Source organism: Parabacteroides sp. Y3-G-102, assembly GCF_023656845.1.
Lineage (GTDB): Bacteria > Bacteroidota > Bacteroidia > Bacteroidales > Tannerellaceae > Parabacteroides > Parabacteroides distasonis.
Genome location: NZ_JAMOKU010000034.1, coordinates 1 through 57,671 on the forward strand (window position 1 = coordinate 1; position 57,671 = coordinate 57,671).

46 protein-coding genes and 2 pseudogenes (1 of these 48 running past the window's edge) are annotated in these 57,671 nt (G+C 46.1%); 22 read left to right on the top strand and 26 right to left on the bottom strand.

The features are described from left to right. Positions 1–122 precede the first annotated feature (122 nt). Positions 123–800 (bottom strand): annotated as a pseudogene (locus NBH16_RS16190) (ParA family protein); the annotation flags it as partial. 561 nt (positions 801–1,361) lie between these two features. Between NBH16_RS16190 and mobA the strand changes: the two are divergent. From mobA to mobC, 3 genes are read left to right on the top strand one after another with little or no spacing between them, the layout of a single operon-like run. Then, positions 1,362–1,784, top strand: coding sequence for a conjugal transfer protein MobA (gene mobA, locus NBH16_RS16195; protein ID WP_118409742.1), 423 nt, complete (start codon positions 1,362–1,364; stop codon positions 1,782–1,784). After that, positions 1,769–3,037 (top strand): conjugal transfer protein MobB, encoded by a 1,269-nt coding sequence (gene mobB, locus NBH16_RS16200; protein WP_007566686.1) that lies wholly within the window; start codon positions 1,769–1,771, stop codon positions 3,035–3,037. Before mobA ends, mobB begins: the two co-directional genes overlap by 16 nt. Before the next feature lie 18 nt (positions 3,038–3,055). Then, entirely contained in the window at positions 3,056–5,065 is a 2,010-nt protein-coding gene (gene mobC, locus NBH16_RS16205; protein WP_007478174.1) for a conjugal transfer protein MobC, read from the top strand. Positions 5,066–5,108: 43 nt separating this feature from the next. Here mobC and NBH16_RS16210 read toward each other — a convergent pair whose 3' ends face one another. The 4 genes from NBH16_RS16210 to NBH16_RS16225 all read right to left on the bottom strand — a co-directional run bounded on the left by NBH16_RS16210 (position 5,109) and on the right by NBH16_RS16225 (position 8,975). Next, positions 5,109–6,125: a nucleotidyl transferase AbiEii/AbiGii toxin family protein gene (locus NBH16_RS16210; protein WP_004309977.1), complete on the bottom strand. Its 1,017-nt coding sequence runs from the start codon at positions 6,123–6,125 to the stop codon at positions 5,109–5,111. Between the two features lie 9 nt (positions 6,126–6,134). Next, entirely contained in the window at positions 6,135–6,836 is a 702-nt protein-coding gene (locus NBH16_RS16215) for a DUF6088 family protein (protein WP_004309978.1), read from the bottom strand. Between the two features lie 946 nt (positions 6,837–7,782). Further along, positions 7,783–8,193 (bottom strand): hypothetical protein, encoded by a 411-nt coding sequence (locus NBH16_RS16220; RefSeq protein WP_004309979.1) that lies wholly within the window; start codon positions 8,191–8,193, stop codon positions 7,783–7,785. A gap of 155 nt (positions 8,194–8,348) precedes the next feature. Continuing rightward, positions 8,349–8,975, bottom strand: a complete 627-nt coding sequence (locus NBH16_RS16225; protein ID WP_004309980.1) for a Crp/Fnr family transcriptional regulator — start codon at positions 8,973–8,975, stop codon at positions 8,349–8,351. Positions 8,976–9,918: 943 nt separating this feature from the next. On the opposite strand from NBH16_RS16225, the gene NBH16_RS16230 reads away from it, so the two are divergent. Then, positions 9,919–11,235, top strand: coding sequence for a DUF3945 domain-containing protein (locus NBH16_RS16230; protein WP_004309982.1), 1,317 nt, complete (start codon positions 9,919–9,921; stop codon positions 11,233–11,235). A gap of 25 nt (positions 11,236–11,260) precedes the next feature. Further along, positions 11,261–13,348, top strand: a complete 2,088-nt coding sequence (locus NBH16_RS16235; RefSeq protein WP_004309983.1) for a type IA DNA topoisomerase — start codon at positions 11,261–11,263, stop codon at positions 13,346–13,348. 96 nt (positions 13,349–13,444) lie between these two features. Here the strand turns inward: NBH16_RS16235 and NBH16_RS16240 are convergent, their stop codons facing one another. The 11 genes from NBH16_RS16240 to NBH16_RS16285 all read right to left on the bottom strand — a co-directional run bounded on the left by NBH16_RS16240 (position 13,445) and on the right by NBH16_RS16285 (position 22,618). Further along, a complete protein-coding gene (locus tag NBH16_RS16240) occupies positions 13,445–13,963 on the bottom strand; it encodes a dihydrofolate reductase family protein (RefSeq protein WP_004309984.1) in 519 nt (172 codons plus the stop codon). Between the two features lie 406 nt (positions 13,964–14,369). Then, positions 14,370–16,442 carry a bifunctional DNA primase/helicase gene (locus NBH16_RS16245; protein WP_119958727.1) on the bottom strand — a complete coding sequence of 691 codons (2,073 nt, stop codon included), beginning with the start codon at positions 16,440–16,442 and terminating at the stop codon, positions 14,370–14,372. Continuing rightward, complete coding sequence (locus tag NBH16_RS16250; RefSeq protein WP_004309986.1) at positions 16,405–16,764, bottom strand: helix-turn-helix domain-containing protein; 360 nt, start codon at positions 16,762–16,764, stop codon at positions 16,405–16,407. Before NBH16_RS16250 ends, NBH16_RS16245 begins: the two co-directional genes overlap by 38 nt. A gap of 104 nt (positions 16,765–16,868) precedes the next feature. Continuing rightward, a complete protein-coding gene (locus NBH16_RS16255; RefSeq protein ID WP_004309987.1) occupies positions 16,869–17,771 on the bottom strand; it encodes an RteC domain-containing protein in 903 nt (300 codons plus the stop codon). A 31-nt stretch (positions 17,772–17,802) separates the two neighbouring features. Continuing rightward, positions 17,803–18,645 (bottom strand): helix-turn-helix domain-containing protein, encoded by an 843-nt coding sequence (locus NBH16_RS16260; RefSeq protein ID WP_004309988.1) that lies wholly within the window; start codon positions 18,643–18,645, stop codon positions 17,803–17,805. 28 nt (positions 18,646–18,673) lie between these two features. Next, positions 18,674–19,132, bottom strand: coding sequence for a hypothetical protein (locus tag NBH16_RS16265; RefSeq protein WP_004309989.1), 459 nt, complete (start codon positions 19,130–19,132; stop codon positions 18,674–18,676). A gap of 30 nt (positions 19,133–19,162) precedes the next feature. Further along, positions 19,163–19,585, bottom strand: a complete 423-nt coding sequence (locus NBH16_RS16270) for a hypothetical protein (protein ID WP_004309990.1) — start codon at positions 19,583–19,585, stop codon at positions 19,163–19,165. 71 nt (positions 19,586–19,656) lie between these two features. After that, the gene (locus NBH16_RS23570; RefSeq protein ID WP_010803471.1) at positions 19,657–20,049 is read right to left on the bottom strand and encodes a hypothetical protein; all 393 of its coding nucleotides are present in this window, start codon (positions 20,047–20,049) and stop codon (positions 19,657–19,659) included. An 82-nt stretch (positions 20,050–20,131) separates the two neighbouring features. Further along, positions 20,132–20,722, bottom strand: coding sequence for a T6SS immunity protein Tdi1 domain-containing protein (locus NBH16_RS16275; RefSeq protein ID WP_119958725.1), 591 nt, complete (start codon positions 20,720–20,722; stop codon positions 20,132–20,134). Between the two features lie 77 nt (positions 20,723–20,799). Further along, positions 20,800–21,906 carry a tyrosine-type recombinase/integrase gene (locus NBH16_RS16280; RefSeq protein ID WP_004309994.1) on the bottom strand — a complete coding sequence of 369 codons (1,107 nt, stop codon included), beginning with the start codon at positions 21,904–21,906 and terminating at the stop codon, positions 20,800–20,802. A 97-nt stretch (positions 21,907–22,003) separates the two neighbouring features. Next, positions 22,004–22,618: a TetR/AcrR family transcriptional regulator gene (locus tag NBH16_RS16285; protein ID WP_004309995.1), complete on the bottom strand. Its 615-nt coding sequence runs from the start codon at positions 22,616–22,618 to the stop codon at positions 22,004–22,006. Between the two features lie 593 nt (positions 22,619–23,211). Here NBH16_RS16285 and NBH16_RS16290 point away from each other — a divergent pair. Next, a complete protein-coding gene (locus NBH16_RS16290) occupies positions 23,212–23,406 on the top strand; it encodes a hypothetical protein (protein ID WP_230327875.1) in 195 nt (64 codons plus the stop codon). A 3-nt stretch (positions 23,407–23,409) separates the two neighbouring features. On the opposite strand, the gene NBH16_RS16295 is transcribed toward NBH16_RS16290, so the two are convergent. Continuing rightward, positions 23,410–25,476 (bottom strand): cation:proton antiporter, encoded by a 2,067-nt coding sequence (locus NBH16_RS16295; protein WP_005858160.1) that lies wholly within the window; start codon positions 25,474–25,476, stop codon positions 23,410–23,412. Between the two features lie 287 nt (positions 25,477–25,763). Here NBH16_RS16295 and NBH16_RS16300 point away from each other — a divergent pair, with 287 nt between their 5' ends. From NBH16_RS16300 to NBH16_RS23455, 12 genes and pseudogenes are all read left to right on the top strand, one after another. After that, on the top strand, positions 25,764–27,053 hold the full coding sequence (locus NBH16_RS16300; protein WP_036610517.1) for a hypothetical protein: 1,290 nt from the start codon (positions 25,764–25,766) through the stop codon (positions 27,051–27,053). 30 nt (positions 27,054–27,083) lie between these two features. Next, entirely contained in the window at positions 27,084–28,694 is a 1,611-nt protein-coding gene (locus tag NBH16_RS16305) for an OmpP1/FadL family transporter (protein ID WP_250788872.1), read from the top strand. Positions 28,695–28,899: 205 nt separating this feature from the next. After that, positions 28,900–29,493 (top strand): RNA polymerase sigma factor, encoded by a 594-nt coding sequence (locus tag NBH16_RS16310; RefSeq protein WP_008774229.1) that lies wholly within the window; start codon positions 28,900–28,902, stop codon positions 29,491–29,493. A gap of 75 nt (positions 29,494–29,568) precedes the next feature. Continuing rightward, a complete protein-coding gene (locus tag NBH16_RS16315; protein WP_172618149.1) occupies positions 29,569–29,742 on the top strand; it encodes a hypothetical protein in 174 nt (57 codons plus the stop codon). A gap of 78 nt (positions 29,743–29,820) precedes the next feature. Continuing rightward, on the top strand, positions 29,821–30,471 hold the full coding sequence (rpe, locus tag NBH16_RS16320; RefSeq protein WP_008774230.1) for a ribulose-phosphate 3-epimerase: 651 nt from the start codon (positions 29,821–29,823) through the stop codon (positions 30,469–30,471). Positions 30,472–30,503: 32 nt separating this feature from the next. Continuing rightward, a complete protein-coding gene (locus tag NBH16_RS16325; RefSeq protein WP_048927790.1) occupies positions 30,504–31,790 on the top strand; it encodes a ComEC/Rec2 family competence protein in 1,287 nt (428 codons plus the stop codon). A gap of 37 nt (positions 31,791–31,827) precedes the next feature. Next, positions 31,828–32,877: a DHH family phosphoesterase gene (locus NBH16_RS16330; protein ID WP_005866290.1), complete on the top strand. Its 1,050-nt coding sequence runs from the start codon at positions 31,828–31,830 to the stop codon at positions 32,875–32,877. A 52-nt stretch (positions 32,878–32,929) separates the two neighbouring features. Next, positions 32,930–33,502 (top strand): BamK family beta-barrel-assembly machinery protein, encoded by a 573-nt coding sequence (bamK, locus tag NBH16_RS16335; RefSeq protein WP_048927791.1) that lies wholly within the window; start codon positions 32,930–32,932, stop codon positions 33,500–33,502. Continuing rightward, positions 33,499–34,887 carry a phosphoglucosamine mutase gene (gene glmM / locus NBH16_RS16340; protein ID WP_005858149.1) on the top strand — a complete coding sequence of 463 codons (1,389 nt, stop codon included), beginning with the start codon at positions 33,499–33,501 and terminating at the stop codon, positions 34,885–34,887. The genes bamK and glmM overlap by 4 nt, the downstream gene beginning before the upstream one ends. 113 nt (positions 34,888–35,000) lie before the next feature. Next, entirely contained in the window at positions 35,001–35,657 is a 657-nt protein-coding gene (locus tag NBH16_RS16345; protein ID WP_005866294.1) for a SusR-related protein, read from the top strand. Further along, the gene (locus NBH16_RS16350; RefSeq protein ID WP_250788873.1) at positions 35,654–36,406 is read left to right on the top strand and encodes a DUF6377 domain-containing protein; all 753 of its coding nucleotides are present in this window, start codon (positions 35,654–35,656) and stop codon (positions 36,404–36,406) included. The genes NBH16_RS16345 and NBH16_RS16350 overlap by 4 nt, the downstream gene beginning before the upstream one ends. Before the next feature lie 149 nt (positions 36,407–36,555). Beyond that, positions 36,556–37,706 (top strand): annotated as a pseudogene (locus tag NBH16_RS23455) (DUF1080 domain-containing protein). A 343-nt stretch (positions 37,707–38,049) separates the two neighbouring features. Here the strand turns inward: NBH16_RS23455 and NBH16_RS16365 are convergent. Both NBH16_RS16365 and NBH16_RS16370 read right to left on the bottom strand, forming a co-directional pair. Beyond that, positions 38,050–38,541 carry an NUDIX hydrolase gene (locus NBH16_RS16365; protein ID WP_122369309.1) on the bottom strand — a complete coding sequence of 164 codons (492 nt, stop codon included), beginning with the start codon at positions 38,539–38,541 and terminating at the stop codon, positions 38,050–38,052. 3 nt (positions 38,542–38,544) lie between these two features. Continuing rightward, entirely contained in the window at positions 38,545–40,644 is a 2,100-nt protein-coding gene (locus NBH16_RS16370) for a DNA topoisomerase 3 (RefSeq protein WP_034527038.1), read from the bottom strand. Between the two features lie 188 nt (positions 40,645–40,832). On the opposite strand from NBH16_RS16370, the gene NBH16_RS16375 reads away from it, so the two are divergent. Next, complete coding sequence (locus NBH16_RS16375) at positions 40,833–41,411, top strand: RNA polymerase sigma-70 factor (protein ID WP_005858137.1); 579 nt, start codon at positions 40,833–40,835, stop codon at positions 41,409–41,411. A 14-nt stretch (positions 41,412–41,425) separates the two neighbouring features. Here NBH16_RS16375 and NBH16_RS16380 read toward each other — a convergent pair whose 3' ends face one another. The 5 genes from NBH16_RS16380 to NBH16_RS16400 all read right to left on the bottom strand — a co-directional run bounded on the left by NBH16_RS16380 (position 41,426) and on the right by NBH16_RS16400 (position 51,484). After that, a complete protein-coding gene (locus tag NBH16_RS16380) occupies positions 41,426–43,198 on the bottom strand; it encodes a DUF5107 domain-containing protein (RefSeq protein ID WP_250788876.1) in 1,773 nt (590 codons plus the stop codon). A gap of 53 nt (positions 43,199–43,251) precedes the next feature. Continuing rightward, positions 43,252–45,075, bottom strand: a complete 1,824-nt coding sequence (locus tag NBH16_RS16385; protein WP_250788877.1) for a DUF4091 domain-containing protein — start codon at positions 45,073–45,075, stop codon at positions 43,252–43,254. Between the two features lie 123 nt (positions 45,076–45,198). Beyond that, the gene (locus NBH16_RS16390; RefSeq protein WP_048927794.1) at positions 45,199–46,845 is read right to left on the bottom strand and encodes a RagB/SusD family nutrient uptake outer membrane protein; all 1,647 of its coding nucleotides are present in this window, start codon (positions 46,843–46,845) and stop codon (positions 45,199–45,201) included. 27 nt (positions 46,846–46,872) lie between these two features. Beyond that, positions 46,873–50,280, bottom strand: a complete 3,408-nt coding sequence (locus NBH16_RS16395; RefSeq protein ID WP_036610542.1) for a TonB-dependent receptor — start codon at positions 50,278–50,280, stop codon at positions 46,873–46,875. Positions 50,281–50,470: 190 nt separating this feature from the next. Continuing rightward, on the bottom strand, positions 50,471–51,484 hold the full coding sequence (locus tag NBH16_RS16400; RefSeq protein WP_172514284.1) for a FecR family protein: 1,014 nt from the start codon (positions 51,482–51,484) through the stop codon (positions 50,471–50,473). 110 nt (positions 51,485–51,594) lie between these two features. On the opposite strand from NBH16_RS16400, the gene NBH16_RS16405 reads away from it, so the two are divergent. Continuing rightward, positions 51,595–52,137 (top strand): RNA polymerase sigma-70 factor, encoded by a 543-nt coding sequence (locus NBH16_RS16405; protein ID WP_022191874.1) that lies wholly within the window; start codon positions 51,595–51,597, stop codon positions 52,135–52,137. Between the two features lie 7 nt (positions 52,138–52,144). On the opposite strand, the gene NBH16_RS16410 is transcribed toward NBH16_RS16405, so the two are convergent. Together NBH16_RS16410 and NBH16_RS16415 are read right to left on the bottom strand one after the other, a co-directional pair. Beyond that, entirely contained in the window at positions 52,145–52,726 is a 582-nt protein-coding gene (locus NBH16_RS16410) for a hypothetical protein (RefSeq protein WP_008774243.1), read from the bottom strand. 369 nt (positions 52,727–53,095) lie between these two features. Beyond that, positions 53,096–53,716: an HU family DNA-binding protein gene (locus tag NBH16_RS16415; RefSeq protein WP_036610553.1), complete on the bottom strand. Its 621-nt coding sequence runs from the start codon at positions 53,714–53,716 to the stop codon at positions 53,096–53,098. Between the two features lie 434 nt (positions 53,717–54,150). Here NBH16_RS16415 and NBH16_RS16420 point away from each other — a divergent pair, with 434 nt between their 5' ends. Beyond that, positions 54,151–55,122: a FecR family protein gene (locus tag NBH16_RS16420; protein ID WP_211737374.1), complete on the top strand. Its 972-nt coding sequence runs from the start codon at positions 54,151–54,153 to the stop codon at positions 55,120–55,122. A 171-nt stretch (positions 55,123–55,293) separates the two neighbouring features. Next, on the top strand, positions 55,294–57,671 hold the 5' portion of the coding sequence (locus NBH16_RS16425; protein ID WP_232282410.1) for a TonB-dependent receptor. The gene runs 997 nt beyond the window's last position; 2,378 of the gene's 3,375 nt are visible here — the first part of the coding sequence; its start codon is at positions 55,294–55,296; the stop codon falls past the right edge of the window.

Genomic DNA, 57,671 nt, shown 5'->3' on the forward strand with positions numbered 1-57,671 from the left:
CTATAGAACCCGCACATCTTTGGGTTGAATTGATGTAACAATAAATCATAGAACGATAAAATGAATAAACGACATTATGAACATACGTTACCCAATATACGAGGGAGTTTATCGAATACTTACTTTTTATCCGCCACCAGTTCCTTTTTGTAGCGTTTGGTATCGGGGATAAAGGTTTTCATCAGCGGCAGTTCCAGTTCCTTAATGGTCTTGTCGTAGGCGGTGTAAAGGTCTGTTTTCTCCCTACCGTCCACCATGTTCCAAAAGAGGTACAGCCCTGCAAGTCGGCAGGCTTCATTCTTCACTAATAGCTTTTGGATAGCCATTGCGAACGACAGGCTGCTTTCCAGCACCACCTTGTCGGCTGAAATGGGGGTGAAAATGTAGTCCATGCCCGCAAGGGAGTTTATCACGCCCTCGCTGTTCACCGTGCCGGGCAGGTCGAAAAACACTATATCCGGCACGTGTCCGGCGGCTATATATCCGTCAGCCGTTGCAATCGCCTTTTCGGGCGAACTGCACAGTACCGGGTAGGCTTTCTTCCCCAGCCGGGTGAACTGTTCATACGCCATGCGCTTGTAATCTTCATCCGCCCCGACCTGCTCGGCATCCCGCTTGCGCATCCCGGCAATGGAGTGCTGGGGGTAGTCGCAATCGACCACCGCCACATTGTAGCCTTTGAGGTAGTATAGGTAACTCGCCGCCAGCACGGTAAAGGTGGTTTTGCCGACCCCGCCCTTTTGTGTGGAAAAGGCGACATAAAGGGGTGTTTTCTCGTTTTCCATATTGCTTCCGTTCATTATTGGTTGATAGATTTGTTTATTGCTTTCAATCATTCTTTCCATATTGCAATCTTGAAATATTGAAAGACTGTTTTATTTCAATCTTGTTTTCCTGCTTTCATTCTTTCTTGAAATATTGAAATCCTGCAATCATGTTTTATTGAAATCCTGCTTTCAATCATTCTTTCCTGATTGGAATATTTCTTTCAATCTTGCTTTCAATATTGAAATCCGATGCAAAAAAAGGGAGAAAAAACGTCCCCTGAAAACCTTGTCCCGATTTGTCCTGCGCTGTCCCGTTTTGTCCACCAACCACCTATTTTACAGCATTATAAATCACCGTTACTTTGCAGCGGAGTAACGAACCGCAGGGGGCGCAGGTGTAAAACAGGGCTGGTGAATGGCTGGGCTTACCGTTCCACGCTAACCCCAATCCGTCCGTGACGGATTTCGATTTTCGTCAGAAAATAGCAAGGTGTGTTCTATGGCACATAGAACCGTTTTCCGTGCCTGAAAACGCCTTGCCCCTGTCGGGGGTAAAAATCACTCCGAAGTCGTAATTTTTTAATCCAAAGAAGCATGGAAACAAGAAGAACCAACAAGGGCGGTCGCCCCGCCCTCGCAGACCCGGCGAAGCATCGCCATGTCCTTTACCTGAACGACTGGGAGAATGCCCGCTTCCTCTCGCAATGGGAGCAGTCGGGCGTCACGAGCAAGTCCCGTTTCATCGCCGCCCGGCTGTTCGGCGAGCCGTTCCGGGTGGTGAAAGTGGACAAATCGGCAGTAGAATATTGCGCCCGGCTGACCGAATTTTATGCCCAGTTCCGGGCGGTTGCGGTCAATTACAACCAAGTGGTAAAGGCTCTGAATAGTAACTTTTCGGAGAAAAAGGCACTGGCTTTTCTCTATAAACTGGAGAAAGCGACCACCGAACTGGCTGTGTTGAACCGTCAGGTTATCGACCTGACAAACGAGTGCAGGGAACTATGGTTGCCAAAATAAGCACGGGCGGCAATATGTTCGGCGCACTGGCATACAACCAAAACAAGGTGGACAGCGGGGAAGCAAAGGTGCTTTTCTCCAACCGGATGCTGTTGGGCGAGGACGGGAATTTCTCTATCGGCGAGTGTATGCGCAGCTTTGAAATGCAGATGCCCGTCCAGCTATCCACCAAGAAGCCGATACTTCATATTTCCATAAACCCGCACCCGGAAGACGTGCTGACCGACCGGCAGCTTTCCGACATCGCCAAAGAGTATATGCGGAAGTTGGGCTATGGCGACCAGCCTTATCTGGTGTACAAGCATACCGACATCGACCGCCACCATATCCACATCGTGGGGTTGCGGGTGGACGAGAACGGCAAGCCGCTGAATGACAAGTTCGAGCATCGGCGCAGCAAGCAAATCACCCGTGAACTGGAGCAGAAATACAACCTGCACCCGGCAGAACGAAAGGAACGTGCCGAACGCCCCGAACTTAAAAAGGTGGACTATGCCGCCGGGGACGTGAAGCACCAAATCGGCAACACCGTGAAAGCGGCTTGCTATGGCTACCGCTTCCAGTCGTTCGGGGAGTACAAGGCTTTGCTTGCCGCTTACAACGTGTGCGCCGAGGAAGTCAAAGGCGAGATAAACGGCAAGCCCTATCAGGGCATTGTCTATTCCGCCATGAACGACAAGGGCGAAAAGGTGGGCAACCCGGTAAAGGCTTCCCGCATCGGCAAGTCGGTAGGTTATGAAGCGGTGCAGCGCAGAATGGAGAAATCGGGCGAAGCAATTAAGAACGGGAAACTGAAAGAGCGCACCCGGAAGATTGTAGCCACTGCCATGCAGACCGCCCGCAGCCGCAAGGAACTGGAACGACAGCTAAAGAAGCAGGGCATTGATGTGGTATTCCGTCAGAACGACAACGGGCGCATCTATGGCGTTACGTTCATCGACCACGACAGCCGGGTGGTGCTGAACGGTTCACGCTTGGGTAAGGAGTATTCGGCGAACGTGTTCAACGAACGTTTTTCGGGCGAAACCGGAAAGATACACCAGTCCGAAGTGGCAGCACCGCAGCAAGACCAGCCCACGCATCAGGAACAGCCGGGCTTCACGCCGAAAGCCGACATCGTTTCGGGCATGGCTTCCGTGCTGGGTGCTTTCGGCGGTTTGCTGGGCGGCGGTGCATCAGGCGGTGACGAGCCGCAGGACACCGACCGCCAAAAGAGAAAGAAGAAAAAGAAGCGCACAAGGCGCATCAACTAACTTAAAAACATTACAATCATGCAACAGGAAGATGATTTGAGAGGGCTTGCAAGGGTCATGGACTTTATGCGGGCTGTCAGTATTCTATTCGTGGGAATAAACGTGTACTGGTTCTGTTACTCCACCCTGAAAGAATGGGGAGTGACGTTTGAGGTGATAGACAAGATACTGTGGAACTTCCAGCGCACCACCGGGCTGTTCTCGTCTATCTTATGGACAAAACTATTTTCGGTGGTGTTCCTCGCCCTGTCGTGTATCGGCACTAAGGGCGTGAAAGAGGAAAAGATAACGTGGGCGAAGATACATTGCAGCCTTGCGGCGGGTGTCGTGTTGTTTTTCCTGAACTGGTGGCTGCTGGAACTTCCGCTGCCACATACGGCGGACACTGTGTTTTATATCGCCACGCTGTCGGCGGGCTATATCTGTATGCTCATGGCGGGTACGTGGATGTCCCGGTTATTGAAAAACAACCTCATGGATGATGTCTTTAATACCGAGAACGAAAGTTTCCAGCAGGAAACAAGGCTTATCGAGAACGAGTATTCTGTAAATCTGCCTACCCGGTTCTACTATAAGAAGAAGTGGAACAATGGCTATATTAACGTTGTAAACGTTTTTCGTGCGAGTATCGTGTTAGGAACGCCGGGCAGCGGGAAGTCATACGCAGTAGTAAATAATTACATAAAACAGCAAATCGAGAAAGGTTTTGCGCTCTACCTGTATGATTATAAGTTTCCTGACCTTTCGGAAATCGCTTACAATCATTTGCTTAACCACTTGGACGGCTACAAGGTCAAGCCGAAATTTTACGTTATCAACTTTGACGACCCACGCAAGAGCCACCGATGTAACCCTATAAACGCCAGCTTCATGTCGGACATTGCGGATGCTTATGAAGCCAGCTACACGATTATGCTTAACCTCAATCGAAGCTGGATAAGCAAGCAGGGCGACTTCTTCGTGGAAAGCCCGATTATCCTGCTTGCAGCCATTATTTGGTATTTGCGCATCTATCAAGGCGGCAGGTATTGCACGTTTCCCCATGCCATAGAACTGTTGAACAAGAAATACGCTGATGTATTCACGATTTTGCGCAGTTATCCCGAACTGGAAAATTACCTTTCCCCGTTCGTGGACGCTTGGGAAAGTTCGGCAGTTGAACAGTTGCAGGGGCAGATTGCCAGTGCAAAAATCCCGCTTTCAAGGATGATTTCACCCGCCCTTTACTGGGTAATGACGGGCGATGATTTTTCACTTGACATCAACAACCCGAAAGAGCCTAAAATACTGGTTGTCGGCAACAATCCTGACCGCCAAAATATCTACTCGGCAGCACTGGGATTATATAATTCCCGTATCGTGAAGCTGATAAACAAGAAAGGTCAGCTTAAAAGTTCGGTGATAATAGATGAATTACCAACTATATATTTTCGGGGGTTGGATAATTTGATTGCCACCGCCCGAAGCAACAAGGTTGCGGTTCTGTTAGGCTTTCAGGATTACAGCCAGCTTACCCGTGATTACGGGGACAAGGAAAGCCGGGTTATCCAAAATACTGTGGGTAACGTGTTCAGCGGTCAAGTAGTCGGTGAAACGGCGAAAATCCTTTCCGAGCGTTTCGGAAAGGTGTTGCAGAAACGGCAGAGCATGACGATAAACCAACGGGAAAAATCCACCTCGATAAGCACCCAAATGGACAGCCTGATACCCGCCAGCAAAATATCCAACCTCACGCAAGGTATGTTCGTGGGTGCTGTGGCGGACAACTTCGATGAACGGATAGAGCAGAAGATTTTCCACTGCGAAATCGTGGTGGACAACGAAAAGGTGAAGCGGGAAACCGCCCATTACGTGAAGTTGCCGCAGATTATCGACTTCACCGACAAGGACGGCAACGACCGGATGCAGGAGGAGATACAAGCCAACTATGACCGCATCCGTCAGGAAGTCAGGCAGATAGTCGAGGACGAGATAACCCGGATTAAGAACGACCCGGAGTTATGCCACTTGATTAAGGAGGAAGAATAGCTATATATAATAATGTATGGAGTGAAGAACAGCCGATGTAGCTTTACGGTTGTTCTTCATTTTGCTTTTTGGTGCGGTAGGCTTCAAAACGCACTAATATTTCGTGCAGGTTCTTCAATGCTTCCACAGCCTTGCCTATCGGCGGCATCTTGCTTTTGTCGAAAGTCAGTTTCTTCAAATCGGTAGTGTACGCCGTAGCCACTTCGGGTAACGCCATGACCGCTTCGGCATCCTTGAATATCGGTGCATCAGCCAGCGACAAGTGCGAACGGGAGTTTTTATTTAGTCCGTCCTCTATCGTCACCCGGTACATGGCATCCAAGAAATCTTCCGAATGTAGGTAATCGTTATATTCCTGATTGTGGTAGAGTGCCGACAAGTCGTAAACGTCACGGATATGCTTTGCCAACAGTGCGGCTGCATCCTCATTGTAAGACAGCTTTACCAGCCTTGAAACCTTGTCGCAGATAGTCTTTCGGGGGTTGATACACTGCGTTTCAAAACTTTCCAGCCCGTAGGTGCTTATCAGTTCCTCTTGCCCGATGCTTTCAAGAAAGGCGGTCACAATCGGTTTGATAACCCGCTTGTCCGCCGGGTAGAACATCAGTTTTTTGTCCGGCAGGTCACAGGATTTTATCTCTACTTCCAAATGTTCTTTCAGTCCCACGCCTTGAAATACATTGTCATACGAGAAATACAGTTTACGGTAATTACCGCCCGTTTCCGACAAATCTTCCTTGTATATGTCACTATTGAGTTCGGCTATGTATTTGGAAAGTTTCTTGTTCAATGTCTTTTCTGCCTGCTTGGACGCACCTTTATCACCCGTGAACACGAACAAGTCCAAATCTTCCGAGAAACGTTCTATCAGCCCGTAGGCTTTGGAAAGTGAAGTTCCGCCTTTGAAGTAGGTCTTATCCGCATATTCGGACATGGAAATATCCCGCAGTATCTTCGATACCCAGTAATCCTTTTCCACGTGCGACTGCTCGTAGCCGAAATGGTCAGCCGCCAGTGCGATGATTTCCTTGAACGCTTCCTTGTCCGAATGTAAATTCATATTTCTGTCCTATGCTGTTTTATAATCCAAGTTGAACCGTGTCGTGGGAAGAATGGTCTTTGCCATTTCCGTTTGCAATACGGTTTGTCTGATGTCGCCCAGTATATCCGCCACCACCTTTCTGACACGTGGCGGGTAACTTTTCGCCAAAGATACGATTTTTTCCAGTTCCGGCAGGCTGTACCCGTTGAAATATTGGCTTTTGACCCGGTTGTAGATGTCCTGCCCGGTTGTTCCGGGTATGCGCTTCATGTCCTTTATCGCATCGAGCAGCCGCAAGTACGGGACAAGGCTTTCATCCGGATAGACCATGCAGTAGGCTTTCACGCACTCTATATCCAAGTTCTTGAAACGGAAACGGCGAACCGGGTTAGGAGTGGCTATCGTTATGGTTGTGGCTACCTGTTCGGTCAGCCCCATTTTGTTATAGATGTAAGCCCCCGTGATATAGCCGTTCAGTTTTTCAGTCAGGTAGCGGAACTGTTCATCCTGATAGACAGGCAGCTTTCCCAGCCCCAGCACTGATTTCTTGGGACGGTAGTACGCCCCCTTTTCAACCCGTACCAGTACCCCTTTGCGGCTCTGTTCGGAAAGTAGCACCGCAACATTGGCGGTCTTTTCCGTTTCAAACGATAAATCCCGGAACGTGAATATACGCCCGGTATCTATCCGTTCAATCTGCCCAAGTATCTCTTTTCTGAATGAAGCCATATTTATGTCCTTTGTTTCTATATGCAAAGATAGTATATTATGTAATCACCTGCAAAAACATAACAAAGATTTTGCCGAAGATGTTTTCTTTTTGTCGTGTCACCTGATAATAGGAGAATAACGGAAACTCAATCAAAGGCTTGCCATACGCTTCATAAACGCTTCACAAATGGCTCACAAGTATAATGCGATTTTTGTAAAACTGTTGATTATAAGCCGAAAACAATATATACAAATGGCTCACAAATGGCTCGTTTAAAGCAAGCGATTAACTTCGGTCTGTACCCGTTTTAAATCTCCAACCAACAGTTGGAGATTTACCGCACCCGGATAATTTCAAGCTCCGCAGGACAAATTCGGGCATCCCTTGCCCCCGTTTTTAGTCGCTATCTGTAGACTGGACTATTATTATACCATTCAATAATCAAATCATTATCGTTATTATGGACATTTAAAGTGAAAAAGATATTCCTATAATGATTAAAGCAATAGATGCAAATATGTATCTATATCTTTTTGTAGAAAACATTGCTCCTATACAAGAGATAGATACAGCAAATTGCATACATTTTAAACTTAACTCTGTAGTCTTAAATATACACATAGACAAAAAAGATAATGCCAAAACAAATAGTATAGCATTCAATATATATTTCAGTTTCATATTCCTTTGATTTACATTGACCTTATTAGCAGTAGCATATAAATTGCTCATCCTAACCCAATAACCAATCCTATACAAAAGAACAAGGTGAATCTCTTTTCCTTGTGTTTCAGCCCATAGACCAGCCCGATAATAGCACATAAAGGAATATTAGATGAATCTGCATTTTTTCCTTTATTTACAAGGTATTTATGACTTTCTTTGCTCAATTTGCAAATCTCACGGTTCTCATTGTTCTGTTGTAGCATACATTTATGCAACTTAATGTTCCCATGATTCAGTTTAATCTATTTTCTCTAATTCAATTGTAGCTACTTTCTCTTTATCTGGACTAATTTCATTCTGTATAATGGTTATATGTTTTTGGGTATAGCTTTTGATAATCCAAGGGGCTCCACCCAAATATAAAGCATTGCTATTAAATGTGATATATTTCCCTTCTATTGTATAAGTAATATCAATTTCATCGTAACCTTCCCAATTTACTTTCCCTTTCCGAGTATCTACAAATTGCATACCGACCCCCATATTTTGTACTGTCCAAGCCTCACAATGCCCTGTTCCACGCCATGAAGTCTGATAAAGTGCTTCGGGGGTTAATTCATTTGTCTGTTCATTATCATCGTCGCAGCTTATAAAGCTGAATGTACAGAGGAATAGCATAAGTATTCCAAGAATTTCTTTTGTTTTCATATTCTTTTTTTTAATCTCTTGTTTAACTCATTCAATCTTTATTTTGTCTCTTCGTTGAACCAACCAAAGATAAGACAAAGATAAAAAGAAGAATTCTTTGGCAGATTAAGATACTCTTGGAATATTGTTATGAATGTAAATTTCTAAACCTATGTTTATTTTTTGTTGTCAAAACTTTGCTTGCGTCTGATTCGGCTCATGTGTATGGGTGTAATTTTAAGGTAGGATGCTATTTCTTTTAGTGATACCATTTGAAGGATTGCAGGGCATTTTTTTAAAAGTTGGAGGTAACGCTCTTCCGGTGTGAATCTGAATAAATCCAAATAACGTGAATATGATTGGAAAAACATCTGTTCGGCTGCGATACGGGCTATCCGTTGGTTTTCATTATTTTCCTTGAATTTTTGCTGTAAGAATGTAGAAGAACAGATGTAAATCTCGCACGGGATTATCGCCTGTATATTCAATTCTGATTTCATGCCATATAAGCAAGTGGGATAATCGGCTATAAATTCATTTGGAAAGGAAAAACCGACATTATACGGCTTGTTTTCTGTCCGGTTGGTGCAACTGTATTTGACTACGCCTGATAAGATAAACCCGAAGAAAGAACAGGCATCACCTTCATGGAGAATAAACTCATTCTTTTTATAATGTCGTAACTCTCCATGTTTCAGACACAACTCCTTGAAGAAGTCTATGTCTATGTTACTCATATATGAATTGAATTCGGCTATCATTTGTATATAAGAGAAATGTATAAAAAATATCTGAATTTCCATGTTTGGAGTTTAGTCTGTTTTTTGTCTATATATCCAAACCGTACTAAACTTTTTTCTGTTGACTGCAAGATATAAGTACTGGCGAAAAGAGTAAGAATAAAAGGTATTTCTTTTTGACAGTATTACTTTTAATAATTTGAGGAGGAAATAATACTCTAAGTAAAGGCTTATTCTACCGTCCGAGAGCTTATTTTGCTCCAGCTTGGGGTTTTCTTTCGTTTTATTTTCTAACATTGCCATTGTTTAGAGGTTTTATCTCGATTTAGGTGCCGTAACCGGGTAATTACACTAAATAGTTGATTTTCTTTTGTTTTCTGCGGATGCAAAGGTACAAAAGAAAATGATATTTCAAAGTGTACTGAATAACAGAAAATGGCAAAAATAGAGAAAAACAGAAAATATTCAAATGACTGATAATAAGAAAGATGAATTATTTTTATTCTATAATCTCCATGTCTTGTATCGGCATTGGCATTGGGTGGTAAAGAAGCAATAGATAACATCCATATTCTAAAAACTATTCCCTACATAGAAATGTCACTCCAATCTATCGGGGATTTGAAACGAGTGCAATAACAGATTACTAACGAAGCGCGATGACGCTTAAACAGTGTTCCCCGCTAATCCATTAAAGGGTTCACATATGGTTCATACTCGAATGATTTTCTTTTGCAAAATATGCAAATTACTTGAGTTTTAGCTATTTCAAAAAACGACCAAAGGGTTCACAAAGGGTTCATCGAAAGAGAGTGAAATCATTCACTCTCTTTTTTATGCCCTTTTCAATTCTGCAACCAATGGTTGCGGAATTTCATCCCACCCGGACAAATCGGGACACCGCAGGACAAATTCGGACAGCCCTTGCCGCCCGTCCAAATATAGCATATTTAGTCGCTACCTTTGGGCGGGACTATTCCCGTAACCACTAAAATTCCAATTATTTATGGCAAACAGAATGACCCCGCCCGCAGAGGGGCAGGAAAAAGACGTGCTGCTGGTCTTGGATAAACAGCAGGGCAAGGTGAGTGCCGTTAAGGGTATCGACAAGGAGGGCAATTTGCAGACCGTGCCGCCGACACACGGCGGCGAGTTCATGCAGGTGGACAAGAACAGCGATGTGTTCAGCAACTTCATTTCCAACTTCTACCGCAAGTATCAGGACACTTCCGGGCTGGAACTGTTCAGCGTCAAGGCTTCCGAAGCGGAGCGGGACGCAAAGGCAATCGAGGACAACCACCGCAACCCTACACCGGAGGGCAACAAGCGGGCTGAAATGCTTCGAGTTCCGAAGCCCGACTTCCACGAGTTCAAGCAGGGCTACCGCTTCGACCCGTCAAAAATCGACTGGGAGAACCTGAAAAAAGTCGGCATCACCGCCGACACCCTGAAAAACACGAAGGACTTCGACCGGGTGATGCGTGGCTACAAGTCCCGCAACACCTACACCGTTTCGGGGACGGTGGGCGGCTTCTACCTCAAACCTACCGATGTCAAGCTCTCTTTCTATCAGGCTAAGGACGGCACGGTAGTCCCCAAGCTGCACGGCGTGCAGCAGGACGAGAAACTGTTGCAACGCCCGTTCCATGAACACGGGTTCACCAAGCAGGAACAGGGCAACTTGCAAGGCACTGGCAACTTGGGCGGCATCGCTGAAATCAAAGACCCGAAAAGCGGCGAGCAAATCCCCGTGTTCGTCAGCCGGGACAGGTACACGCACGAACTGGAGTATATGCGGGCTGACAAGTGGAAATGCCCCGATACAATCTGTAACGTGCAAGTCAGCCCGGAGCAGAAAGCCGCCTTTGAAGCCGGGCAAGCGGTGAAAATGGAAAACCTGCAATTCAGGGACGGCACGAAGCGCAGTGCCTATTTGCAGGTCAGTGCGGTGGAGCGTGGCTTGGAGTTCCTGCCCCGTGCCGCCGTCCAGTTCTTGCAGCAGGGACAGCAGCCCGCAGAGCAGCAGGTAGCCGGGCTAAAGGACGGCAAGGGCGTTGAGTTCAACGGTCATGTACAGCCCGGCGCACAGGGCAAATCCCCCGACAAGGTGCAGCCGAAAGACGTTACCCCCGCCGCCGAGAGCCGGACGCAGGTAGCGGTCAATTCGGGGGGCAAGACCAACGAAGCCACCAAGCAGGGCAAAGAGCCGCTGAAACAGGGTCAGGACAAGCCCACCGCCAAGCAGAAAGAGAAGCAGGAGAAAGCGCAGGACAAGAGCCTGAAAGCGGACAAGCCCAAGAAGTCCAGAGGAATGAAAATGTAGTACCCACCTTAAAAAGTAAAGAATTATGATAGCATTGATAGCAGAGAAGCCCAGCGTGGCAAAGGACATCGCCCGCATCATCGGTGCGACCGGGCGTAATGACGGTTATCTTTCCGGCAACGGGTATATGGTGACATGGGCGTTCGGCCACTTAATCCAGCTTGCCATGCCGGAAGCCTACGGCGTGGCGAACTTCCGCAGGGAGAGCCTGCCCATACTGCCGCCCGATTTCCAGCTAATTCCCCGTCAGGTGAAAGCGGAGAAAGGCTACAAGGCAGACCCCGGCGTGCTGAAACAGTTGAAAGTGATAAAGGAAGTTTTCGACCAGTGCGACAAGATTATTGTCGCCACCGATGCCGGGCGTGAGGGTGAGCTAATCTTCCGCTATATCTTCCATTACCTGAACTGTCGGAAACCATTTGTGCGTCTGTGGATAAGCAGCCTTACCGACAAGGCAATCCGTGAGGGGCTGGATAACTTGCAGCCGGGCGAATATTACGATAACCTCTACCTTTCTGCCAAGTCCCGCAGCGAAGCGGACTGGCTGATAGGGATAAACGCCACCCAAGCGTTGAGCGTTGCCGCCGGGCAGGGGGTGTTCTCACTGGGCAGGGTGCAGACACCCACGCTCGTGATGATATGCAGCCGCTATTTGGAGAACAAGAATTTCGTACCCGCCAAGTTTTGGCAACTCAAAGCGGCGACCGCCAGCGGGGAAATAAGTTTCACCGCCCAATCGACCGCCAAGTGGGAACAGCAGCCCGAAGCCATAGCCGCCCTGCAACGGGTAAAGGATGCCGGGCAACTTGTGGTTAAATCCGTTGAGAGGAAAGAAGCCTGTCAAGAACCGCCGCTTTTGTACGACCTTACCACGCTGCAAAAGGAAGCGAACACGAAGCTGAACTTCTCGGCTGACAAGACGCTTTCCATAGCGCAAAGCCTGTATGAAAAGAAAGTGATGTCCTACCCCCGAACTGGAAGCCGCTATATCCCGGAGGACGTTTTCGATGAAATGCCGGAACGTGTCGCCCTGCTGGGGCAATACCCCCGCTTTGCCGGGTATGCCGCCGGGCTGGACGGTGCGGCACTGAACCGCCGCAGCGTGAACGATAGCAAAGTGACCGACCACCACGCCTTAATCATTACCGAGAACCTGCCCGGCGAACTTTCCAAAGACGAGCGGGCGGTTTACGAGCTGGTAGCCGGGCGTATGCTGGAAGCCTTTTCGGGCAAGTGCGTGAAAGACGTTACCACCGCCTTGCTGTCAGGGGGAGATACCGACTTCACGGTGAAAGGGTCTGTGATGAAAGAAGCCGGGTGGCGTGCCGTGTTCGGCGAGCAGGAAACGGGCGGGGATGAAGAAGCCGCCAGCCTGCCGCCACTCCAAGAGGGAGAATATTTGCCACTCTCCGGCGTGGATCTGCTCGAAAAGCAGACCAAGCCGAAACCGCTGCACACGGAAAGCAGCCTGCTTGCGGCAATGGAGAACGCCGGAAAGGAACTGGAAGATGCCGAACTGAAAGCCAGCCTGAAAGATGCCGGGATAGGCACACCCGCCACCCGTGCGGCGATTATCGAAACGCTGTTCGCCCGCCAGTACATCGTGCGTGAGAAGAAGAACCTTGTACCCACCGACAAGGGGCTTGCCGTTTACAGGATTGTCAGGGACAAGAAGATTGCCGATGTCGAAATGACGGGCATGTGGGAAACCGCCCTTGCCAAGATAGAAGCGGGCAGCATGGATGCCGACATGTTCCGAAAGGGCATTGAGGTGTACGCCGCTCAAATCACGGCGGAATTGCTATCGGTGCAGTTATCTATCGCCAATGGCGAAACTTGTTCCTGCCCCAAATGCAATAACGGGCGCATCCTGTTCTACCCGAAAGTGGCGAAGTGTTCCAACGTGGACTGCACGCTTACCATATTCCGCAACAAGTGCGACAAGCAGCTTTCCGACAAGCAGATTGTCGAGCTGGCGACGAAACGCAAGACAGGGCTAATCAAGGGCTTCAAGGGCAAGAACGGCAAGGCTTTCGATGCTTCGCTTGTGCTGGACGAACAGTTCAATATCGGTTTTTCATTTCCCGAAAAGAAAGCGAAACCGAAGAAATAGCCTATCTTTGCCACTGAAATTTCATTGTGATAGGTTTTACAACTTATAATAATTGAAATTTTAGTGGTTGCGCCCGGCGGGAACCGGGCGCATTTTTTATACGCTCCCGCCAAACAGGTAGGTCGAACAGACCACCCCGTTATCCAGCACCCTGCTTTCCGAGAGTTTCCAATGTGAGCCGAATGTTTCCCCGATAAAGCCGATGCCTTTGCCCGCCATGACTGGGACGGTGTAGATAGTCAGGCTGTCCAGCAATCCGGCTTTAATCAATGAAGTAAGCAGCTTGCCGCCGCCAACTACCAATATGTCGGTTTTCTGTTTCAGTTCATAGACCCTTTGCAGCGGTTCTTCGGTCAGGAACTCCACGCCGCAGTCCGGCGTCACGTTGGTGTCGTAGTGTGACACCACAAAAGACCGCTTGCTTTTGTGCGGCCACCCGCCCCAGTGTTCAAAGATGTAGTTATAGGTGTTCGCCCCCATAAGCAGGCAATCCGCATCCAAATAGTATTTGCCGATGATAGCTTTTACTTTATCAGGCAACCAGTCCAGTTCATAGTCCGGCGTGGCGGTATGCCCGTCCAGCGATACGGCGATGTGCGCTTTGATTTGTTCCATATTGTCAGGTATTAAAGTGATATAAATCCCTACTGTCTTGGCACGTTAGCCGCCACCCCAAAAAGAAAGCGTGGCATGACGCTGTTTCAAAGTAGAGGTACTGGCATACCCAAATGTGGAAACAGTGCAGCCACGCTATGACAAACGCATAGCATATCCTGCGCTGAATATCCCCACATTTTGAAAAGTGCCAGTTTTCTACTTTGGGACGTTCGGCGAACGTATATGTTATATATAAAGGCAATATTCCGGCAACCGCCGTCCAACTGCCGTTACTTTTTTCGTGTAACTTCTGCAAAGTTAAGCAAATACCCTGAATTTTCACGTGCAAACAGAAAAAATCCTGCCGTGTTTCACAACAGGGCAGGACACAAGCACATGAATTACACAAGTTTTATCCATACGCTTATGGACAACTTGTGTTCCATCGAAGATTATATGAACCGATGACAAAACAGCTTTGGTTCGCCGTGTCTTTGGTGATGATGTCCCTTTCCCGCATGAAGCGGATATAGCTCTTTGCGGTGCGTTCCTTGATGTCCAAGACCTGCTGCAACTGCTCGCAAAGGTCTATGTAGGTGATGCGTGTCTGCCGCCCGAAGATGTCACGTGCGACATTCACCAGTTCCCTTTCCTTGCGCTTCTCCTTTTCCTCACGGGGCTTCTCGCCCTTGTACACGTGCATCCCGGCTTCCTTGTCCCAAGCAAAGAGCATCAGAGGAACGTCCAGCGGGCTTCCGTCCCTTACTTTCAGGGCTTTCACGACCGACTGGGCGGGTTCTTCGTCTTTCTCTATCGAAAGGATTGTAGCCGCCTTACGCTGCAACTCGCTGCCCAAATGTCCCCGCAGTTTCAAGCCGTTCGGTACAAAGTGTAGCACACAAAGAATACAGGTGTTGTAGATGCCCGCCAACCGATAAAGTTCATCTATTACCGCCACGCTTTCCGCTTCATCGTTGGCACTCTTAACAAGGTCGGCGATGCCGTCAATGACGACCAACTGGATGCCGCCGTACTGGTAGTAAAACTTATCCATGCTCTGCACAATGGCGTTCAGGCGTTCCTTGCGTGACATACCCGTCAGGCAGAACGCTTTCAGCTCATCGGGTTTGTCCGGCTGTTTGGCACGTGCCAGCAGGTTGCTTACATTCTTGAACAGTTGCACTTCCGACTGTTCGGTGTCATATAGCAAGACCGCCTTGTGCCTGCCGTTGGCGGTTATCTGTATGCCCAGCGTATCTATGTCCGCACCAGCCGGGCAGATGCAGCCCGCCACGATTGCGGCTACATAATTGCTCTTTCCCGTTCCCTCGCCCCCGGTGATGCCGAACAGGTTGCCTTGTGTTCCTAACGGAACGTCACCCGCCGAAATAATCTCTTGCGCTTTGGCGGGCGGGTTGTTGAAATCTATCTCGCACGATTTAAGCATAATCAATGTGTCGCTATACAGGTTGTCTAAAAATTCGATAAACAGTTTCAGGAAATCTTCACGGGTGTTCCCGGCTTTGAAGTAGTCGGATATGTCCTTTTCCTCTTTCGTTCCCGGAAGCGGGAGCAGCAGGCGTTTCACGCCAAATTCTTCCAATAGTTTTTCCTGCTTGCGTGAGCTTTCCCTGCCCGTCTTGTCCATGTCAAAGAGCAGGACGATGTGCTTGAAGCGGAACGTCAGCCGATAAACCAGCGTTGGCGGTATCGTCACCGTTTCGCTGTTGAAGCAGATAGCGTGAAAACCATGCGCCGCCAGCGAAAGCACGTCTTTCTCGCCGCCCGTGATGAATAGCGTGTCGCCTTTGGCGGGCAGTTGCTCCAGCCCGAAACAGTAGTTTTCGCCGAAGCTGCCGCCATAGAGGAAGCGGGGCGTGGAGAACGGGCGGTACAGCTTGATGTACTGTTTGCCCTTGTAGCCGTACATGGGTTCTGCCACCGATGAAGTGTAGGTGTACGGTTTGCCCTCTGCCGTTTCGCTGTTGTATTCCCGGAGCGAGCAGACCTTGTAATGTTCCAGCAGTTCGGGCGTGATGCCGTACTGTTGCCAGTACACCAGTTCGGCAAGCGGAAATTTCTGTTCCCGGAACTGGTAGGGCTTGACGGGCTTTTCGGGCTTTTCTTCGGGTTTGTCCGGCTCTGCCCGGCGGACGGTTGCCGGGGGAACGGAAACCGGAGTGCCGGAAGCCAGCCCCAAGCCCAAATCCCGGTCAATGATTTCCAGTATCTCCACGAAGTCAGCCGCCCGGTTGCAGTCCAGCCCCTTTAACTGCCCCACGAGGAAGAAGCAGTCGCCGCTGTAACTGTCGTTGCCGAAGTCTTTCATCTTGTAGATACCGCCCCGGCGGTCGAAGTAGATGTTGCAGGAAGCCTTGCTGTCCTCGTACAGCGGGTTAAGGAAGTTGCGACCTATGCGCCAGTTTCCGGGCAGGTAGTGTTTGAATACCGCCAGCCCGTTACTTGTTCTTTCTAAGATTTCCTCTTTCCTTAGCATACAGTTGGTGGTTGGTTATCAGGTTGTCGATGTTCTCTTTGTTGCTCCTAATCAAACGTTCTTCCAGCATCCGGCGTATCTCGCTGACCTTGTAGAAATAACGTCCCCTGATGTTGGAATAGGCGATAGTCCCCGATACCCGCAGGCGTTGCAGGGTCTTTTCGCTTATTTTCAGGAACGTGCAGACCTCGTAGCTGTCCACCCACATATCTTCTTCACTTTGTTTTGCCTTTTCTACATGATTGAATATGTAATCGGCAATGGCAGTAATTTTGTTGTCCAGTTCCTTGTAGGCTTTGGACTCGAATGTTATTATTTCCATAATGGTAACTAATTGATTTGCCGCAAAGTTCGGGTGTCCTGAAAAATAAAACGCCACAGGCGAACCCACCTGTGGCGAAATAAATTTTGTTAAAGAACGGTTGCCTAATCCTGTTCCCTCATGCGCAGCAGCAACCTGTCTTTCAGGGTGGAGAGGAAGCCTGTGCGGTCTTTGGTCTTGGCTTTGAGTTCCATGTAGGTATGGTAGAAGTCGCCGAGGTCGATGTCGAAAACGTATTCAAAATAGGCTACAATCTCCTTAATATCAACCGTTCCCTTGTTCAGACAGCCGCAGGCGTCCAGTGCATAGACAAGCTCCACCAACGCCCTTTTCGTCCCCGTCCAGCGTAGCACCTTTCCTGTGAAGCCGTTCTTCACCCGCTTGCGCTGTTCCCGGCGTTCCAGTTCGTGCAGTCGGTTGGTGAGGTATATTTCCAGCAGTTCGTTGGCTAAAATCTTGGCTACCTTGAAGTCGTGACTGGTGCTGAACTGTGGGTCTGTTTCGTAATAGAAACTGTCCACAATGATTTGTATGTCAGGCTTCCCACGCATGAAATACTGCCTGTCCAAGTAGGTGGCTTTCGTGCGGTGGTACTGGTAGAACGCCAAGTTCCGCTGGAACGACTTTGAAATCCGGTCGGTTTCCGACAGCAGGTAGTCCCGCTGCACGTCCTCGCTGCCGCTGGGAAAGCGCACCTCTATCTTGTAAACGGTGTTGTAATAGATGATTTTGCTTGCTAAAAGCGGTTTCAGTTCCTTGAAGAAGTGTATTTCTTCTTCCGTGCTGGCGAACGGGTAGGAGATTATAAAGGTTTTGAGTTCGCCCAGTATCTCTTGCAGGTAGTCCACGCACAGGCGGCAGAGCGTCAGCGTGTCCGCTGCGGTGTCCTCGTATTCCTGTATCTGCCATTCCACTTTTTGAAGCAGTCCGGCGAAGTATGTTTCCAACGGTATCTTATGTTCCATAACCTTGTGCTTATCTTTTATGAAGCACAAAGTTACGGGCATAAAAAATCTGTTTTATTCTTGATTTTTCACATTACGTTCTTGTAACTGTGCATTTTCTTGTTTCCTGCGCTTTTCTGCGTATCTCGCCCGGTGTGTCCAGCAAGTAAGCCTTGCAGAAGTCGTTCAAGTTCGATGTCGATGCGAACCCGGTGGTGAACGCCACTTCGGTAAGCGTGAGGTTTGTGTTCATCAGGTAGTGTTCCACGTCCTTTACCCGTTCCTTTATCACCCATTCTTTAGCCGTGTACCCGGTCATTTTCTTTACCTTTCGCCGGAACGAGCCGTATTCCATGCCGCATTTATCCGCCAGTTGCTCGGCATCATAGACCATGTAGCCTTTCAGACGTACCATTTCGGTGAACGTCTGCCTGCCCAGTTCCGGCAGCATCCGTTCGGCGTGGCGCAGCTCCTTTTCCGTCACCAGCAGGCGGTTGTCCCTTACCGGGTTTCTCCGCAGCAGGTGGAAAGCGTGGCATACCGTGTTGTACACGTTGCATAGGTACTGCCGTCCCGGTCGCATCCAGTGGAGCGCATCGCAGTAGGCGGTCAGTTCGGGTATGTCGTCCCGCTTGCGGTGCTGTTCCGCCAGTTCGTCCAGTATGGCGTAATGTGTGGTGGACATACCCAGCAGAATGATGATTGTCTTGTAGTCCTTGTACGCCGCCAGTGTCGGCGTTTCCGGCAGGCTTTTGAGCGTGTCGCACACGTGGGCGCACAGCCGCCCGTCCTTGCTGAACGGTTCAAGTTCCAAGTAGTTGTCCATTTTCCGGCTGTTGTGCAGCAGCCATGTTACCTTTTCGTCCAGTTCCTTGCAGGACGCTTCCAGTTCCGCTTCGGGAGCGGGCAGCAATAGTGATGTAATCCGTTGTTCCATATCTGATGTTTTATATATGAATGACATATCATTTGTTCCACCTCACGCAATCCGTCCAACCCCATTCATCGAACAGCCATGTTTCTAAGAAGAAAAGTACAAAGGGCAGCAGGAACAGAAAATATGCCTGTAATGCGCTGATATGCTTAGAGCGGCGGTAGCGGTTCAACAATGCCTGTACACGGGCTTTCCTGTATCGTGCAAGAATAAATACACAAATAAACAAAAACATTGCACCTAAATAGCCAAGATGTAAGGACGACCATTGCGGTACATTGTTAATCAGGAGAAAGTTACCGGGCAGAACTACTATCCACCACCAATACCAAAACAGCAGTATAAAACCTGACATCCGTCCTATCTTCTTGCCCCAAACCTCTCCCTTGAAATATAGGTAGTCAAAAAAATAGTATCTGTAATTCGTCCGGTTTGCACGCTGCTTCACTCGTTCAAAATAGTTATCTGTCTTTTTTATTCCTTTATTCATAATGGTTTGGTGAGGGAAAGCGTTCAGGGGTTATCTTTCCTTGTTACCAATGAATTTACTTTTATATATAGCGTACTCTACTGTGTAAGTAGCCAGCTTCACGCCCAAGAACATACCTACAAGCAATATATATGCTACTAAGCAATATTGATTATACAAGAGGTCTTTTAAGAATACAGGTATCAATAAGGCTATGATTGTAGCGTTCTGAAACCACTTCTGTACTTTCAATAAGAGGTTAATGTATAAATGATTTCCTATGTAATTGAACCCCCATTTATAATTATACCGTTTCAGATAAGATAGTGAAAACCACAATCCTACAAGTGAAGTAATAAGGGCTACTCGCCACCATGCTCCCATGTATGGGAACATACCTTTTAAGAATGTCAGCAAAACAACACCTATTATGCTACATTCATATACAATTCTTACTCTTGTTACATTATTCATATATGTACGCTATTGGTTAGAAAGGAGCATCGTCAGATGCTATCTTTCGTTGTTACTAACTTATTAAATCTTTATTGTATAATTTTTAGCCAATGACGATGTGTTATTATAAAATAAAGTAATACAACCAAAATGGGATAAATCATCCATGATATGAAGGAAGAAATCTTTTGGCTATTAAATATTAGAGGTTTACTCCTTATAATTTCCATACCTTTTTTCCTTTTGATATAATACGAACAGAATGTCTTGTATAGTAAAACATAGATTATGATAAAAAACACAAAAGGGGTTTTATAATTGAAATTCTCCTTTATCAGTAGATACGTCAATACTATAACAGGAAGAAATAATATTCCACATATTATCTGTATCGTCCGCTCATGTGGATTTTCCAATATAAATTTATCCCTATTAAATATGAATATCTGATAATACATCGCATCTAAAATGAATTTTGTCATAAAGAGTTATTCGTATTGTTAGTAATGGTTCAGCAGGGAACGGCTTGCCGTTATCCTGCGTTGTTATCAACCTATTCTATATTCACCATTTATCTGCAATTTCAAATTCGCCGATTGTTTGGGTACAAATGTCAATGTACGGAATAGTCTTGACTATCTTGATGTTTTCAATATCTTCACTTCCTCCCAAAGCCAAAAGTAGAGAATATCCAAAACACTCGTCATAATCTGGAGTTCCGAGTTTTTCTTGTATTATAGGATAATTTTCTAAATCAAACCAGCCTTTCAAGAAACTTTCATTTACCATTACCTTATTAAAAATCGCACGAAGATTGGCAGGAAATATTAAATATGTTCCGTATCTGACATTCAGATAAACGACGTAATTATTCAGTCTCGGATTCTTTACATAGGCAAAGAGATCGCCGAAAGCCGTACACATGAATGGTAGAAATGATTGGTCATCCTCCTTTTCAAAACAGGAGTTTATCACATCCTGATAATCGGATGGATTGATGAGCTTAAACAGCCCATTACAAAAACTTCCTAACCCGACCTCCTGCCATAAAGTATTCAGTTCGGGATAAGACAAATCAGCATATTTAGCAATAAAAGTATCATCTACTGCTTGCCTCTTGCTATTGAGGCTTTTTTCTAAAAATTCTTCGTACATATTTCTACGTTTTATGGTTGATAATTTATTTATAACCGCACCTTATGGTGTCGTTCCTACACTTCTATAACTGCACCTCACGGATTATCCAGTGTATCAAGGGGATTAGGGATTTTTGCTTTATGGGCACTTGACACATGAAGATAAATGGTTGTGGTCTTGATGTCGTTGTGTCCCAGCAATTCCTGTATCGTGTGCAGGTCTGTTCCCTGTTCCAGCAAGTGTGTGGCAAAGGAGTGGCGCAGCATGTGTACGTGTACACGGTGTTTGATGCCAGCACGATGTGCGGCTTCTTTCAGCACTTTCACCAATGCACTTGCCGAATATTGTTCTCCGGGTGTTTCGCCCTCAAACAACCATTTTTGTGGGCGATATTCCCGGAAGTAGTGCCGTAGTTCTTCCAGCAACTTGGGCGAAAGGAGCGAATAACGGCATTTCTTCCCCTTGCCCATGATGCGAACCGACATTGTTTCACTGTTGATGTCCTGCGGGGTCAGGTTAAGCAATTCGCTTCTTCTAAGTCCGGCAGAGTAAACCAACGAAATCATGCAGTGATGCTTGATGTTGGAAATTTGTGCAAGGATGCGCTTAATTTCATTCTTGCTCAACACTTCGGGCAGGCTCTTGTACTCTTTGGCACGGGTGATACCGCCGTAGTATTGCCGTTTGCCGCCTTTCACCTGCTCGTAATAGAACTTGATAGCATTGATGCGCATATTCTGTTGCGACACCGAGATTTTCTTCTCGTTCACAAGATAGAGTATGTACTTGTTGATGTCCGGCACTTTCAGGCGGTCGATGTTCCGTCCCTTGTGATATTCCATGAAGTCGCTGAAATAGGCACGGTATGTTTTGACGGTCGAGGGGCTGTAACGCTTCTGTTCCAGCAGTTCGAGGTAGCCTTTCGGCAGTGTGTATTCCCTTTTAGGTTTGGGATGCCGCACGTAAACCCGGCTGTAATCAATATAGGCGTGGGGTGAATAGCGGTCGTAGAAATCCGGCAGGCTGAAAGCGGCTGACGCTATGTATGCAGAGCCGTTGCCAGCCATTTCCATGCCTGTGTCTTGGGCGAGCAGTTGGGCGACAGCCTGACTGCTCGCATATTCTATCCGTATGTAGTCTGCACCGTCCCTTGTTTCTTTGTGCAGCACGATGCTTCCTCTTTGTTTCTGAACCTTATCCATGTCGCTGAATTTTGCTTCATGCTCCAAAGATAGAACAAAAATGCCACATTTTGAACATACGTTCAAAAATAATAGAGGTTAAAAAAACAAAACTGTATCAGGCTTTAAGCAGCGAATAGATATAGCGAAAGTTTTCTGCCAGTTCGTCCACGTTCAAACCGTTCAGGAATGCTTGTTCGTATGACAGTCCTAAAAACATTTGCCGGAACATGGTAGCCGTTTTCTTCACGTCCGTGTCACTTCTGATTTCCCCGCTTTCTTTTGCTTTCTGCACGACTTTCGCCCACAGGTCATGGTCATGGCTAAATACTCTTTCGATTTTCTGCCTGATGCCCGGATAGTACGTACGCACTTGTGACAGGAAATGAAAGTAGTAGAAGCTGGAGCTACAATCATGCGGGTCGCCATTGTCGCCAATCAGTTCAACAATCCTTTTCATGGAAGCGGCTACCCCTGCCACGTATTGCCCGATGAACTCTGCCAACGTATCGGCAGGAGTGGCAAACTTGTTTCCCGGTTCGTGCATTTTTAGCACGTATTTGTCTGCCACAGCCATGAATAAATCCAGCTTATGCGGAAAATAATAAACGATACCCGTTTTTGTCACCCCGCAGGCTTTGGCAAGCGTGATGATGCTTGCTTTCTCGTAGTTCATCCTGACAAATACCCCAAATGCTTTATCTATTACTTCTTCACGGTTAGTTATTATCATACACGTTTGTTTTTAATCGGTTACGAAGATACGGATTTTGTTTTAACCATTTGTACCCCAGTGCTTTTTTTTAGTGCAAGGTGCAAGTATATATTTATATATATAGCTTGCACCTTGCACTAACCCAAAAATATTTATTATCAGATATTTGCGAGTTTCAAAAGAATGCAGTATCTTTGAACCCGAAAGTTAGGCAGACAAACACGGTCAAAGTTGGACAGGCTTAACGATTAAAAATCGTTACTGTTTCGTTACCTATTTGAAATTTTGAAAGCAAAGTAGCTGACATATAAGCGGTTAGAGTTATAGGTTCAAAACCCTGTCTTTCCGCAGAGAGTCCTGTAAGGCGAAAGCTTTACGGGATTTTTTGTTTTTGAGGCGTTTGTCCGGGCATGAACGGAAAGTGGGAGTTCGATACGCTTTCTTCTTATATATTTGCGGGGAATAACCGGCAAATGAGCGATCGTCTGTTTAAGCGAGAACTGAAATCATGGGAAGTGTCTTGAAAGCCGGCATACAAAATAGGGTTCGCCTTACGGACAAATACGCTACCGGAATGGTTTGCGCTAGGCCGGAGTTTGCAACGTTTTCTTTTGAGAGCTACGGAAAAGAATATCGCTTTCGCCTTTTTGAACCAGCCTTGTGAGGTGCGTGATCTTTCCGGTTTGCTGGCGAAAGATTTGTCTTTCACCAACGAGATTCCTGCCTTGATCCTCCGTCTGGGATACGCTAAGCGGAAAATGCCGTACTCACCTCGAAAGTCTTGGCGTGAGAGGCTGGTTCCGTAATGGCTAAGTCAGATAGCGAGTACCCTCGTTCATGCCAGCTTGCACGGGATATGCCAATACGAAACTGTTTGCCTGAAAGTATTTGTTGAGGTACTTGGGGATACGGGCCATGGCGGGAGCGTAGGAAAGTCCTTCCTTGCGGCTAAGGATAATCCACATCGTGTCGTCCGGTTTTATATCCCGGAAAACGATCAGGAAGTCATCCCAGTCGTTGAATTCGATATAACTGGCTTCTCCGCTTTTCTTGGCTAATAATTTCTTTAAGGCATTCAAGGTCGCTTCCGAACCGTAAAAGACTGTCGCTGCACCTGTGTTCTGGGTCACGTTTCGTAGCCGGAAGATGATTTGGTTGAAACCGATTTCTTTTTCGGCCAATTCCGGGATGATGATCAGATGCCGTCTAACAGTAGAGATGGGTTGTGCGGGCTTGTATATGAATGTGCTTACACTACTTTCCGCCAATACGCTTTCCACGATATGGCCAAGGAAGGCCGCCGGTATATCTTTTTCCTTGTGCAATCCCACTACCAGATCTGTGATCTCCCGCTCTTTTACCACGCTGGCGATAGCATTCGATACGCTTAAGTCATATCTTAATAAATCCTTCATCCGGGTATCCGTGGCGGCAGCCGTATTGACTGCGGTCTGTAGAACCCTGCGGGATTGTTTTAACGCTTTCTCGTCTGAATGATGGTTATCTATCACTTTTAGGGCAAACAAGCCGTTCTTGTTTTGGGGAGATTTGATCGCCAAGCTGAGGTTGACCAGCTCTTCCACGGTCTCTTCATTGCTGACTGGTATCAAGATATGCTCTGATTCTTTTTTGTTTTCCTCCTTATCGGATATATCTTGGGCCGCTATGTTATGAGCGCCTTTTTGGGCGGCGAAAGAGGCGATGGTGCAAGTGACAAGTATCATCAGGATCGTACCGTTCAACACGCTCTCATTTAATAACCGGATTGGTTCCCCATTAGCGTCTGTTCCGGTGATTACGTTATATCCGACCATCACGGCGGCCAATGTAGCGGCGGCTTGTGCGTTACTTAGGCCGAAAATAACGCTTCGCTGATCCGTGGACAGATGGAAAGTCTTTTGGGTCATCCAAGCGGCTATGTATTTGGCGGCCGTAGCTACGATAATCATGATAAGTCCTACTTTAATGGTCTCGAAACTGGTAAAGAACGTACGATAATCTATTAACATACCTACGCCCAACAAGAAGAATGGGATGAATATGGCATTTCCTACGAACTCGACACGATTCATCAAGGGTGAGCTTTGCGGGATAAGGCGATTTAGGGCTAGTCCGGATAAGAACGCCCCGATGATCGCCTCCATACCCGCTACCTGAGCTAGGAAAGATCCCAGAAATACCATCACCAGCACGAATATATACTGTGATATATTATCGTGTACATGCTTAAAGAACCAACGCCCAATGAAAGGGAAACCGAATAATACGATTAACGCGAATATCAAGATGGAAACGCCCAGACGAATCCAAAACATATCGTTGACCTGTCCGGTGGCCATGCCGACAATGATCGTTAGGACGAGCAATGCCAAGGTATCAGTGATCATCGTTCCTCCTACGGTGATACTGACGGCTTTGTTTTTGCTGATACCCAGTTTACTGATAATCGGATAGGCGATCAATGTATGGGAGGCAAACATACTGGCGAGTAAAACGGAGGTCAATACGTTGAATCGCAGGACCCATATCCCGACAACCGTTCCTAGGATCATCGGAATGAGGAATGTGTACATGCCGAAAGCTAGGCTTTTCGTACTATTTCTCTTAAAATCCGCCATATCGATTTCCAATCCGGCGAGAAACATGATATAAAGCAAGCCCGCCGTCCCGGACAAGATAATGCTGCTATCCCGTAATACGAGATTAAAGCCGTGCGGTCCGATAATTGCGCCGGCAATGATCAGTCCAAGCAGGTGAGGGATTCTCAGCTTGTTTAATAAAAGGGGAGCGGCCAGGATAATTAAAAGAATCAAGAGAAATTTTAATACCGGGTCCGCTAAGGGCAATGTGAAATCTATTGTCGAGGCTAATACCATATGCGTAATTTTTTCGTTATAATTTGAAACAAAAATAATAAGAATTTGCGGAGATTGCAGCGTTTACGCCAACTTTGCATCTTCTTTTATAGATAACAATAAATGTGTGAGTTTTATAAGTTAAAGTATATGTAAATCTTGGGACATTAACGTGAACCGATTATATTTGTACATACATTACATTGAGTTTATTGTTATAAAACTAAAAAGCGTTTAAACCCTTTGCATAAAAGGGCGTCAAACATGAAAAGAGAAAAATATTTATTTAATGTAGAGGAGAAACAAATATGAAACCCATGAAATTAACATCTTTAGTGATGATGCTTCTGATCGCATTTAGTGCCGCGGCTCAGGAGGAGTTCTTTGATGATGTGTATTTCTCTTCCAAAAACAAGAAAAAGAAAGAACAGGTTGAAGAGAAAAAGGTTGTTCAGCCGAAACAGGAGTCTAGGGCCCTGGTCGCTACAGCCAAGAGCCAAGCTTCTTCAGACAGCCGGGATGTGGATGAATATAACCGTCGTTATACATCAGTCGAGGTGGAGGAGCCTTATCGTGAGGATGATTCCGTTATCTATGAGGATAGCGATGAGAATGAGTCTTCTTCCGAGCGTCGTTCGGATACTGAATATACGGAACGTATCATTCGTTATCATTCGCCGAGTAAGATTACGATCGCCGGAGCGGATCAAGTCGATTTGTATCTGAGTGACGGATATTATGGTTACGGCTATGATACGGATTATTCGAACGGTAGCGCGAACGTGAATTTTAATATCAATGTCGGCAACGGTTGGGGCTCGCCTTGGTATACAGGTTGGTACGATCCTTGGTTCTATAGTTATAGCCCTTGGTGGACTTATTCATCTCGCTTCTACGGCCCGTCTTGGGGATTCGGCTGGGGCTGGGGAGGCTTTTATGCCGGCTATTATAGTCCGTGGTACGATCCATGGTATGGCCCGTCTTGGGGCTGGGGTGGAGGCTATTGGGGTGGCCATTGGGGACATCACCATCATTACTATCCCGGTTACTACTCGACTCCAAGTAGACATTATTCAAACGGACGTTCCTCTTATCGAGATAATCGCTCTTATGCGAGTGGCAGAGGTTCCGGTTATACAGGTGGGCGGAGCAGTGGCTCTTCTTCCTTGAGAAATTCCGGATCGACTACAAGACCTTCGTCTTCAAGTTCCTTGAGCAATGGACGTGCGGGATCTACCCGTAGGGAATCTGCTATTTCCTCTGGTGCGGGACGTCGTTCCTCTTCTTCTGTTAGAAATTCGGCAACGACAAGAAGTAGCTCGGGCATAAGTAATAGCTCGGCGAGAACAAGGATTTCCAGAAGTAGTTCTGGAGCCGCATCTTCTTCCGGACGTCAATATTCAGCTCCGGTAACACGTTCTTCTTCCAGAAGCAGTAGCGATTTCTCAAATAGTCGCTCTTCTTCCAGTCAATTTAGAAGTTCCTCTCCTTCTCGTAGTAGTTCGGTAGGTTCTTCTTCCGGTAGCTTCGGTGGAGGTCGTTCTAGTGGAGGCTCTGTTGGTGGCGGAGGTGGCCGTGCCGGTGGTGGTCGCAGGTAAAAGTGTTAGGTTGATAAAATTAGAGATACGATGAAAAGGATAGGAATTATAATGTCGGTGCTTGCCCTGTGTGGCGGCACCGCTTTTTCGCAGTCACAGTTGGATGCCTTTAAGTATTCCCAGACGGAGTTGAATGGTACGGCTCGTTATTTAGGAATGGGTGGTGCTTTTGGTGCGTTAGGTGGTGATATTTCCGCTATGAATACGAACCCGGCAGGCTTGGCGATTTATAAAAGCTCGGAGGTGGTTACGACATTGAGTTTGTCTTCGGCCTCCGCGAAGACCGATTGGCTTGGTTCGAAGGTGGACAACAGCCGTACGAAGGTGAGTTTCGATAATATCGCTTACGTAGGATATTTCCCGACAGCGAATGATGAGGGTATCGTGAGCTGGAACGTTGGTTTCTCTTATAATCGCTTGAAGAATTATAACCGGAACTATACGATGGCTACAGGAGGTGATTTGAATACTTCTCTTTCTGATTATGTGGCCATGCGTGCGGCAGGAATGCCTAGCGGACTGTTGGGGGAGGGTAAAGACTATAACCCTTATAATAACCAAGACTTAGGTGATTGGCTATCTATTCTAGGATACAATGCCGGTTATATGGATTCATATAACGATAATGATAAAGAGTATTATAGTGCGTTCGGGGATAAAGATGCGGATGGGCAATGGAGTCCGTATTTATTGCAAGGAGGTCAATTAAAAGTTTCAGAGCGAGGTTCCGTGGATCAATATGACTTGGCTTTCGGTATAAATATATCGGAACTTGTGATGCTTGGCGCTACGGTTGCGATTACGGATCTGAACTATAGATATCAGTCATCGTATGATGAGGAATTTACGAACGGCAATAATTTATACTTAGATAATTACTTGGATACGGATGGTACCGGGTATTCATTTAATGTGGGTGCCATTGTTCGTCCTACTGATTTTCTTCGTTTAGGTGTAGCTTATAATTCACCTACGTGGTATAAGATGACAGATCGTTATTATGGTGAGGCCGGTTCTTATCTGACCTTTATGGATAAAGGGGAGATGAAGGAGCGTAAACTGGATGCGGCTACTCCTAATAATGCTTATTATGACTATGAATTCCGTTCTCCGGATAAATGGATCTTTAGTGCCGCCGCAATCTTGGGTACGACCGCTTTGATAAGCGTTGATTACGAGTTGATGAATTATAAGAATATGCGTATGTATCAAACGGATGGTAGCAGTAACGTGTATACTAACCAAGATATAACGGATAATTTCAAGTCAATGAATACGATCCGTGTAGGTGCGGAGGTAAAGGTTACTCCTCAATTTGCCGTAAGAGCAGGTGTCGCCTACAGCGATAGTCCGATCAAGGATAAACTGAAGAATGGAGAGAAAGAGGTCTTTACGGTTGGTACGATTCCTAATTATACGATCGATAAAGGGGGCATGAATTATACGGTAGGTATCGGTTATCGCTTCACCCCGAACTTCTATACGGACTTGGCTTGTGTATTCCGTACGCATAAGGAAGATGTTTATGCGTTCTCTAATATGTTTGCGGGAGATGATCCGAAGCCATTCCTCGAAGCCCAACCCGCCACGATGAAAACAAACACGACTCGTGTAGCTTTGACATTGGGATACAAGTTCTAATATACATATATTTTAGATCAGTAAAGTCCCCTGTTCGTACGTTAAAGGTGCGGGCAGGGGACATTCTTTTTATAATTTGAAATAAAATGTTTGTTGGTTTAAAATATTTTTCGTTCTTTTGCTTTCATAAATAACATTGTATAACAGTTAAACCCCATCGCCTATAGCATAAACATTACTCGAATAAACTAAAAATGTGAAAGTAATGAAGACTTTAAAAATGATGACCGACGAGGAATTGGTTGTCCTTTATGCAGAAGGTAATAATGCCGCTTTCGATATTTTATTAAATCGATACAAAAGTAGCATTCATTCTTACATTTATTTCATAGTACGTAACAAAGAGCTTACGGAGGATATCTTTCAAGAGACCTTCGTGAAGGTTATCATGACTATAAAACAAGGTCGCTATACCGAGAACGGCAAGTTTAAGGCATGGATTACTCGTATTGCCCATAACTTGATTATAGATAATTTCCGTCAGGAACGTAGCGAGAACACGATCTCGAATGATGAGGTAGAAATCGACTTATTTAATAACATCAAGCTTTGCGATGGTACGATAGAGGATAATATCGTGCGCCATCAAGTATTGTCTGACGTGAAGAAATTGGTAAAGCATTTGCCGGATAACCAGCGTGAGGTGTTGGAGATGCGTTACTATCAAGATCTTAGTTTTAAGGAAATCGCCGATATCACGGGGGTTAGCATCAATACGGCCTTAGGGCGTATGCGTTACGCTATATTGAATATGCGCCGTATGGCCGATGAGAACCGTATCGAGCTATCTATGGTGTAAAATAATTTTCTTTCCATGCAATAAGTCTTAGGTCCCTACGTTTTATTAGCAAACAAGATAAAAATAAAGGTGCCTATGAGGAAGCATTCTACGCAATGCATGGATGATTTGGAGAAAAAAGTGAAAAGTGCCCCGGAGGCGAAAAGTTCGCCTCGGAAGCAAACGATGGATTTCTTGAAACAGTTTGCGAGGGCTTATCAAGCGGAACCGGCTGTACGTCCGGAGCTCTGCGGGTATGTGTTGAACTAAGAATTACGGAAAGAGAATCTATATTATTAGGTTCTCTTTCTTTTTTTGTGTACTTTTGTAAAAACAAAAGACAAGATTATGAAGCATTTGATAGCGCCTTCCCTGCTTTCCGCTAATTTTCTGGATTTGCGGAAGGAGGTGGAGATGATAAATAAAAGTGACGCCGATTGGTTGCATCTGGATATTATGGATGGGGTATTCGTGCCGAATATCTCGTTTGGTTTCCCGGTACTTAACGCATTAAAGCCTATATGCCAGAAGCCGATGGATGTGCACTTGATGATCGTGGAGCCCCAGAAGTTTATCCCTGAGGTCGCGGCTACGGGAGCCTATATGATGAACGTGCATTATGAGGCATGTACCCATTTGCATCGGACGGTAGCGGCTATTAAGGAAACGGGCATGAAAGCGGGTGTTACCTTGAATCCGCATACGCCCATCTGCTTATTGGAAGATATAATCCAAGATGTGGACATGGTTTTATTGATGTCCGTGAATCCGGGATTTGGTGGTCAACGCTTCATTGAGCATTCCGTAGATAAGGTGGCCCGTCTACGGGAAATGATAGACCGGAAGGGATTGAGTACTATGATCGAGGTAGATGGCGGGGTGAATTTAGAGACGGGAAAGCGTTTGGTTGACGCAGGTGCCGATGTATTAGTCGCCGGTAACTTCGTATTCAAATCTCCAGATCCGATACAAACAATTAAAGACTTGAAAGCTTTGTAGAACACATTAATATATCACAAAACCTAACTATCATGATTGAGGAAATACAAAAGCGGCCTTTTGTACGGCCGCTTTTTTTATGGATAACCGGAATTTTATGCTATGCGTTTTTACCTACCTCTTTGCTTTTATATGTTTTAGGGGTTTTATCTGCTCTGGTTTTTCTTTTTCTGGGGTTCTCGTGGGGGCGAGGGCATGCGGAGTTGCGATACGATTCCCGTTGGATATGGGGAGCTATAGTCTCTGTTTTGATTGTATGTTTGGCGGTTGAGGTCTGTTGGTATAGTGACCGGCGTATAGCGCTTGTAAATGAGCCTGCTTCTTCTTTAGATTTATTGGCTACCAAGGCTCAATATTCTTTGGTAAATACATTTGATCGTTTGCGTTTGTCTGATGAGGAGAAATCTATTTTGGCTACATTGACATTGGGATATAAGAAAGCGATGAGTCGGGAAACGAAAAGGCGCTTCTCTTTGGCGGGCGTGTCTCATATATTAGCGGTGAGCGGTTTTCATGTTGCCGTGATTTGTGGATTCTTATCTTTCTTTTGCTCGTTTATGCCAAAATGGGGGATAGGACGTTGGGTTCGTTATATCATTCTGGTGGGAAGTCTTTGGGGGTTTGTCTTTATCACAGGATTAGCGCCCTCGGCGGTACGGGCCGCCTTGATGCTGTCTTTATATTTAACAGGAAGGGCGCTTAGGCGTGTTACGGATGGATATAATACATTGGCCGCTGCCGCTTTCTGTATGCTGGCCTATAATCCGTATTATCTGTTTGATGTCGGTTTTCAGTTAAGCTATTTGGCTGTGTTTTTTATTTTATTCCTAGTGCCTCGTTTCAAGGAATGGATAGTGGTGAGAAATCCTTTGTTGGCCATGCCTTGGGAATGGATTACGGTGTCTATAGCTGCGCAGATAGGGACTGCTTTGCTCTGTTTTTATTATTTTGGACAATTTTCGACAGTTTTCTTGTTTACGAATCTACCGGTCACTCTCTTGGCTATGTTTTTGATTCCTTTTGCCTTTTTGTGGTTAGGCTATCCGGTGGATTTCTGTGGATATGACTGGATACAGAAGATCGTAGAAGGGCTGGTTCATGGCATGGTAAGGGTAGTGGACGTGTTCAGCGCCCTGCCTTATGCGACGATTACGGGTCGTTTTAGTTTCTTTGAGATGCTAGGAGGTTATGGTTTTCTTGTTTTATGCTTGATATATATGAAGATACGGGAACCAAAAGTTTTGTTGGCCGCCTTAACCCTTTTGTTAATAATATCAGTAAAGATCCTTATTGAACTTTTTTTGATAGCCGGAAACTAAAAAAGTCGTACCTTTGGGGTGAAAACAAAAAGATTATATGATCACTAAAATCATTCAAGAAGAGAAGATTCAGAAAGCCAAAAAATACGTAGAGAAAGGCGAGAGTTTTGTTATCGTGACGCATGTCTCACCAGACGGCGACGCATTAGGTTCATCCCTTGGTTTATATCATTTCCTATCCGCTTACGGTAAGGATAATGTAGCGGTAGTAGTACCGAACGCATTTCCCTCTTTTTATAGATGGATGCCGGGCGCTAAGGATGTCGTGATACATGAGAAATATCCGGATTTCGCCGAGAAATTGATCAAGGAAGCGGATGTTATTTTCTGCCTCGATTTCAATGAACCCAAACGTATCGAGAAACTGGCTCCGGCGGTGATCGCCTCAGAAGGCCGCAAGGTGATGATTGATCATCATTTGAACCCCGCAGATTTTTGTCGTGTGACGATGTCGTATCCGGAGATGTCTTCTACCAGTGAGATGATCTTCCGTTTTATTTGTCGTATGGGGATGTTCGATTTATTGAATCGGGATGCCGCCGCTTGTATCTATACGGGTATGATGACGGATACGGGATCGTTCACCTATAATTCGAATAAACCGGAGATTTATACGATCGTCAGCGAATTGATCAAGAAGGGGATTGATAAGGATTTGATCTATCGTAAGGTGAATCAGGTCTATTCCGAGTGCCGTTTACGTATGATGGGATATGTGTTGTATGAGAAGATGAGGGTCTATCCGGAACAACAGGCGGCTCTTATCACATTATCGAAAGAGGAACTGGATCGTTTTCAGTACCAGACTGGAGATACGGAAGGTTTCGTGAACTTGCCGTTAAGCATAGAGAACGTAAGCTTTAGTGTCTTTATTCGTGAGGACAGCGATTACATAAAGGTATCGCTTCGCTCCGTGGGCGATTTTCCTTGCAATCAGTTTGCTTCTACTTATTTCAACGGAGGTGGACATAAAAATGCGTCCGGAGGTGAGTTCTATGGCTCTTTATCTGAGGCCGTAGCCGTGTTTGAGAAAGGTTTACAGGAATTTAATCCTAATAAATCAGAAGATTTAGGCAAACATGCGTAAGGTTTGACGAAGATTATTTACATTTGCGATTCATTCAATTAAAGACTAACAAATGAAGAAAGGTTTTAATATCCTGTTGATTCTGTGTGCCGCATTAGTTGCTATCTCTTGTAGCAAGACAAAGTCGTACACGGATATGTTGAAAGATGAGAAAAAGGCAATCGAGCGTTTGATCGATGCTAATGATTTTGAGATTTTAGACGATTTTCCTAAAGATAGCATCTTCAAGGAGAATCAATTCGTTAAATTAGAAAATGGTGTTTATTTGAATATCATAGATAAGGGTTCTAGTGAGCGTGCGGTGCAGTATAAAACGAAAATGTTGTACCGTTGTAAATTGCACTACATACTGGAGGTGGATACCTTGGTGTACGAGAATTATGGCCCACATAGCAATGGGACTTATCCCATTCCGTTCACATACGGCGATTATTCGAACAGTAATCCATACGATCCTTCCTATCAATGGGTAAGCGAAGGTTTGCAGACTCCTTTGCAATATGTGGGAGACCGGGCTAGAGTAAAACTTATCGTTCCTTTTAAGCGGGGCACCTATTATGACCAGTCGAAAGGCTTGCCTGTATATTATGAAATTCTAGAATATATATTTGAAGAAAACTTATGACACTAATTAAATCTATTTCCGGTATTCGCGGTACAATAGGCGGTAGCCCGGAAGACGGATTGAATCCGTTAGCTATTGTTAAGTTTGTAGCCGCTTATGCTACATTCATCCGAAAAAACACAAAAGTGGAGACCAATAAGATCGTTGTAGGGCGTGACGCACGTATCTCCGGTCCGATGGTTAAACAAGTCGTCCTAGGAACGCTTACCGGCATGGGATTTGATGTGGTGGATATCGATCTGGCCACGACTCCTACTACCGAATTGGCCGTAGCTATGGAAGGGGCTTGCGGAGGTATTATCCTTACCGCCAGTCATAATCCGAAGCAATGGAATGCCTTGAAGCTTTTGAATGAGAAAGGTGAGTTCTTGAATGCCGCTGAGGGGGCTGAGGTATTACGCATAGCTGCCGCCGAGGACTTCGAGTTCGCCGACGTGGATCATTTGGGCAAGGTAATCCCGAATGCGACTTATAAGCAAAAACATATTGAGAGCGTCTTGAATCTGGATCTCGTGGACGTGGAGGCTATTAAGGCCGCTAATTTCCGTGTAGCTATCGATTGCGTGAACTCCGTAGGCGGTATCGTGATCCCTGATTTATTATATGCGTTGGGCGTGAAGGAAATCTTCAAGCTGCATTGCGCTCCTCATGGAAACTTCTCTCATAATCCGGAACCCATTCCGGAAAACTTGACAGAGATCTCCGATTTGATGGGACATGCGAAAGCGGATGTCGGTTTCGTAGTAGATCCGGACGTAGACCGTTTGGCGATTATCTGCGAGAATGGCGAGATGTTCAACGAGGAATACACTTTGGTCGCTGTCAGTGATTACGTATTAAGCCATACTCCGGGTAATACGGTAAGTAACCTGAGCTCCAGCCGTGCGCTTCGTGACGTTACCCGTGCTCATGGCTGCGAATATAATGCCGCCGCTGTAGGTGAGGTAAATGTGGTTACCAAGATGAAGGCTACGAATGCAGTGATCGGTGGTGAGGGCAACGGTGGAGTGATCTATCCGGCCAGCCATTACGGACGCGACGCTTTGGTAGGTATCGCCTTGTTCCTGACTCATCTGGCAAAGAAGAAGATGAAGACAAGCGAGTTGAAGGCTTCTTATCCTCCGTATTTTATCTCCAAGCAAAAAGTCCAGTTAACGCCGGAGATCGACGTGGACGCTATCTTAGCGAAAGTAAAAGAGAAGTTCTCTCAATATGATATTACGGATATCGACGGCGTAAAGATCGATTTCCCGGATAAATGGGTTCATTTGCGTAAAAGCAATACGGAACCGATCATCCGTATCTACTCTGAGGCCCATACGATGGAGGAAGCCGAGGAATTAGGCGGTCAATTAATACAGATCATCAACGAGATGTGTAAATAACACCCTTTCGGGGCGTTTTAAAATATTGGGTTCAGTCTTCAGCCGAGGTAAGCTATTTATACTCTGTTGATTTGACTGAACCCTTTTCTTTTGGATAATTCTCGGTGCGTGTAATGAATAAACTAATAAAGGTAATCTTATTTCTAATTGTCGGGATGGTTCAAGCCTTCGCATGGGGAGGGCTGAGAGGGGACACGTTGGCCAAGGAGCTGGATGAAGCTGTCTTGAATAGATCTTTTTATCTTCAGCAACGGGAGCAACGGATCACGCAGCTAAAGGACATGTTTCTCTTGAGCAAGATATCGTTGTGGCAGGAATATGAGATCAACCACCAATTATACGAGGAATTCAAGAAAATACAACAAGACTCGGCCATCTATTACATAAAGCGGAATATGGAGATAGCGTCATTTATGAAGGATACGGCACGCATCTATACTTCCCGCTTACGGCTGGCTACGCTTTATGCTTTCTCCGGGATGTACCGTGAGTCGGAAAGTCTGTTGCGAAGCATAGACCGTGAATTGCTGTCTAAAGAGCAGAAACAGGATTTCTATGAGGCTTATTATTCGTTTTTCTCTTATTACAGTACGAATCTGGATTCTTTTGAATATAGGAAACAACTTGATTTATACAAGGATTCGTTATTGTCTGTCTTAGATACGGCCTCTTATCGGTATAAGATAAATCTGGCGCAGAAATATCTGGCTCACGGACAGGCGAGGTCTGCGGAGAAGGTGCCGTTACTTGCAATATACAGTTCCGCATGAATGAGATCTCTAAATTCTATCCTATCATTAATGCTTCCTATCAGACACAGGAAGCTCAAGGCAAAAGGCAATTGATGACTTATTTCTTGTTGATCAGCCTATTGACGCTCTTTCTGATCCTTTCTCTTGCCTATGTGTATAAGCAGATGCGGAAGATCTCAGCGATACGAGAAGAGCTGGTCAATACCAATGCCCGTTTGGTAAAGTTGAATGGAGAGATAAGCGAGACGAATGATTTATTGCAAGAGCGAAATATACAGCTATCGGAGTCAAACCATATCAAAGAGGAATACATCGCTCATTTCCTCGATCTCTGCTCCACCTATATTAATAAACTGGAGGATTACCAGAAATCGCTACAGAAAAAGGCGATGAATAAACAGTTGGACGAGTTATTCAAGATGCTCCGTTCGACCCGTATGGTGGAGAATGAGGTGGAAGCGCTTTATGTTAACTTCGATCGAATCTTTCTTGGATTATATCCTACGTTTGTCAGGGACTTCAACGCTTTGTTGCAGCCCGAGGAACGTATCGTCTTGAAATCGGAGGATCTGTTGAATAAGGAACTTCGTATATTCGCCTTGATGCGGTTGGGGGTTACGGACAGCGTAAGGATAGCCGCTTTTCTTCGTTGTTCGTTGAGTACGATCTATAACTACCGGACCAAGGTACGTAATAAGGCGTTAGTGCCTCGTGATGAGTTTGAAGGTTGGGTGATGAGGATCGGGATTAACCGGAATCCGTTATAATCAATCTACATTTTTTAGGATGGTGATCTTTATTAACTGATTTGTATTTAATAGGATAGCGGATCATACTGTCTACATTTTTATATCAATCTTCTTTTTGCTTCTTATTCCCGGATACATTTGCGGCATAACTTTTAAAAAGAGATGCCATGAAGATTAAATTAATGATTGCCGCCGTGATCGCCTGTTTGGTGTTCACGGGATTTACGAAAGAGAACGTATCCGATACGGTCGATCACAACGCATGGAAGACATCCGGCGTCGTGGTCATACAAAATGATATCCTTACGTTGGCCGGTTCCAACGCCCGTGCTTTGTTGAACGATGGCAAAGGCTATACGAACTTCGAGTTAGATATGGATGTACGTACCACGACCGGTGGCAAAGGTTATATTGGTATCCATACGGACGCTACGGATCGTAAAGGATATCGTATCGCCTTGAACAACGATCGGGAAGATCCGGTTTGGTGGCGGATGACGGGTAGCTTGGTGTCGGTCCGGAACCTGACGAAGAGTTTCGTGAAAGAGAACGAATGGTTCAAGATGAATATCCGGGTAGAAGGACGGCTTGTCCGGGTGCGGATTAATGGTGAGACTGTCGTAGAATATATAGAGCCTTCCAAACCTTTCCGTTTGAAGGAGAACGCTAAAGCATTGTTATCCCAAGGTACTATCTCGCTGGTGGGTACGGGACGTGGAAATCTTCAGTTTAAGAATATCTCGTTAGAGGCGTTTAGCGCGAAAGGAATAGACATTCCCGCTCAATGGGCGAATGCCGTGGATGAGCAGACGGACGTGAGTGGGTAACAACCTTTTCGGAGGCGGCCCGCAACAGCTTTGACTATGTGTTTACCGATGCCATGACGTTTCTGGATCATAAGGGGCGGCGTACGCACCTATGGATAAACAAGGAAGTGATTATCGATGATGAGCAAGCATATATGGATATGATGTTGGACCGTATCTGTTCTGTCTTGGAAGAGCCGGTCGATATGTACGTGAATTCCTGTTTCCTTCCCGATGCGATGAGTGACCGATATGATATGTTTTGGACAGAAGAGCGTATCGACCGTTTCGTGAATGCCTTGGCAAAAAGTGGAAAGACTTTGGAGATAAACGAGCTTTATCATATTCCGAATAAAGCGATCATTCAGAAAGCGAAAGCCGCGGGTGTAAAGTTCACGTTCGGTTCCAACAATATCACGCCGGAGGTAGGAACGCTCGATTATTGTATCCGTATGAAAAAGGAATGCGGTTTGACGGCGCAAGATATGTATAAACCACACATTAATATATAAGATTAGTTTTAAGGTCTGAACAAACATTAGATTTAAGGTAGAGGTATTAGTGCTTTAGGCAAAGATTGTTAGGTTTCGAGGTAAGATACATATGGAGTTACAGTTATAATATAATAGGTCGATTACTATAGGACAAAACATCTTATTTACTATATATAAAGATAATCATATATAGTTACATTCCACAAACCACGACGTGAACTGTACAGACCACGACGTGAATTATACAAACCATGCTGTGGTCTGTACGATTCACGCCGTAGTTTGTAGAATGTAACTGTATCTTACGAAGAATAAACAGGCTCTTGACTAACTATTCTAGCTGAAGTGTAGCGTTTTTATCCTATAGGAAAATAGCGGTGAATTCCTTTTCGAAATTCGGGGTGAATGCGCCTTTCCCCAGATTCTCTTTGATCTCCTCGATCGGCCAGAAACGTCCTCCGTCCAGTTCCTCGGGATTGGGGGTGATGGGGCCATCGTAAGTGGTCCGGAAGCTGTTTACCAATTCCTTCTCTATGGAAGACTCGAATATATAACGTTTGATGAAGACAGGCGTGAAATCGGTAATGCCCAATTCCTCACGAACCTCACGGCGCAGGGCCTCTTCCACGCTTTCTCCATAATCAATATGCCCACCTACGGCCGTGTCCCATTTACCCGGTTGTATATCCTTGTTCATGGAACGTTTTTGGAGATATAGATCTCCATCCTTATTAAAGATATGTAAATGGATTACGGGATGCAGCAACTTACTTCCGCTATGACATTCCTTGCGAGTAGCCTTTCCGATCGTCTCACCTTCCTCGTTTACCAGAGGAAACCATTCTGTTCTCATATTTTAAATAGACTTTAATTTACTGATAACCGTACCTAACTCCTCATCCGTTAAATTATTTCCATACGTAGCGTAATCCAAGCGGAATGTACATCCATTCTTGTATTCAGAGCAACCATAAGCGGTTTTGCCCCGGAGGATAGAGCCTTTGTGACAGATGGGGCAAACGGGCTTATCTGTTGATGGAAGCTCCAATTCAGGAGTAGCCTCTGCTTTCTCTTTCTCTTTCTTGGCACGAGGCTTACGAGGTTTCTTTTCCTTTTTCTCCTTGGGTTCGTCTTTGGGAGTTTCTTTAGCTGCTTTAGACGTATCCTCAATCGTAATCGTTCGCCGGGTTTGGTCGGAAAGGACGTTTATGACGACCTCGTTTACCATTTGCTTCAACTCATCAAGGAAAGTACGGGCCTCATAAGTTCCCCGCTCGATCTGGCGAAGCTTCTTCTCCCAAAGACCCGTCAACTCTGCGCTTTTCAGCAGTTCCTCATGGATCGTGCCGATCAATTCCGCGCCGGTAGCGGTGGGATAAAGATTCTTACGTTCCTTTCGTATATAATTACGCTTAAATAAAGTCTCGATGATCGCCGCACGGGTAGAAGGACGGCCGATGCCGTTTTCCTTTAAGGCATCCCGCAGCTCGTCATTATCCACTAATTTACCGGCGGTTTCCATCGCCCGCAATAAAGTAGCTTCTGTATAAGGTTTCGGAGGCTGGGTCCAAGTCTCTTTCAAGATCGGTTTATGCGGGCCGCTTTCTCCTTTCACGAAATCGGGCAATACGCCTTCTTCCTCGGTAGGTTCAGCCTCCGGATCTTTCTGCTCGGCTCCGAATACGACACGCCAACCCGGTTTGAGGATTTGCTTTCCAGTCACCTTGAATTCCACCTTATCCACTTGACCCAAGACCGTAGTGGTCGATATCTCGCAATCCGGATAAAAGGCGGCGATAAAACGACGGGCTACCAAATCGTACACCTTCCGTTCCGTATCCGTAAGATTGCGGGCGGGGACTCCGGTAGGGATGATCGCATGGTGATCGGTAACCTTCGAGTTATCAAACACTTTCTTGCTCTTCGGCAATTTCTGATTCATCAAAGGAGCGGTAAGCTCCGTATAATCCACCAACCCTTTCAAGGTATTGGGAACTTTCGGATAGATATCATCACTAAGGAAAGTCGTGTCTACACGTGGGTAGGTTGTCACCTTCTTCTCGTAGAGCGATTGGATCAACTTTAGCGTATCGTCCGCCGTAAACGCGAATTTCTTATTACATTCCACCTGCAACGAGGTCAAGTCGAATAGGCGGGGGGCGAATTCCTTCCCTTTCTTCTCGGTGATACTGGTAACAGTAAAATCCTGTTCCTTTACCTTCTCCAGAAAAGCCTCGCCTTCCTCTTTCTTCGTGAACTTACCTTTCGTGGCGGAGAAAGTCGTATTCCTGTAAATGGTCTTTAATTCCCAATAGGGTTCCGGCTTGAAATTGTCGATCTCGGCTTGCCGGTTTACGATCAAGGCGAGCGTTGGGGTTTGCACACGGCCGATCGATAATACCTGCCGGTTCTGCCCGTAGCGCAAGGTATAAAGGCGGGTGGCGTTCATCCCCAGCAACCAGTCGCCGATGGCACGGGATAGCCCGGCCTCATATAACTTATTGAATTCCGTCTGTTCTTTGAGTTTTTGGAAACCTTCCCGGATCGCCTCCTCCGTAAGCGAGGAGATCCAAAGGCGGTAGACCGGGCATTTACAACCTGCCTTTTGCATGACCCAGCGTTGGATCAGCTCTCCCTCTTGGCCGGCATCACCGCAGTTAATGACCATCTCGGCATTTTGCATCAGGCTCTCGATTACCTTGAATTGTTGCTCATACGTAGGATTCTCGATTAGTTTGATACCGAACCGGGGAGGGATCATAGGTAGCGACCCCAGACTCCAGCGTTTCCAGTTCTCCGCGTATTCATGCGGTTCTTTCAGGGTACACAAATGCCCGAATGTCCAAGTTACCTGATATCCGTTTCCTTCGATATACCCATTCATTCGTTGGGTTGCCCCTAATACTTCCGCGATTTCCCGGGCCACACTCGGCTTTTCGGCGATACAAACTTTCATCAATACATCATCCTTTCTTAAATGAACAGACAAAAATACATGATTATTTCCGAATGAGCAAAGATGTTTGTTATCGCGAGTTTATAAAGCTGTATGATGGAGTCGCTGATTTTGGTTCAATTTGTTTTTACTTTTGGGTATTTTGCATATATTTGAACCTATGTAATCGAAGTGGGAGATTAAGTCGAATGGCAGACATTGATTCAGAGAAAGAAAGAAGACTTGTGGCAGACTTGCTAGAAGGGGACGAGTCGGCCTTTTGTGAATTATATGCCCTGTATAAGGACCGCTTGATGTGGTTTTCCTTGAAATTCCTTAAATCCCGGGATATGGCGGAAGATGTTTTTCAGGATGCTTTCGCCTCTATTTGGCAGAATCGCCGTTTCTTGAACCCGAATGTACCTTTTGGCCCGTATGTGTATACGATCGTGAAAAATCGGATCTTAAACCTGTTGGCGGGACTGGATCGTGAGTTGGAGCTGAGGGATAAGATACGGTCCGCCTCATTGGATAGCACGAACGAGACGGAGGACTCGGTATTGGATACGGATTTAAACGCATTGTTGGATAAGGCGCTTGAAACGTTGACCCCACAACAAAAAAGGGTTTTCGATATGAGCCGTAAAGATATGAAATCCCATAAGGAGATAGCCGACAGTTTGGGTATCTCGGTATATACGGTACAACAACATATCTCTACGGCCTTGAAAGTGATCCGGGCCTTTCTTGCTAAATATGCGGAGACTTATATGAAGCTACTGCTCTAAAAACACACCTCCCTTTATTCATATTCCCGATAGGCACCGAACCGGGCTAAGCGATCCTCGCCGAGTTGTTCCGGTACAGGTTGCGGGGAGAGGCCCAAGCCTTCGTTGATCTGTTCCCAAAGTCCCGTACGGGTGTAAGTTTGATGCACTTTCTGGAAATGGGTGGATAGTAATAAATCCTTGGCTTCTTGATATTGCTTCTTATCAATCAGTAGCTGTACCTTTCGCTCGACCACCCATTCATCAGAGGACGCGTTTATCTTATCCAAACATTTTTCCCGTTCCGGTAAAGCCTCTGTTCCAAACTTCTTTAATACTTTATCCCGCTCGATAACCAACTGGGGATGTAGGTTCAACCACGAGGTCTCGGGGATAGCGGCGTAAGTATCTCTCGCCTTTTCCCACGCCTGCCGACGAACATATAGCCTTGCCAATAAAGCTTTCGCCAGATCGATATCTAGGATGGATAGTTGTTCGATCGCCTCCTCTACACGTTCTCTTCCAGCCAACCAAGTCCCATAGTGGAATTGCCAATAATCCCGTTCCGGCCGGGGAGATATTTGGATCGCCCAACGAAAAGCATCGTCCAGATCTTCCATGCCGGATGGAGCCCACTGCCCGTCTTCCGGATAGGGGGCGGCGGGAAGCGTGGACTTATTCTTATAGGCATCGGCTAAGGCGATCCAGATGGAAGATTCATTCTTCCGGGCCCAGTCGAATAGCGGGATGCGATCGATCGGGCGAAGCCTTAATGCCGGAACCTTTAAGGAATAGATATCCAAAGGATGATCTGTCGGTATCCAATATTCTACGTGATTCTTTTTCTCGCCGGGACGCAATTCGAGCTTGATAGATTGGTCGCTGATCGGGCCACCTTGGATTTCTACGTAAGGCTGCCGGTCGGGGGTACTGAGCATGGACCATTCCTTGTCGCCGGCTACGCCATAACTCCATAGCTTGATACCGGGCGTACTGGATTCGTCGGCGATATGATAGAGCCCGCTGCCCAAGGAGGGAGTGTAGGCCCCGAAAGCATTCACGTCTTTCGTTTTCCAGAAGTAGCCGGTCATCTCTTTGATATCCCGTTCATGATGGGTTCCTTCGGTTTTCCAGTCGATCGTGTCCAACGTGGAGGCATGGGATAATACGGTCCCGTTCGGGAAATCGTATTGGGTATCCGGTGCGCAAGGAAGGGCGGCGTTGGACCATGACATCCATGGATAGGCTTGCTTTCCCGGGTTGTAGTAAACAACCCTTTGGGTAAGGCATTCGTCCTTATCTCCTAAGGAATATTCTACAGACCATTGCATACCGTAATGAGATTCCCGTTCTCCGCATGTTACATATGTGCGGTCTCCCGTATGATCGATCTGATAAAGCACCGGCTCATTTTGCGTGGGAGAGTGGGAGATCGGGAAACTGACCTCGATCCCCCCGGCCACGAAATAGAAACGGGGTAATATCCGTGTGTATTTGATTACGTCCGGTCTGTACAAGACCTCCTTGCCGCTCTCCTTGTGAGTGAGGGATATTACTTTCCCGCAAAGATCGGGGCAGATGATAGCCTTGACTTTCTCGTTCTCTAGCGAGATCATCCGGTACCTTTTAGGTACCGGACGATTTGAGGTCTCGCTATAACTCATATAGGGGTATACGCCATTCGGGTCCAAGGCGGTCGGTAGCGGGCCGGTGGGCGTCAATACGTGCGTCAGCTGTATCTGGTCGAACTCCTCGCAAACAACACCTGTTGTCTGCGAGAAGGCCGGCCCTGCGGCTACGCTTGCCATGAGTGATAGGATTAAACGATATGCTTTCATGTCTTTCCTGCTATATAAGCCCATTATTTCGCCAAAAGATCGGACAGTTGACGGATGATGAGGTTACCCTTACGTACATCCGCCGAGATCTTGTTCTCATCGAACTCTTTCTCTTTCGGGAAGATAGACAAATGTTGGTCTAGCTGCTTCAATAAGCCTTGGGCTTGCGCGTTACCCGATTGGGCGGTCAGTTCCCGTAAGATACGGACCTTCTCGAAATCCACGATACCCTCTCTCATCTTCTCGAAGCGGATGCAACTCTTGCCTCCCGGATATACCATGTAGCAATCGCCTGCTGCCCAAGAGCCATGACGTGCGTCGCGATCGGCATCTTCCGGCCAAGCGTCGTAAGCCCATCGCAAGAAGCCGTCGTACCCATACGCCATTACATACCAACTGATCCAACGTCCCTCGATAGGAGGTGAGAACACGAAGTTGTTCGGGATCGGCGGGTTACAGCATACGTATACGGTGGACGTGCGTCCGGTGGCGGCCCGTGCCTTTTGCTCGGCGATGGTAGGTTCCTCTCCGTAAAGGAAAGAATAATCGTCCAGCAGTCCGTCCAATTCCTTATGCCAATTGCCGGCGTAAGTGATCTTCCAGCATTTATCATGGTTGCGCACGACATTGATAGCCGCTAAGGTCTCTTCCATCGGATTCTCGTTGATTCCGATATAGGTGATGTCCAACCAGCTTTTAGCTTCTAGATGGAACTTGAAATCCGTGAGGAAGATATTCCACATCTTCTTGAATTCCTCCGAGCTTGGCGCCCAGTTGATATAAGAATAATCGCCCGTAGCCTCGTCCTTATAGCGGTGACGGAATCCCCAAGGAATCGGGGTATAGAGGGTGATTGCCTCGTTGATGCCACATTCCATCGCTAATTCTACGTACTCGTCGAAGATCTTGTAGTCGAAGGCCCATGTGCCGTCCGCTTTCTTGATCCACTCGATCATGCCCCCCTCGATCATATAGGAGTTATCGGACCAAGGAGAATGTACTCCATAAGTCGTGATGTAGGTACCACCCGCGTCGGCATAATGCTTCAAATGCTGCTTGAGAAGCATCTTATGTTCTGGTGACCACGGTTCCACGTGATTGTACCATGCCACGGCCCACGGGTTCTGCCATAGGTCCAGACGGTATTTCCAGTCTTTCGGATAGGGGAGCAACTGGTTTTGCACCACGATCTCCAGATTCAATAGTTGAGGAGCCTTGCCTTTCGCCCGCACCTCCACCTGTCCTTTATACGTGCCGGGAACGGTTCCTCTCGGCACATCCACCATCATCCATACCGGACGGGTGGTTTGGGAAGGGAGATCGAAGCGGTCCAGCGTCTCGAAACGGTCTGGCATCAAGAAGCCGGATTTGTAGGGAGATTCCCCGCAGATGGCTTTTTTCTCGGCATACGGATAATTGGACAATACGTAACGCACCAACTCGAAGGTAATCCGATCTTTCGGGATGATGTTTCCCTCGGCGCTCCTCAAGTCCTGCGTAGAGACACGTACTTGTTCCAACGCTTCTGACGACCATACCAATATCTGGGCATTCGCTCTTTCCCCCCTCCAAACGGTCGTAGAGTAGGAAGATGATAAATCGTTGTCATGGTTTACGGGTACTTCCTTCCGGAAATAAAGCCGGTCGGTCGATCCGAAGGCGGAATGGATACCCGCCTGATTGCTCCAAGCGGGTTCATTCACGCAAAAATCAAATGTTAACTCCGGGTCATAGTGGTGACTCCGTACAGGGACAAACGTGGAATCCATCTGCCCCGGATACACTTGGCCTAGACTGATATGAGAATAAATAAAAAAACTAGCTACCGCTAAAAAGTATTTCTTCATGCTATAAAAATTTAAGATAATTCATATTTAAATGGGATTCCCCTCCCAGATAGGTAGGCCCTCCCTTCTCGTATAGGTAGGGCCTACCCTCATATATATAGTCGCTTATTCTTGGAAAAACCCTTACCAGCCCGGATTCTGTTCCAAGGTTCCTTTCGACAATTGTACCTGTTGCAAAGGGATCGGGGATAGCCAATGCTTCGGTGTCTGGAACTTGCGGGCGGATGCGGGTTGGGCGATGATAAAGCCATCGCTATCCACCTGTATATCCTGCCCGATCACCAACTCCGGGAATTTCTGTTGATACTCCGTACCCACGAATTTCACGCCACGGATCGCAAGGGGAAGAACCGTTTCCGCCGTGCCCCAACGACGTAGGTCGTCCCGGCGGTATCCTTCGAATGCCAGTTCCACGGTTCTCTCACGCCGGATCTCTTCCAGCATATTCAGGCCGTTGACGGAGACGAAAGCGTTGGTTAGGTGAGGCATATTCGCCCGGTTTCTCAGATCATTGATGGTGATGTCTAACTGATCGTCCGTGATTTGTCCGTTCTTCTCGTATAAAGCCTCGGCGAGGATCAGCAGGACTTCGGCGTAACGAAACTCCTTGAAGTCGTATTCGCCGATGAATTGAGCGGCATCCAATGTCTCATCCAAGAACTTACGGATCATATAGCCTGTGCGTGTAGCGCTATTCCCTACAAATCCAGGATAGGTAGGTGTCCAGAGACCTCCCTCGAAAAAGACCTCGCTACCGGGAACGATAAACGTCTGCTCCATACGGGAGTCCCGGTTCTCGAATTCACTCGTCTGGTATTGGAATCCCTTAAATAAAGGGGATTTGTCGATGGGCAGACCATCGTTACATAAATACATATCCGCAAGGTTTTTTGTAGGAACCATGGCACCGAACCAAAGTTCCCGTGTCCAGTTATGGGTCACTCTCAATTTATAATAACGCCTTGCCAATAAGACCTCCTTGCTATCATCCCCCTCTAAGATATGTAGATATTTATAGCTTTCCTTCCCTTTATCCCGGAACAAGGCGTATTCCTTGGAATCCACTAGGGCTTGGGCGGCATCGATAGCCGATTGGATATACATATCGGCATTGGAGCCTTGATGGTATTTCTCCCAAGTTCCCTCGTACAAGGATACGCGGGCTTTTAACGCTAAGGCGGCCCCTTGCGTGGTACGGCCCAATTCCTCGGTAGTCAACTGGCTTTGCTTGGGAAGCAAAGGAATCGCCTTATCGAGATCGTCGATGATAAAATCAATGATCTCCTGCTGGGAGGAGCGAGGCGTGTAAAGCTGTTCCGAGGAGGTATTCAAGGGAATCTCTATCTTGGGAACCCCTCCGTAGAACTTGACCAGTTTCCAGTAGTTGTAGGCCCGGAAGAAATGGGCCTCGGCTTTCCAGCGTCCGATCTCGTCGTCGGTCAATCCAGACTCCTCCGCTTTCTTGAGCAGATAGGAAGTGGATTGGATGAATTTCCAAGGCTCATCCCAATCATCCGAATTGACCGGTGCTAAATAAGAACCATCGCTTACGTCGTCCGCCCCCGAACCGAAAGCGATATCCGAGTTCTTATCTATATATTGGGAGGCCTCCATCAGGCTGAAGTAGAAATCATTGGCGGCCAACTCGAAATCGGAAGGCTTTTGCCAAAATACGGCGTCGGACACTTGATCCATAGGTGTCATATCCAAGTCGCAACTAGATAGCCCGAGTGTGGCCGATAGCGCTATAATTATATTAAATCGTCTCATACTGCTAATTTGTTTTTTCGTGGAACCTTAGAAAGTTAAGTCAATACCGAAAGAATAATAACGTTGGAACGGATAATTGAATCCGGCTTTGTCCGACTCGGGGTCCCATCCTCCTTTTACGTTATGTATCTCGAATAGATCCTGTCCGCTTACGTAAAAGCGTGTCCGTTCGATGCCTAGTTTCTGTAACGCGCCTTTGGGGAGCGTGTAGCCTATCTGGATATTCTTTAGGCGAATGTAGGCGGCGTTGATCTTTTGCAGGGTGGATGCCTGATAATTCCAATGCCGGATTTCTCCATGCGTCAAGCGGGGATAATAGGCGTCCGGGCGATCCTCGTTCCATGTCTGGCCGTAGTAGAACTGGGGCGGGTATCTCCACCAGTCGCTCCAAGGCATGGCGAAGTCTCCTTCACGGAACAAGGTGCGCTTGGCAACTCCTTGGAAGAATACGCTGATATCGAAGTTGTTCCATTTAGCGCCCAGATTCAATCCGAAGGAATAGCGGGGAGTGGTGGAGCCAACGTATTCGGCGTCGCCGTCATCCCCATCTTTATCACCGTAGGTGGAGATCTTACCGTCGCCGTTCAAATCCTTGAACTTCGCGTCTCCGATGCCGATATTGGAAGGTACGCCCTCTAGTTTCTTATAAGCGTCGAGATCCGCTTGGTCCTTGATCACGCCATCGTATACGTAAGCGAAATAGGAATTCATGGGATAACCTTCCCGGGTCTCGTTCAATCCTAGTTTATAGGTATCGGCACCTCCGTATTCAACTAATTTGTTCACGGCGTCGGTCAACTGGAATTGGGCAGAGTATTCAACGTTGCCGATCTTGTCGGTCCAGTTCAATGTCAACTCGAAGCCGTTCGTGCGTAATTTACCCGAGTTCGAGTAGGGTGCCTCCGCGCCTAACATGCTGGGATAAGTTACCGGAATTAACATATTATTATTCATTTTTACGAAATAATCAAACGAGAAGCCGAGGCGGGAATCAAGGAAAGCGGCATCGACACCCACGTTGACATTCTCCAGAATTTCCCATGTCCGGTCTACCCCGGCCAATACGTCTAAGCCCATGGCTTGGCTTTGGGAACCGTTTCCGAACGGATAGATTAATTTAGTTCCCCAGCCATCGTCCCTAAACTTTAGCAACTGGATATAGTCATACAGGCGGATACCTTCTTGGTTTCCGGTCTGTCCGTATGATGCTCTTAACTTCAGCTCATTGAATACCTTGGAGTTTTTCAAGAAGTTTTCTTGCGAGATACGCCAGCTGGCGGAGACTCCGGGAAACATCCTCCACCGGTTGCCGGGGGCGAAACGGGAACTACCGTCATAACGGAAGTTTGTCTCCAGAATGTACTTGTTCTTAAAGCTGTAGCCTAGGCGGGCGAAGGTAGAGCCGGTAGCCCAATGCTCGGCTTTGGCGTCGTTCTTCATATTTCCCGTGCCTCCGAGGTTAAGCTCCCACAGCTCATCCGAGATGAAGTTATCACGGCGTGCCATGAACATGCGGACTTCCTCCGTCTCGTAGGCCATACCTAACATGGCGTCCAGATGGTGGTCCGGGCCGAAGTTCTTATCGTAATTCAAGTAGGCCGTGTAATTTTGGTAAACGGTCTCTTCTGTCGTGCGATCCACGGCAGACTGCTCCGGACTTCCCGCTCCGGTGTAGTAGGTGATATTATTGTCCCATGTATAAAGAGGGATCGCTTTCGCTATGTCCTCATTGTTCTTGTTCTTATAATTAACACCGGCTTGGGCGGTTAAGGTCAGCCCGTCGATAATGTTGGCGATTAACCTGAAATTACCATTCATCTCCCGGGTCTTGAACGTGGCGGTCTCGCTCTCTTTGGCCAACGCTACGGCATTGCTCCAGCCTCCTTGGGTGAAGAAGTTACCATCGGCATTATAGACCGGGTGGTTAGGCATATCCAGAATCGCCTCACCGATTACCCACGCTCCGTTGCTGCCTACATCGGTACGTTTATTATTGTCCAAGGCTACTTTGGTCTCCAGCTTTAACCAATCCGTGATCCTATAATCGTAGTTCATACGTAGATTATACTTGGTGTTATTGTCGTCGGCATATTTTACGACTCCGAATTGCTTGCTATAACCGGCGGATAAATAATAATTGGATTTCTCGCCGCCACCGGAGATAGTGAGATTGTGCTTATGCTGAACGCCGTTGTTCAACAGCTCGTCCATCCAGTCCGTGTTCGTAAAGAACAATTTCCATCCTCCATACAACGGGTGATCGATCGGATTCGGGTCGTTGGACAAGATCCTATCCAGAAGCTCTTGCGTATACATAGGGGCGGAGCCGTTATGGATATTGGCCTCGTTGTCCATGATCGCCATCTCATAATTGGTTGGCGCTTTCATCATACCGGTCATCTTGGAGATCGACAAGTTTCCATTGTAAGTGATCTTAGGTGCGCCGGTCGCTCCCTTCTTGGTCGTAATCAAGACAACGCCGCCTGCGGCCCGTGCTCCGTAAATAGAGGCAGAGGCATCTTTTAAGACGGAGATGGCATCGATATCCTGCGGATTGATCATATTGATATCACCGGGAATACCATCTACTAAAACCAGCGGGGCACTGTCTCCGTTAGCGGATGAGACTCCACGTATGTTCATCTTAAAGTCCTCGTTACCCGGCTGGCCGGAGCTTCGTTGGATAACCATCCCCGGTATTTCTCCCTGCAAGGCGGATAGCACGTTGGTCACGGGCTTAGATTCGATAACCTCGGAGGTGACTTTCGAGATCGCTCCGGAAAGATTGCTTCGTTTCTGTGTTCCGTAACCAATCACGACTACCTCGTCAAGCTTCTGGGCGTCTTCCTTTAGCTGGATATTAAGGGTCTTGTTGTTGCCTACGGCCACTTCTTCCGATAAATAGCCGATGTAAGATATGAGCAGGATCGATTTACCGTTCGCCTCGATGCTATACTCACCGTTCAGGTCGGTAACTGTCCCTTTGGACGTACCTTTTACCACGACGTTCGCTCCGATGATCGGTTCACCCCGTTCATCCGTAATGATACCGGTCACTTTCCGGTCTTGTGTCACTGGAACGGAGGCATTGCCCGCGTTTCCGAGACTGACGGCTATCGTGTTATTCTCTCGCTTAAAATAAAGATTGGCTTGCCGGGTGATCTCGTTCAATACGCTGTTGATGGGAGCGTTCTTGAACTTTAGGTTAACTTGTACGTTCCGGTTCGCTATGGCTTCTCCATAGAAAAACTTTAATCCTGTCTGCTTCGACAAATCATCGAAGACTTTTTGTATGGGTTGGTTTTTTACTTGAATCGTTATTCTTTCTTTTTGATTTTCTTGGGCTTGCAGAGGCTTAGGGGAGCTTAACGCTAAAAAAACTAAAATAATAGAACAACACATCCAATTATACCTAGTAATAGTTGGAAAGTTCATAATTTTGTATGTTTAAAGGTTGTTTTTATACACTTTTAAAAACGGTCCGATTTATGTAATCTCCAAGGGGGTCCAATCCAAGGGTGTACATATCGGGAAAGATAAAGGGAGATCGAAGGTCAGAGGTCGGTTTCCCTTTTTTATGTGGCTATGCTTAGGTCGTATCTTTCATGACAAATCGATTTTAAGGTTAATAACTCGTTTTGTATAACACGATCCGGTTTCCTTCCGTCCGGTATCGGATGCCGGTTGAATATTGAATCGCGTTCAGTACGGCTTCCAGACTTTTATTGTCGTGCTCGCCATAGATGTAATCGTCGAATACGCTATTCGGATCGAGTACGATCGCTTGATTATACATCCGTTCCAAATCGTGTATAACGCTACTGATAGGTGTCCGGTTGAAATAAAGGCCACCTTGCAGCCAAGCCGTTACTTTTTGGGCGTCCTCGTTCTTTTTAAGAATCTCTCCATTTGTGTTATTCACGATTATCTGCTCGTTCGGTAATAGGCGCATTACGCTTTCGGGCATATCCACCTCAACTTTTCCGGTCCGAACGCTGACGGCCATCAACTCATCCTCTTGATAGGCTTTTACGTTGAAAGAGGTTCCGAGTACTTTTACGTCGGCTTGTCGGGTACGGACGATGAAGGGCTTGCCCTCGTCTCTCATGACATTGAAAAAAGCTTCTCCTTCCATTTCTACCAAACGGATGTCAGAGGTAAATTCCGTTGGGTATCGCATGACGGTACCGGCGTTTAGATGAACGACCGTGCCATCGGGAAGGGTGACTTGCTTATGTTCGCCATGATTGACGCTTATTTCCGTTAGGAGATGGTCGCTGGCAGATGTATGCTGCTTCGCTGAATGATTTAGGTATAGTTTCGCTCCGAATCCTATGGAAACGATAATCGCTATGCTCGCCGCATACTTGATGAAAGTGGATAGGGAGATTCTTCTTTCTCTTTTACGTGTCTTATCCAACAGGTCTTGCGCCTCCTTCTTATAAAGCAGATGATTATGGGAATCGGATTGAGGTAAGTCCTGCGCTTCGCTCCAGACCCGGTCCATTTCGCTTTCTAATTCTGCTCGCTCCGTTATGGATGAGGCTAACTTCCGCAAGGTCTCTATATCGTACCGTGTATAGAGTCCATTTACGTATCGGATTAATAAATCGCTTATATGTTTGTTTTTTTCTTCCATTATTTCTCGTGCTATATTAATAGTACAAAGAAGTCCGGGAGAACTGGGATATCATTAACTTTTATTAGTATATGATTTTATTATCTTCGCGAAACGATATGTGATGCTAAATGAAAGAGAGACAAATTATAAAGTCGTTGAAAGAAGGAGATAGGGAGGCTTTTTCGATGTTGTATAAACAATATTGGGAAAAGGTTTATCATTTCTGCGGGCTTTATTTGAATAATCGGGATGTGGCCGAGGATGTGGTACAAGAGGTGTTTATCAAGGTCTGGGAGTCGAGGGAATTCATCCGGGAGGATGATAACTTCAAGGGGCTTCTGTTTGTCATCACCCGTAACTTGATCTTTAATCAGCACCGGAAGAACGTGAACGAGGACTTTTATAAAATGACGGTCTTGTCCGCTATGGAGACCTCTTACGACTTAGAGGAAGAGATCACCGCCTATAACTTGGGGGAGTATATCAATCATTTGATAGAGGAATTGCCGGAAAGACGCCGGGTTATCTTTAATCTAAGCCGGAAGGAGCATAAAAGCTATAAAGAGATAGCCTTCCAACTCAATATTTCCGAGAAGACCGTTGAGAACCAAATCAGCGAAGCCTTGAAGTTCTTGAAGAAAAATATCATGTTACTTATCTGGTTTATCTAGCGCTTTCCTAGGTCACGTATTTATAGAGTCCGGAAGTGCCACTGCGTTCGAATACGCCTTTTTTTATCAGGCTCTCCTTCAAGAGGGCTAAGGAATGAGCGCCGAATCCCCTGTATTTTAGTAGGACTTGTAGTCCTTTATCTTTCGTGTATCGCAGCAGATCTTCCAATGTATAGATTTCCATTTTTCGTAACATGTTTATCGTTCGGGTGTCTAGGTCAAAATCGCTCACGAGAGATAAGGAGAGTACATTCATGATATCGTCCGTAATGATTAGGGGTAATTCATGGGGAAGATAGATATTAGGCGAGATTTCTTTCCCCGATAAGTCTTTTATCGTTCTCAATAACCGTAGGTTCTCTAGTTTCAGGGATCTAAGCTCTAACTCTTGTTGGCGACAGGTTCGTAAAAGAGTGGTCATTTGTAGTTCGGTCTTGGTTATAACGGCTTTTTGGCGGTCAAATTCATTAGCCATGGCGATAATATGCCGTGAATACTCTTTCAGGCTTTGTACATTAATATATATACTGTCTTTGGAGGATGTCGCCTCCTGATCGGGAATTTGTTCTTTTACGTCTAGCCTTGTCATAATATATTCAAAAGTATTTTATCGTGAATAAATATGATGTAGCGACGATATCATAAAAAAGCATGGAACTGTCGCTACTACCCAACGTGTAGGGTATCCCCATACCCTTGAAATCGATAATAGACAACAGCCCATGCTTTATTATATATATTTGAGTATATACAATTAGCATGGGCATTTAGTTGCTATTATTCCGATTTCTTAATTACGGGGATAATTTACACGAAGGGAATAATATCTTAAAATGCCGTATTTATAATTAGTGCCACACAGGGATTATCGCTTTAACCCCATTATCGGTAGCACGGCAAAGATAGTCTTTCTTCTTTGATAAATAATAACGATTGTGGTTGTTTTTCGTCCTAAGTTTTAGTTTTGCTCGTCTTCTTTTTCAGGCAGCACATAAATCCGGTGTGTTCGATATCCTACGCTGGCTATTACGTTATCCTTGATAAATTGCTTGATATCCTCGCTCGCACGGTAGCGGGTACAATTGTTCAAGCCGGCGTAATCGGTGAGATTTATATATGAGTTTCTTTCTAGATAAGATAACATCTTAGTCTTCCTTCCCTCGATTCCCGTTTTGGGCAGATTTTCCCGTTTAACCAAGATGGGGGCGTTCTTTTTTACCATCTCCTTCAGTCGGGGAGAGCAGCGGAAGTTAACGCCGTGTATGCTAGCGCTTGATTTAGTATTTCCTTTCTGGTCCGTTACTTCTTTGCTTTTTACCGATGGCGAGAAATGTCCCAATCCTTCCAGTTCCACGCTGTACCCATAGGATAATTCCCTGCCGATATAGGAAGTAAGCGCCTCCAATACACCTTTTATGTCGGCGGAGGTGACGGATGAGCATTCGGAAATATACTCACATATATCGTTCATGCGTTTGGTATCTCTGGTGATGACTCGTGCGCAGGATGTTGGCCCGCGTTGTTCATTGCCCGGTGTATTATAAATACTGACTTGGATGCCACTTCTTGGTTTTCCCATGATTTTCTCGTTATTTAAATGGATAATGTATAGGATGCCTCGGAAATTTAACGTTTATCTCTTTGGCGTTTCTATTTGATGAAATCGGTTGCCGACGCCCTCGGCAATGCTGCTGACGCTGTCGGAAATATTGCTGACGGCGTCGGAAATACTGCCGACACCGTCGGCAACCAATTTCATTGAATACAAAGGACGGAAATATAAGGATGGAAAGCAAGGAAGATACTGATAAAATACAATTTCGTAAAGATAATTTTAAAGAGTACCTATAAGTAATGGACATTTAATTGTACTTGAGGCTTTAGGCATGATTATTTTTCAATCGTATTTGGGTATCTTATCTGAATTTGATTAACCTAAGCGAATTTTTTTATCTTCCAATAGGGGGGAGGGAGTCGTGGCGTGTATTTATAAATAGAACAAGAATAATAAACATGAGCGAAGATACGAGAACGATATTGAAGAAGTTGATGCGAGATGCTCTGGATGAGAAAGATCGGCAACGTTTGCTGTGTGACCCAAAAGTGGAAGAGCGTATGCGTTCCCAATGGGACGAGGCTGCGGATCGCGTGAATCCCATGGTGGGGAATCGCATGTGGGAACGAATCATAGCCCGGACAATGGCGACAAACGGTGTCCGTAAACTCTGGGTCTATAAGATTACGGCGATAGCCGCCTCCATATTGCTACTTTTAGGTGTAGGAAGCGTAGTTTATTGGTCTCATACGAAAGAAGATCAATATATATATGTAATGGCCTCCGGTGTCCGTTGCATAGAGTCGGTTTCCTTATCGGACGGTACGACCGTGAGAATGGGGCCGAATAGCCAATTGATCTACCCAAAGAGTTTCGATGGCAAGACCCGTGATGTGGAATTAAAAGGGCAAGCCTTCTTCGACGTGGCGAAAGATCGGGAAAGACCATTTACCGTGCATACCAAGAACATGGATGTAACGGCCTTGGGCACGGCCTTCGAGGTTTTCAATTATGATTCCGAGAGCAAGTTGGAGACGATCCTGTTAAACGGTAAGGTGAAGATTGGCTTGGGAGGTCCCAATGTGAAGAACAGGCGTGAGGTGATATTGAACCCGAACGAGATGTTGGTTTTCGACAAACAAGCGAATACGGTTAGAGTTAAGACGGTTAATGCCGAGGAGTATTCGGGTTGGCGTAACGGTGTCCTCAGTTTTGAGAACGAACGCTTGAGCATGATCCTTACCCGTCTGGAGCCTTGGTTCGGGCGGAAGATAAAGTGCCCGAAGGAGATAGCGGAGAAATATCGGTTTACGTTTAAGGTACGGGATGAGTCCTTGGAGCGAATCCTGTTTATGCTGAGCAATACGTCGCCCATTAAATACAGAGAGAAAGACAATGAATATGAACTATATATAAAGGGAGATAAATGAGTGTCTAACGTTAAATTCTAAGAGATATGCTTGTTAACAGTTCTTAAGTCTAATAAAAAACAGGAGGACAAACTAGGTTTCTCCTCCTGATCAAATGTTCTTGACGGCAGGCGTTAGGAGTTGAGAGGCCGACACACCTGCTAATTTATTCATCAGAAACATTACAAAGTTATGAAAAAAATCAGAAAAGTAAACCGAGTCATGAAGATAAGTGCGTTGTTATCCTTGGCTTTCGCATGCACTGTATCCGCTTCTACCTATGGACAGAATTATAAGCTTTCCATGAATAAACAGGATTGCAGTATATCGGAAGTGCTAAAAGAAATAGAGAAAAATAGTGAGTACACGTTCTTCTTGAATGATAATCAAGTAAATGTAAATAGGAAAACGAGTGTAAAAGCAAATAATGCTTCGTTAGAGGAGGTCTTAGAGCAAGCCTTGAAAAATACGGGATACCAATATGAGATTGTAGACCGGCAGATTATAATTAAGTCAAAGAGTGTTTCAAGTGTCTCACATCCGAATGCCTTATTCCAGTCTTCGCCACGAAAGATTACCGGGCAAGTAAAAGATGCCTTGGGAGAACCCATTATCGGGGCGAATGTTGTCGTTAAAGGCACTACGAACGGAACGATTACGGATATCGATGGAAACTTCAGTCTGGAAGTACCGGACAATGCGATCTTGGTAGTTTCTTATATCGGTTATACGGATCGTACGGTCGAGGTTGGTAATTCTTCGAAAGTAATGGTTAGCCTGTCCGAGGATACCCAGAAGTTGGATGAGGTTGTGGTCGTAGGTTACGGAACGCAGAAGAAAGTGAATTTAACAGGAGCGATCTCCTCTTTGGATGCGGAGACGTTGGAGAATCGCCCGATCACCAACTCGACCCAAGCGTTGCAAGGTACGCAAGGTGTTTACGTAAATCAAGCGGGTGCTCAGCCGGGAGCGGACGGGGCGACGATTCGTATTCGTGGTCAGGGAACCTTGAACGATAATAATCCATTGATTTTGGTGGATGGCATCGAGTTCCCGTTGGAAGCGGTAAATCCGAATGATATTGAGAGTATTTCCGTATTGAAAGATGCGGCTTCTTCCGCTATCTACGGTTCTCGTGCGGCGAATGGCGTTGTCTTGGTAAAGACAAAGGGGGGAAAGAAAGGTAAGTTTACCGTCGATTATAATAACTATTTCGGCGTGCAGCAGGCTACCTATCTGCCTAACTTCGTATATGATCCGGTCGTGTTTATGGAAATGAGAAACCAAGCGCAACGGAACGAAGGTAAACTAACGGTGGATTATTCTGATGCGTTAATCGAGGAGTACAAACAAGGTATGTTAACAGACCCGATTATGTATCCGCAGAATAATTGGTTGGATATTATGTATAATAATGCCTTTATTATGGAGCATAACATGCGTTTCTCCGGAGGTGATGATAAATATACGTATTCCGTATCTTTAGGCTATGGTGATCAAAATGGAGTATTGCGTGGAACGGATTCCAATAAATATACCTTAGCTGTGAATACGACTGCTCAGGTAAATAGCCGTTTGAAGATCGGCGCTAATATCAATGCGCATTATCAGATCTATAATGAGCCGGTAGCGGGTGTGGCAAACTTAGTGGAGATGACTTATAAAGCGCAGGCTTTCCACCCGACTTATACGGCCGATGGTCGCTATGCGGATACCTTTATCCGTACTCCTGGGCATAATATCTATCGCCATCCGTTGGCGTTGGCCGATGAGGGCGAGAACAAGCATAAGTCCTTGCGTATGTTGGCGAATTTGTCTGCGGAATATAAGCTTCCGTTTGATATCGTTTATAACTTGAATGTCGGTTTAAACAAATATGATTATCTGCAATCTCGTTTTGCGCCTGATGTATACGAATATCAGTTGAAGACCAATGAGGAGAAACGAGTGGTTTATGACGGTCAGAATACACGCCATGCCTATAAAGGTGATAAGAATGACTTGGCAGTTACAGTATTCAATACTTTATCTTGGGGCAAGAAGTTCAATGATGCCCATGACGTAAAAGTATTGGCTGGCTATAGTTTTGAGAGCGATGATAAGACTGAGTTTTCCGCTAAGGTAGAAGGTTTCTTAGGGAACGAGTTGCACGAATTAAACGCAGGTTCTAGTAATCCGAGTGTAGCGGGTACTTCCTCGAGATCAGTCTTGATGTCTTACTTTGGTAGGGTGAATTATGGTTATAAGGATCGTTATTTATTTGAGGGTAACTTTCGTTATGATGGTTCGTCTCGTTTTGCCAAAGGAAATCGTTGGGGGATTTTCCCATCATTCTCTGCCGGATGGCGTTTGAGCGAGGAAGAGTTTATGAAAGATATTCCTTGGATATATAATCTGAAATTGAGAGCTTCTTGGGGACAATTGGGTAACGAGCGTATCGATTTGTTCCGTTACGTGGACCTAATGAACTTGAAGGTGATAAAAAATGATGGTTCAATTACGGATTATAACTACCCGTTGAATGGAGCGATGCAATCCGGAGCGGCTATTACCGCCTATAACGATCCGAA

Coding starts and splice junctions, on each gene's coding strand:
- NBH16_RS16390 (WP_048927794.1), bottom strand. CDS start 46,845: ATGAGACGATTTAATATAATTATAGCGCTATCGGCCACACTCGGGCTA.
- mobA (WP_118409742.1), top strand. CDS start 1,362: ATGGAAACAAGAAGAACCAACAAGGGCGGTCGCCCCGCCCTCGCAGAC.
- NBH16_RS16315 (WP_172618149.1), top strand. CDS start 29,569: ATGAGGAAGCATTCTACGCAATGCATGGATGATTTGGAGAAAAAAGTG.
- NBH16_RS16330 (WP_005866290.1), top strand. CDS start 31,828: ATGATCACTAAAATCATTCAAGAAGAGAAGATTCAGAAAGCCAAAAAA.
- NBH16_RS16295 (WP_005858160.1), bottom strand. CDS start 25,476: ATGGTATTAGCCTCGACAATAGATTTCACATTGCCCTTAGCGGACCCG.
- NBH16_RS16350 (WP_250788873.1), top strand. CDS start 35,654: ATGAATGAGATCTCTAAATTCTATCCTATCATTAATGCTTCCTATCAG.
- rpe (WP_008774230.1), top strand. CDS start 29,821: ATGAAGCATTTGATAGCGCCTTCCCTGCTTTCCGCTAATTTTCTGGAT.
- NBH16_RS16400 (WP_172514284.1), bottom strand. CDS start 51,484: ATGGAAGAAAAAAACAAACATATAAGCGATTTATTAATCCGATACGTA.
- NBH16_RS16250 (WP_004309986.1), bottom strand. CDS start 16,764: ATGGAAATAATAACATTCGAGTCCAAAGCCTACAAGGAACTGGACAAC.
- NBH16_RS16215 (WP_004309978.1), bottom strand. CDS start 6,836: ATGGCTTCATTCAGAAAAGAGATACTTGGGCAGATTGAACGGATAGAT.
- NBH16_RS16405 (WP_022191874.1), top strand. CDS start 51,595: ATGAAAGAGAGACAAATTATAAAGTCGTTGAAAGAAGGAGATAGGGAG.
- NBH16_RS16300 (WP_036610517.1), top strand. CDS start 25,764: ATGAAACCCATGAAATTAACATCTTTAGTGATGATGCTTCTGATCGCA.
- NBH16_RS23570 (WP_010803471.1), bottom strand. CDS start 20,049: ATGACAAAATTCATTTTAGATGCGATGTATTATCAGATATTCATATTT.
- NBH16_RS16415 (WP_036610553.1), bottom strand. CDS start 53,716: ATGGGAAAACCAAGAAGTGGCATCCAAGTCAGTATTTATAATACACCG.
- NBH16_RS16265 (WP_004309989.1), bottom strand. CDS start 19,132: ATGAATAAAGGAATAAAAAAGACAGATAACTATTTTGAACGAGTGAAG.
- NBH16_RS16245 (WP_119958727.1), bottom strand. CDS start 16,442: ATGCTAAGGAAAGAGGAAATCTTAGAAAGAACAAGTAACGGGCTGGCG.
- bamK (WP_048927791.1), top strand. CDS start 32,930: ATGAAGAAAGGTTTTAATATCCTGTTGATTCTGTGTGCCGCATTAGTT.
- NBH16_RS16370 (WP_034527038.1), bottom strand. CDS start 40,644: ATGAAAGTTTGTATCGCCGAAAAGCCGAGTGTGGCCCGGGAAATCGCG.
- NBH16_RS16275 (WP_119958725.1), bottom strand. CDS start 20,722: ATGTACGAAGAATTTTTAGAAAAAAGCCTCAATAGCAAGAGGCAAGCA.
- mobC (WP_007478174.1), top strand. CDS start 3,056: ATGCAACAGGAAGATGATTTGAGAGGGCTTGCAAGGGTCATGGACTTT.
- NBH16_RS16285 (WP_004309995.1), bottom strand. CDS start 22,618: ATGATAATAACTAACCGTGAAGAAGTAATAGATAAAGCATTTGGGGTA.
- NBH16_RS16375 (WP_005858137.1), top strand. CDS start 40,833: ATGGCAGACATTGATTCAGAGAAAGAAAGAAGACTTGTGGCAGACTTG.
- NBH16_RS16230 (WP_004309982.1), top strand. CDS start 9,919: ATGGCAAACAGAATGACCCCGCCCGCAGAGGGGCAGGAAAAAGACGTG.
- NBH16_RS16420 (WP_211737374.1), top strand. CDS start 54,151: ATGAGCGAAGATACGAGAACGATATTGAAGAAGTTGATGCGAGATGCT.
- NBH16_RS16380 (WP_250788876.1), bottom strand. CDS start 43,198: ATGGCAAGCGTAGCCGCAGGGCCGGCCTTCTCGCAGACAACAGGTGTT.
- NBH16_RS16220 (WP_004309979.1), bottom strand. CDS start 8,193: ATGAAAACAAAAGAAATTCTTGGAATACTTATGCTATTCCTCTGTACA.
- NBH16_RS16225 (WP_004309980.1), bottom strand. CDS start 8,975: ATGGAAATTCAGATATTTTTTATACATTTCTCTTATATACAAATGATA.
- NBH16_RS16235 (WP_004309983.1), top strand. CDS start 11,261: ATGATAGCATTGATAGCAGAGAAGCCCAGCGTGGCAAAGGACATCGCC.
- NBH16_RS16280 (WP_004309994.1), bottom strand. CDS start 21,906: ATGGATAAGGTTCAGAAACAAAGAGGAAGCATCGTGCTGCACAAAGAA.
- NBH16_RS16410 (WP_008774243.1), bottom strand. CDS start 52,726: ATGACAAGGCTAGACGTAAAAGAACAAATTCCCGATCAGGAGGCGACA.
- NBH16_RS16365 (WP_122369309.1), bottom strand. CDS start 38,541: ATGAGAACAGAATGGTTTCCTCTGGTAAACGAGGAAGGTGAGACGATC.
- NBH16_RS16310 (WP_008774229.1), top strand. CDS start 28,900: ATGAAGACTTTAAAAATGATGACCGACGAGGAATTGGTTGTCCTTTAT.
- NBH16_RS16270 (WP_004309990.1), bottom strand. CDS start 19,585: ATGAATAATGTAACAAGAGTAAGAATTGTATATGAATGTAGCATAATA.
- mobB (WP_007566686.1), top strand. CDS start 1,769: ATGGTTGCCAAAATAAGCACGGGCGGCAATATGTTCGGCGCACTGGCA.
- NBH16_RS16240 (WP_004309984.1), bottom strand. CDS start 13,963: ATGGAACAAATCAAAGCGCACATCGCCGTATCGCTGGACGGGCATACC.
- NBH16_RS16255 (WP_004309987.1), bottom strand. CDS start 17,771: ATGCCCGTAACTTTGTGCTTCATAAAAGATAAGCACAAGGTTATGGAA.
- NBH16_RS16345 (WP_005866294.1), top strand. CDS start 35,001: ATGAATAAACTAATAAAGGTAATCTTATTTCTAATTGTCGGGATGGTT.
- NBH16_RS16210 (WP_004309977.1), bottom strand. CDS start 6,125: ATGAATTTACATTCGGACAAGGAAGCGTTCAAGGAAATCATCGCACTG.
- NBH16_RS16260 (WP_004309988.1), bottom strand. CDS start 18,645: ATGGAACAACGGATTACATCACTATTGCTGCCCGCTCCCGAAGCGGAA.
- glmM (WP_005858149.1), top strand. CDS start 33,499: ATGACACTAATTAAATCTATTTCCGGTATTCGCGGTACAATAGGCGGT.
- NBH16_RS16395 (WP_036610542.1), bottom strand. CDS start 50,280: ATGAACTTTCCAACTATTACTAGGTATAATTGGATGTGTTGTTCTATT.
- NBH16_RS16305 (WP_250788872.1), top strand. CDS start 27,084: ATGAAAAGGATAGGAATTATAATGTCGGTGCTTGCCCTGTGTGGCGGC.
- NBH16_RS16385 (WP_250788877.1), bottom strand. CDS start 45,075: ATGAAGAAATACTTTTTAGCGGTAGCTAGTTTTTTTATTTATTCTCAT.
- NBH16_RS16325 (WP_048927790.1), top strand. CDS start 30,504: ATGATTGAGGAAATACAAAAGCGGCCTTTTGTACGGCCGCTTTTTTTA.